The sequence below is a fragment of the Polyangium sp. y55x31 genome (assembly GCF_029946505.1).
GTDB lineage: Bacteria > Myxococcota_A > Polyangia > Polyangiales > Polyangiaceae > Polyangium.
In genome coordinates, this window is sequence record NZ_JARZHG010000013.1 from 170534 (window position 1) to 228204 (window position 57671).

Genomic DNA, 57671 nt, shown 5'->3' on the forward strand with positions numbered 1-57671 from the left:
ATCGCGGTCGCGAAGGGCAACCAATCGCAGCCGGTCGTGGCGACCAACGGCACGGACTGGATGGTCGCCTGGGTCGACAGCCGCAACAGCGCCGACGACATCTACGCCGCCCGCGTCACCGCGGCCGGTGTCGTGCAGGATCCGAACGGGATCGCGGTCACGAGCGGCGGCGGCAAGAGCTACCCGTCGATCGCGTTCGACGGCACGAACTACTTCATCGTGCACGCGCTCTCGAGCCAAGTTCGCGGCAACTTCGTGGGGACGAACGGCACGGTGAACCCGTCGAACGTGGCCATCGCGTCGTCGACGTACAGTGCGAACGACACGGCGGTCTCCTGGAACGGCACGAACTACCTCGTCGCGTACAACAGCTACACGGGGTCGACTTATTACCGCGTCGCCGCGCGACGTGTATCTCCGGCCGGCACCGTGCTCGACGCGAGTGACATCGTCGCCTGCAGCGGCTCGTCGATTTGCCCGTACTCGCAGTTCGGGATCGCGTCGGATGGGGTGAACTGGCTGCTCGCGTGGGACAACTACAACAGCTCGAACAGCATCTACGGCCAGCGCATCTCGTCGGCCGGCGCGATCATGGACGCGGGGAACGGGTTCACCATCGGTAACGGCGTCCTCAACACCGATCCCGCGCAGGTCACCGTCACCTTCGCGGGCAACGGCTACGGCGTCTTCTGGGACGATTCGAACCAGGCCTTCGGCGCTCGCGTGAGCTCGGGCGGCGCGGTGCTCATCGGGGCCACGCCGCTGACGAGCGAGATGGGCAGCCGCAGCTACGTCGGCGCGGCGCACGACGGGACGAACTTCTACGCGGCCTTCTACGACACGCGTGGCTCCACGGCGAACAACGTAGGCGACATCTACGGGCTGCGCCTGTCGAACGCGCTCGTCAAGATCGACGCCGCGAGCACGCTGCTCTCCCGCGCGGCGAACGACGAGCGTTCTCCGCGCGCCGCCTTCAACGGGACGAACTGGCTCGTCGTCTGGGAGGACGCGCGCCCGGGACTCACGAACGACATCTGGGGCGCGCGCCTCTCCAGCACGGGCGCCGTGCTCGACGCCGCGGGCATCGCGATCTCGGAAGGGACGAACTCGCAGTACGTGCCCGTGGTCGCGGCGAACGGCGTCGACTGGCTCGTCGCCTGGCAGGACCGGCGCAGTGGAGCCGGCAACGACGACATCTTCGCCACGCGTGTCTCCAGCACCGGCGCCGTGCTCGACGCCGGCGGCATCCCGGTGAACACGGCGGCCGGCAACCAGACGAACCCCGCCGTCGCCGCGGACGGGACGAACTGGCTCGTCACGTGGCGCGACGCCACGAGCGCGGAGATCTTCGCCGCGCGCGTCGCGCCGTCGTCGACCGTGCTCGATCCCGCGGGCATCAAGGTCTCGACCGGCGGCGGGTCGCTGCCCGCGGTCGCGTACAACGGCACGAACTACCTCGTCGCCTGGACCAAGCCGACGAACGCGAACGACATCTTCGGCTCGCGCGTGACGCCCGCCGGCGTGGTCCTCGACGCGGGCGCGCTCGCGATCCCCGTCTCGGCCGTCGTGGGCTCGGCGGAGACGAACGCCGCGGTCGCGTCGAACGGGGTGGACTGGTTCGTCGCCTGGAACGACGACTCCAACGTGCGCGGCGCCCGCGTCAACGCCGCGGGCACGGTGCTCGACGTCGTCGGCATCAACGTGAGCAGCGCGGCGAACACCCAGAACTTCCCCGCCACGGCCTGGGACGGCACGCAGTACTGGGTCGTCTGGCAGGACGATCGTACGACCCAGAACTATCAAGACGTCTACGGCGCGCGCATCTCGAGCACCGGCACGAACAAGGATGCGAGTGGGTTCGTCGTGGCGAACGACGCGCTGCAGCTCGAGCTCCGGCCGCAGCTCGCGGCGGGAAAGCCGCAGGAGGTCCTCGCGGCGTATTACCGGTTCGATCAGCAGCAGCCGTACGGCTCGGAGCGGGCCCGCGCGCGTGTCCTCTCGGACGTCTCGCCCGGCGCGAACGGCGCGGCGTGCTCGATCGGCGCGCAATGCGTGAGCGGCTTCTGCGCGGACGGCGTCTGCTGCGACGCGGCCTGCACGAGCACCTGCCAGGCGTGCACCGCGGCGAAGAAGGGCGCGGGCGCCGACGGCGTCTGCGGACCGATCAAGGTCGACACCGATCCCGACAACGAGTGCACCGATCAGGGCGCGAACTCGTGCGGCACGAACGGGAGCTGCAACGGCGCGGCCGCGTGCAAGCTCTACGCCTCGGGCACGAGCTGCGGCTCGACCTGCAATGCCGGCTCGCTCCAGCCGCGGACCTGCGACGGCGCCGGCACGTGCGCGGCGAGCGGCATGGCGACGAGCTGCGCGCCGTACGCGTGCGGGGCGAACATGTGCAAGACCTCGTGCACGACGGGCGCGGATTGCGCGTCCGGCTTCTCGTGCGTGGGCGGCGCGTGCGTGGGCCTGCTCGGCAACGGCGCGGTGTGCACGGCGAACTCCGATTGCCAGTCGGCGAACTGCGTCGACGGCGTCTGCTGCAACACGAGCTGCACGGGCACGTGCCAGGCGTGCTCGGCGGGCAAGAAGGGCGCGGGCGCGGACGGCACGTGCGGGCCGATCGTGGCCGGCGCCGATCCGGATAGCGACTGCTCGGCCGAGGCGGCCTCGACCTGCGGCCGGACGGGGCAATGCAATGGCGCGGGCGCCTGCCAGCTCCACGCGGCGGGCACGTCCTGCGGCAGCCCGCTCTGCCAGGGCACGGTGCTGAAGGGCCAGGTCTGCGACGGCGTGGGCACGTGCATCCCGTCCGCCACCGGGCAGGACTGCGCGCCGTACGCGTGCTCCGGCGGCGCTTGCCAGGGCGCGTGCACGACGAACGCCGATTGCGCGGCGGGCAATGCCTGCGTCATGGGCTCGTGCATCCCGCCGCTCGCGAACGGCGGCGCTTGCATGACGAACGGGCAATGCGCGTCGGGCTTCTGCGTCGACGGCGTCTGCTGCAACACGGCGTGCGGCGGCCTCTGCCAGGCGTGCACCGTGGCGAAGAAGGGCAGCGGCACGGACGGCGTGTGCGGGCCGATCGCGCTCGGCGTCGATCCCGACAACGAGTGCGTGACGCAGGCGGCGTCGAGCTGCGGACAAACCGGCGTTTGCAGCGGCTCGGGCGCTTGCCAGCTCCATCCGCAGGGCACCTCCTGCGGCGTGAGCACCTGCCAGGGCAGCACGGTCACGGGCCAGATCTGCAATGGGTCGGGCCAGTGCGTGAACGACGCGATGGGGCAGGACTGCGCGCCGTACGTCTGCTCGGGCGGCACGTGCAAGAACCCCTGCACGAACAGCAACGAGTGCTTGCCGGGCAATGTCTGCTCGGCCGGCGCTTGCAAGCCCGCGGGCTCGCCGGGCGCGCCTTGCTCGACCGCGTCGGAGTGCGGCTCGGGCTTCTGCGTGGACGGCGTCTGCTGCGACGCGGCTTGCAACGGCGGGTGCGAGGCGTGCTCCACGGCGAAGAAGGGTCAGGGCGCGGACGGCACGTGCGGCCCGATCAAGAACGGCACGGATCCGGATAACGAGTGCGCGGCCCAGGTGCCCACGACCTGCGGCCAGAACGGCCAGTGCAACGGCAATGGCGCGTGCGCCCTCTACGCGTCCGGCACGCAATGCGCGCCGGGCAAGTGCACTGGGACCACGCAGACGAACCCGTCCCAGTGCGACGGCAGCGGCACGTGCGTCGCGGGCACGGATACGCAATGCGTGCCCGGCTATGCGTGCGACGGGACGAAGTGCGCGACGAGCTGCACGGAAAACAGCCAATGCGCCCCGGATTACGAGTGTGACACCATCATGGAGTGGTGCGTGCCCTCCATGAGCGGCGTCGGCGGTGCCGGCGGCGCGGGTGGCAGCGGCGGCGCGGGCGGCAATGGTGGCAACGGCGGCGCGGGCGGCAATGGCGGCGCCGGTGGTGCCGGTGGTAATGGTGGTGCCGGCGGCGCCGGTGGTGATGGCGGCATGGGTGGCATGGGCGGCCGCCCGGCGGGCGCGGGCGGCGGACAAACGACCGACGACGGCGGCGGCTGCGGCTGCCGGACGGCGTCGGAGTCCTCCACGGCCGGCGGCATGGGCGCTCTGCTCGTCGTCGCGGCCTTCGGCCTGCGGCGTCGTCGTCGCTCGGCCTGAGTCTCTCCTTTCGTTTTCCCTCCTCGCCGCGCCCTGACCGGGGCGCGGCGTCCCTCCTCCGAAAGCCGAGATCGAAGACCCGCCGACGCGGTCGTCGCAATCTTTTGTTCCTCCACGGGTAACATTAGGTAACATCCGGCCACCTTGGGTAACGACGCACCTCCCAGGCGGCCCGCGACCTTGCTCACGACGAACGAGGTCGCGGCGCTGCTTCGTGTTCATCCGAAGCACGTCTACCGGCTCCTCAAACGTGGGCTCCCCGCGCGCCGCGTCGGCGACGAGTGGCGTTACGACGAGGCCGACGTGCTCGCGTGGAGCCGGGGCGCGCCGGCCGTGGAGCCGGCGGAGACGCCCGAGGTTTCCCCTCCGCCCTTGCTCGCCGCGAACGGAGACCTCGCGATCGAGGCCTTGTTCGACGAAGGTCGCGAGCGCTCCGCGCCGCTCGTGGGCTTCGTCCTTTCGGATCACGCGACCGGCCTCGCGCGCCTGGAGAGCGGCGTGGTGCTCGGCGCGGGTTGCCACGGCGACCATGCACCGGCGTCGCTCGGCGGCGAAAAGCTCGCGTGGCTTCACCTCGCCGTGCGTGAGCTCGGCATCGCCCATCGAAAGGGCCTGCGGCTGCGCAGGATCTCCGGCATCGTGGGGCGCAGGCTCGCGTCGCGGCCGAGGACTGCGGGCATTCGCCGCCATCTCGACGAGGCCTTGTCCCGCGAGGGCGTCGAGCCCGAGCGCGCGTACATGCGCGCCGAGGAGTATCGATCCCACAGAGACGCGGTCATGGCTGTCGCGCGTGGGGACGCCGAGGTCGCGCTCGCGTCGCGCGCGTGGGCAGCGCACGCGGGGCTCGGGTTCACGCCCGTCGTGGCGGAGGCGTATGGCCTCGTGTTTCGCGCTGTCCACCTCGGCGATCCCCGCGTCCTCGCGCTTTGCGAGCTCGCCCAGACCGGGAGATACCGCGAAAGGCTCGCGCACCACGCGGGGTACGACACGACGCGCGCCGGGCATTTGCAGCTCGGAAGGAGCCATTCTTGAAATCGATCCGACAAACCATCCTGGTCGGCGCGCTCGCGGCCCTCTTCTCGCCGCGCCCGGCGCTCGCCCTGGATTGCAGTGCCCTGCCAAACCCCGTCTACATCCAGAGCGGGGATACGCAGGAGCCGCTCCTCAAGGCGCTCGGCGAGAAGCTCCGCGCCTCGCAGGCGAACCCGATGACGCTCGTCTACAAGACGAGCGGCTCGTGCACGAACATCGACGCGATGTACAAGGGCACGAAGCTCGCGACGAACCCGCTCTACATCCCCTCGGTCGCCGAGGATCCGACGTGGGATCCGAGCAAGCCCGCGCCGCAGTGCACGATCGACCCGAATGGCGTCCCGCTCGACCTCGCCATCTCGGCGCTTTTCGTGAGCTCCTGCGATCCCTCGCCGCCGCCTGCCGGCATGGGCCTCTTCCAGGGGCCCGTGCAGCCGTACGTCTTCATCGTCCCGGAGGCGAGCTCGCAGCGCGCGATCACGGCGGAGGAGGCCTATTTCATCTTCGGCTTCGGCGCTTCGGGCAAAGTCGAGCCCTGGACCGACGAGTCGCTTTATTTCATCCGCACGACCACGAAAAGCACACTCCTCACGATGGCCGCGGCCATCGGCGTGCCGGGCGCGAAATGGAAAGGGGTGATGCTCGACAAATCCTCCGAGGTCCTGAACGGCGTCGCCACCTCGCCGAGCCCCGAGAAGACGATCGGCATCCTCGGCGCCGAGATCTACGACGCCAACCGGGACAAGGTCGAAGCGCTCGCGTTCCAGGCGTTCAAGCAAAAGCACGCCTACTACCCCGATTCCACGGCGACGTCCTTCGACAAACGCAACGTGCGGGACGGCCATTACACGATCTGGTCCCCGACGGTGTATCTCGCGCCGGTCGACGCGCAGGGGACCGTGACGAACCCCCGCGTGCGGTACCTCGTCGACATGATCCTCTCGAAGACCGTCGCTCCCGCGCCGGAGTTCGATCCGCTCGACGTCGTCATCGCGAAGGGCCTCGTCCCCGATTGCGCGATGAAAGTCACGCGTTCCTTCGAAGGAGGCGATCTTTCGCTCTACACCCCGTCCGAGCCGTGCGGGTGTTTTTACGAGAGCCGCGTGGGACAACCGAGCGCCACGTGCAAGACGTGCGGCGGGGACGGCGAATGCGGGGGTGGCAAGTGCCGGCACGGCTTTTGTGAGGCGAAACCCGGGACGATGCGCTTCGAATCGTCGAGAGCTTGCCGGGTGTCGCGCGCGGCGGGTATTTCGGGGGAGGGCTCGTCCTCTGGGGCGCAGCGCCCGGCGATAGCCGCGTCACCGTGGACGGCGTCGAGATTCCGGTCCTTTACCACGGCAATGGCCTTCGCGGCGTGCTTCCCTCTGGCCTCGTGCAATCCATCGATCTCGCGCCCGGCGCGTATGGCGCCGAGTACGGCCGCGCGCTCGGTGGCCTCGTCCGCGTGACCACGAAAGAGCTCCCGACGGAGGGGATTCACGGATCGATCGGCGCGGATTTCCTCGATGCCGCGGGCATGGTGAGCGCCGCCGTGGGCGATCGCGTGCGCGTCGCGGCCGCGGCGCGCGCGAGCCATTTCGATCGACTCGTCTCCGCCGTGGCCCCGCCGAGCGTCCTCGACGTCGTTCCCATTCCTCGGTATCACGATTACCAGCTCAAGGCTTCCCTCGCACTCCGGGAGGACGAGGAGCTCTCGGCGGTGCTCCTCGGCGCGGGGGATGCGCTCACGCGCGCGCAGCCGTCGTCCGACCCCGCGAACGCGCGTGTCGAATCGACCGAGACCTCCTTTCAACGATTCTATCTGCGTTACACGCGCGCCCTGCCCGACGGCACGAATATCGTCCTCGTGCCCTTTTTCGGACGGGATCGAGATCAGCGACAGGTCTCGTTCGGCGGCGTGCCGCAGGCGCGGGACACGCTCACGTGGCGGTATGGCCTGCGCGCCTCGTATCGCGCCCCGAGCACGCGCGCCGTCGTCTTGACGGCCGGCGTGGACGCCCTCGCGTCCCGCGCGAGCTTGTTTCGCCAGGGCTCGCTCACGTTGCCTCCGAGGGAAGGGGATGTTTACGTTTTTGGCCAGCCGCCGGGGAGCGACGTGAATGCTGACGATTGGAGCACCAACATCGTCGACGTCGGCCCTTTCCTCGTCGCGGAGCTACGCCTCGGGCCCTTTCTCGTCACGCCGGGGCTGCGTGCCGACCTTTTCCTCGTGGAGAATTCCCGCGGCACGCCGCGCGTCGGACAAACCCCCGGCATCGGCTCGTCCCACCTCTTGCCGGCGCTGGATCCGCGGCTCTCGGTGAGTGTGTCACCCGTAGAGCACGTGACGTTCTCCGCGAGCGGCGGTCTCTACCACCAGCCACCCGCGGCCGAGGACCTTGGCCCGGTGTTCGGCACGCCAAACCTCGAGCTCTCGCGCGCGGTGCACGCGAGCGCCGGCGCGTCCGTGCGCCTGCCCGCGGGCCTCGACGTCGAGGTGACCGGCTTTTTCGTGAACCTCGACGACCTCGTGGTCCGCAGCCGGCTCCCCACCCCGAAGCTCGCCGCCGCCCTCACGCAGGACGGCGAAGGCGAGAGCTTCGGCATGCAAGTCCTCGCGCGTAGGCAGCTCCGGAATGGGCTTTACGGATGGATCGCCTATACCGCGAGCCGCAGCGAGCGACGCTACACGGAGGATGCATCCTCGCGGCTCTTCGATCACGATCAGACGCACGTCCTCACGGCGACGGCCGGCTACGAATGGCGCGGGTGGACCTTCGGGATCCGGTTTCGCCACGCCACGGGCGCGCCGCGCACGCCCGTCGTGGGCTCGTTCGACGACGTGACGATCGGCCGCTTCCAGCCGATCTTCGGCGCGCAGAATGGGATTCGCCTTCCGAGCTTCCAGGCCCTGGATCTTCGCGTGCAGAAGACGATCGCCGTGCGCCGCGTCTCGGTCGTTCTTTCCCTCGACATCACGAACGTGACGAACCAGGAGAACCCCGAGGAGATCGTTTACAACTACGACTTCAGCCGCAAGGGCCTCCTCTCCGGTTTGCCCGCGCTGGCCATTCTGGGCGCGAGGGTCGAGCTGTGAAACGCAGCGCTTCGTGGGCCACGACGTTCCTCGTCCTCGCGGGGTGCTTCCCTCCCGAAGCCGAGCGCGAGTCGCTCGTGACGGATCCGCGGATCCTCGCGGTGCGCAGCGAGCCGCCCGAATCGAAGCCCGGCGAATCCGTCGCGTACGAGGCGCTCGTGGTGACGCCGGACGGCGAGCTCGAGGGCGCCGCCGTGGTTTGGGCTTTTTGCGCGGCGCCGAAGCCACTCACCGAAAACGGTTCGGTCAGCGCCGCGTGCCTCGGCGATGCCGTGCGGCCCATCGCGGGCGTCTCCGTGAGCGTGACGGCAACGACGCCGCCCGACGCGTGTTCGCTTTTTGGCCCCGATACGCCGCCCGGCGATTTCCGCCCGCGGGACCCGGACGCGACGGGCGGGTTTTACCAGCCAGTCCGCCTCGAAGCCCTGGAGCGGACCGCGTTCGTGTTCGAGCGGATCACGTGCAACTTGCCGAATGCGCCGCTCGACGTCGCCGTGGAGCTCGCCGCGCGCCACGTTCCCAATCGGAATCCGAAGCTCCTCCCGCTGCGTGCGTTCGTGAACGGCGCGCCCGCGTCGCTCGACGCCATGCCTGCGGGCGCGGACGTGAGATTCGAGGTCGGATGGAGCGCCGAGGACGCCGAGGTGTATCCCGCCTTCGACCCGAGAAAGCAGGCGCTCGTGGATCAGCGCGAGGCATTACGTGTATCCTGGTATGCCACCGCGGGGACCTTCGAGAGTGATGTGACGGGACGGGCAACCGACGACATGGGGACCGTGGTGTCGAACGCATGGCGCGCGCCCGACGAGCCTTCGAGGGTGTTCTTGTGGCTCGTGCTTCGGGACGGGCGCGGCGGGACCGATTTCGCGAGGTACGTGCTCGACGCCGGCTCTCCGCCGTAGAGCGGGGCGCGTGAAACGGCGGCCCGCTTCGGGTAAACTCTGCCTCGCATGACGCCGCCCACGCACCTCCTCGTCGCGAACCCCCAGGCCCAGAGCGGGCGTAATGCGGCGCGTATCGAGGTCGCGTTGCGTCTGCTTCGTGCGGCTGGGCTTCCCACGCGCCTCGTGCCGACGCAGCCCGGCGGACGGACCGTGCAGGTGGTGCGGGACGCGCTCGCGGAAGAGCCCTATCGATGCGTCATTGCCATGGGGGGCGACGGGACGTTCCGCGAGGTCGCCGAGGGGCTGCTCGAAAGCCCGCGAAAGGACGCGGTTACGCTCGGAATGCTGCCCGCGGGGACCGCGAACAACCATGGCCTGAGCTTCGGGTTGCGGGCAGGGGAGGGCGCGCTCGCGCGGAACGTCCATGTCCTCGCGGCCGCCCGGGAGACGCGGCTCGACGCGGGGGCGCTCCACGCAATGGTCGGCGCCGGCAGGACGATCGAGCGCGCGACGTTTTTCGATTCGGTAGGCTTTGGCATTGGAGCCGCGGTCATCGCGGCGCGCAACGTGGATCGGGATCGTGCCCGGCATCTCGGCCGGGCCTTCGCACTTTATCGCGATGAGCTCGTGTATGCGGGTGCCTTGATCCGCACGCTCGTTTCTTCGCCGAGCACGGACGTCGATTTCGTCGCCGACGTCGTCGCCGATGGATTCCGCTACGAAGCACGGCTCACGGAGCTCTTGATTCGAGGGACACGCGTTTACGCGGGCGGATGGGTGGTCGATCCGACGTCACGCCACGACGACGGCCTCTTCGAGGTATTCCCCTTTTCCACCCGTCGCGATTGGCTCAGCCGCGCCACGTTTGGCCTGTCCGTCGGCCTCCTCGCGCGCGCCGGGCTCGTCGCCCCGGCTGCGCCTCCAGGGACGCGGAGGGCTTCGCGGATCGACGTCCACTTCCGCGTCCCCGAGGGCGGCGTGCCCCCGCCTTGTCAGCTCGACGGCGAAGAATTCCCGCGCGCCGAGCGAGTTTCGATCGAGGTCCTCCCTCGCGCCTTGCGGCTGATCGTTCCGGACGAATGATCCTCCGATCCGTTTGAGGACAAAACGTTTGACGACGCTGCCCGTTCGGGGAACGATGTCACCGTGTCCACGAGAGGAGGCGAGCAGACCCGACGTTCCTTCCTCGCGGCTGCGGGTGCCCTCTCGCTTTCCGCGCTGATCTCCGGCTGTCGTCGCGCTCCGGGCGCGGAGACGGACGAGGCGGAAGAGCTCCCCGAGGTCCGCTTGCCACCGCCGCCCGTGCGTGGCGCCGGGCGGCATGCGGGCGCGCGGCTCGTGTTTTACGCCGAGTCCGTTGGCATCGGCGCCGCGATCGATCGCGCGCTCGCGCAGCGGTTCGCCCGGGACACGGGCGCTGCCGTGGAGGTCGTCCTGCGCCCGCGTGACGCGACCGAGACCTATGCGAGTTACCTGCGCCTCTTCCAGGCGCGCTCCGCCGCCGTGGACGTGCTCTCGCTCGACATCGTCTGGCCCGGCATTTTCGCCCCGCATTTGCTCGACCTCGGCGAGGCGCTCGGGGGCCTCGCGGCCACGCACCTCGAAGCCGCCATCCGGAACGATACCGTGCAAGGGCGGCTCGTGGCCATGCCCTATTTCACGGATTTCGGCATGCTTTATTACCGGACGGATCTTCTCCAGAAATACGGATTCGGGGCGCCGCCGACGACCTGGGACGAGCTCGAACGGATGGCGAAGACGATTCAAAGCGGGGAGCGCGCACGCAGCCGCGCGTTTGCCGGATTCGTCTGGCAAGGCAAGGCCTACGAGGGGCTCACCTGCAATGCGCTCGAGTGGATTCATTCGTACGGTGGAGGCGCGATCCTGGAGGGCCGCGAGCCCACGATCAACAACCCGCGGGCCGCGCAGGCCCTCGCGCGTTTCCACAGGTTCGTCGGGACGATCTCGCCGATTGGCGTGACTGGGTATGAGGAGGAGGACGCGCGCAACGTGTTTCAGGGAGGAAACGCGGCCTTCATGCGCAACTGGCCGTACGCGTACGCGGCCGGCAATACGAAGGGCTCACGGATCGAGGGGCTCTTCGACGTCGCGCCGCTGCCGCACGAGCCTGGCTTCGAGAGCAGCGCGACCCTGGGCGGCTGGACGCTCGGCATCTCGAAGTATTCGCGGTTTCCGGACGCGGCCACCGCGTTCGTGGGGTATCTCTGCTCCCCCGAGGTGCAACGCTTCCGGGCGCTCGTCGGCGGTTACATTCCCACGATTCCCGCGGTGCAAAGTGATCCGGACGTCGCCCGGGTGCTACCTTTCCTCGAACGGGTGCGGGGAGCGACGCTCGTCGCGAGGCCGTCGAACCAGGCGGGGGCGAGGTACAACGAGGTCTCCATCGCGTTTTATCAAGGCGTGAGCAAGGCGCTGTACGGGACGGACCCCGAGAAGGCGCTGGAGCAGATCGATCGGCGCATCCGGCGCTCGCTGCGGTGAGGAAAACGGGATGAGCACGACGGCGAGCGGGGCGGAAAAGCAAGGGGAGGTCACGGGGATTCGCGCGAGGCGGCGCGCCCGGGTCGCGTGGGCGTTTTTGTCCCCGGCGCTCGTCGTGACGGCTTTCGTGGCGCTCTACCCGCTCTGCGACACCCTGTATCTGAGCCTCACGAACACCCGCCTCGGAAGCGAGGAGCCTCCGCGGTTTGTCGGGCTCTCGAATTATGCCGAGCTCGTCCACGACGGGTTTTTCCTCGACGCGCTGCTCCTCACCGTGTTCTTTGCGGTGATCACCGTGATGCTGGAGCTCGCCCTCGGCCTTGGCATCGCGCTGCTCCTCGATGCGCGTTTCAAGGGGCGCTCGGCCGTGCGCGCGGCGATGCTCGTCCCCTGGGCCATTCCCACGGCCGTGTCCACGCAGATGTGGAAATGGATGTACAATGACGTGTACGGCGTCTTCAACGACGTCCTCGTGAATCGCTTGGGGCTCGTTTCCGAGCCGATCGCGTTCACTGCGGATCCGAGGACCTCGCTCGCCGCGGCCGTGCTCGTCGACGTCTGGAAGACGACGCCCTTCGTCGCGCTGCTCCTGCTCGCCGGCCTGCAGCTCATTCCGCGCGAGCTTTACGAGGCCGCGCGCGTGGACGGCGCGACGCGCCTGCAGGCCTTCACGCAGATCACCTTGCCGCTCCTCCGGCCGGCCCTGCTCGTCGCGCTCGTGTTCCGGACGCTCGACGCATTACGCGTCTTCGACGTCTTTTATGTGATGTTCGGGAGCCGGCCCGACATGCAGACGCTGGCCACGTATGCCCACGAGATCCTCGTCAGCATCTCCGACGTGGGATACGGCTCGGCCGTCTCCACCGCGATTTTCCTGGTCATCGCCGTCTTCATCGTGATCTACGTGGCGCTCTTCCGGCGGAGGGAGGCATGAAGGCCCGGACCATGGCGCGGCGAGTGATCTTCGGAATGGCCGTGCTTTCCCTCGTCGCCTATCTCGTTTTTCCCTTCGGCTGGGCGCTCGTGTCCTCGTTCAAGACGAACGCCGAGCTCTTCTCGACGCCCGCGCGTTTCTGGCCCGAGCACCCCACGCTCGAACATTATCGTCACGTCCTCGCGAACGCCGATTTCCTCCATGCGGTGCTGAACAGCGTCCTCGTGGCGAGCTCCGTGACGCTCGTCTCCCTCGCCATCGGCGCGCTCGCGGCCTTCGCCCTCGGCCGGTATCGATTCCGTGGCCGGAGCGTCGTGCTCTACGTGGTCCTCTCGATGACCCTGTTTCCCCAGATCGCCGTCCTCGGCGCGCTCTTCCAGCTCGTCAATGCGCTCGGCCTCTACAACCGGCTGCCGGCCCTCACGCTGACCTATCTCGTCTTCACGTTGCCGTTCACCATCTGGGTGCTCACCGGATTCCTCGAGGCCGTGCCCGCCGAGATCGAAGAGGCGGCGTACATGGACGGCGCATCCCCGCTCCAGCTCTTCACGAAGATCATGCTCCCGCTCGCCGCGCCCGGGATGGTCACGACAGGATTGCTCTCCTTCATCGCCGCATGGAACGAGCTACTCTTCGCGCTCTCGTTCATGCAAACCCCGGACAAACGGACCGTGACCTACGCGATTCTCTCGTTCTCCGCGACGACGAGCTCGGCGTTCGAGGTGCCCTGGGGTCAGATGATGGCCGCTTCCGTGCTCGTGACGATGCCGCTCGTCCTGCTCGCGCTCGTCTTCCAGAGGCGCATCATCGCGGGGCTCACCGCGGGCGCCGTGAAGGGTTGAGCGAGCCTCGCCGCCCCGCATGCCTTGCTCGGGTACGGCACGCTTGATACGCTGAATGGCATGGACTCCACGGACGCGCATGTCGGAATCATCATGGACCTCGCCTGGGGTTGCTTTTATGCCGGCGCCCTCAATGCCGTCGTGCAGCTCGGCATTGCCGACCGGCTCGCGACGGGCCCGAAGACCGCGGAGGCGCTCGCGAGCGAGGCGAATGCCCATCCCTTGTCGCTTTACCGCGTCCTCCGCGTGCTCGCGTCGAAGGGCGTCTTCACCGAGGACGACGAGCGGCGATTCCACCTCACGCCGGCCGCCCAGCTCCTTTGCACGGGCGGACCGTTTTCCATGCAAGGCATGGTGCAGCTCGGCACGCTCCCGCCCACGATGGAGGCCGTGGCGCATCTGCCTCATACCGTGAAGACGGGCCAGTGCGCGTTCGAGTATCGCCACGGCGTCGGGTTTTTCGAATACCTGAGCCAGCATCCGGCGCTCGGCGAGGTCTTCGACAAGGCGATGGCCGGCGTCTCGGACGCCGACAACCGGGCGGTCGCCCAGGCCTACGATTTCGGCGCCGCCTCGCGGGTCGTGGACGTGGGCGGCGGCCTCGGTGGGCTGCTCGTCGAGGTGCTCCGGATCTACCCGTCGGTGCACGGCGTGCTTTACGATCGGCCCGAGGTCGTGGGGCAGCCGGGGCGTATCGCGGCTGCGGGGCTCGACGCGCGTGTCGACCGCATTGCCGGCGATCTCTTCACGTCCGTGCCGGAAGGCGCGGACATTTACCTGCTGAAGCGGATCCTGCACGACTGGGCGGACGATACGTGCGTGACCATCCTGAAGCATTGCAGGCGAGCGATGGCCGCGGGAGGGCGCGTGCTCGTCATTGATGCGCTCATGCCGCCGGGGAATACGGATCACCCGAGCAAGGCGCTCGATCTCTGCATGCTGACGGTCGTGCCCGGCCGCGAGCGCACCGAGGCCGAGTTCGAGGCGCTTTTTCAGGCCGCCGGTTTGAAGATCGCCCGCGTGATTCCGACCGCGAACTCCGTCGTCATTCTGGAGGGCATCGCGGCCTGACGTCGTGGGGCACGCCTTCCGCGCGTGTGGCGGAGGTATGCAGCGGCGCGCTGAGGGTTACCCGCGCAGGCGCTCGGTGAAAAACGCGAGCACGCGGTCGAGCGCCTGTCGCGTGGGGTGACCCGCCTCGTCGACGAGGTCGTTCGTCACGACCGAGTGGGCGCGCTGCGGGAGGCCCCAGCGGTTGCCCGGACCCGAGTCGATTTCGATGGTCTCGACCGCGGAGCCGAGCTCCTTGCGCAGGGAGACGAAGCGCTCGCCCGGGCAAAGTGCGTCGTGCGTGAATCGCATGGCGAGCACCTGCGCGCCGGCCGCGCATCGCTCCTTCACCGCGGCGAGATCACGCTCCGATATGTGCATGCCCGCGCGGCGCGCCGCGCCGAGGCCGATCGGGAGCGACGGCTGGCTCAGCACCGGCGCCGCGACCGTGGGATCGACCATGAGCGAGAGCGCGAAATTGCCCGTGATGCACATTCCGATCGCGCCGACACCCTTGCCCCCGAGCTCCGCGTGCACGTGGCGGCAGAGCGCGCGCAGCCAATCGACGAGGGGGCTCGATTCGTTCGCCGCGAGCACGGCGAACTCGCGCGAGATGCAGGCGCGCGCGAGCTCGGTGAGGGCGTAGGGCATCGAGAGCGGTTTTCCCGGCGTCCCGAAGAGTTGCGGCATGAAGACCGTGAACCCCTCGGCGGCGACGCGCTCGGCGAAACGAATCACCGAAGGCGTGATGCCGGGCATCTCGGTCATGATGACGACGCCGGGCCCGCTGCCGCGACGGTAAACGTCTTTCTCGGCGCCGTCGTGGGTGAAGGATTCGCGCTTGAAACCGTCGAGCTCGATGGCCATGGCCGCGCATGCTAGCGCGGATCCCTCCCTCAATAAAGGGACTCGACCGCCTGCTGATGCACTTCCTTGCGCTTGCGAACGACGGAGGGGGCCTCCGAGGGCATCGGCATGGGCGTGGACATGGTGTCGTCCGAGAATTCGTATTCGTAGCCCGATGGGGACTTCGACGGCGGGGCCGGGCGATCGGCCTCGGGCATGTCCTTGGCCACCGAGGTCATGTTCGCCGCGAGCTTGTCGAGCTCGGCGCTCGGCGTGCGCTTCGATTGCGCGAGGGCCGCCGCGGCGCCCTTTTCGAGCATCCCGCGCGCGCGTACGTACGAGCCCTGCTTGCCGAGCTCGAGTGCCTGGAGCGTCGTCGCGGACGCCTCGGCGAGCGCGGCCGAGAGCTCGACCGCGGGGTTTTTCGCCTTCGCGACCTCGGCCTCGTCGAGCGTCGTCCGCGCGCCGAGGTAGAGGTGCCGCTCGAGGCGGCCGGCCTGTTCGAGCGCGTCTTCGAACGTGAGCACCGCGTCGAGCAGCTCGATCGGCACGCCCGCCTTGCGCGGCGTCACCGTCATTCGAACGACGACGTCGCGGCTGTCCCCGCGCACGATGTCGCCGAGCGGCAAGTAGGCAGCGGCGCTGCCCGGCGAGATCACTTCATTACCAACGATCGTGTCGATCCGGACGCCGGGGCCGGGCGTCAGCCTGACCGAGGCCTGGCGGCCGTAGACCGTGTCGAGGCGATCGAGCTCCTCCCGGAAGAACCCCGCGAGTTTGTCCGCGCTCTCGATGTAGCGGTACCTCCCGCCGGACATGTTCGCGATTTTCCCCATGAGCGTCTCGTCGTAATCGAGCCCGAGCCCGAGCGTCGTGATCGCGACGCCGCGCTCGGCGGCCCTCTTCGTGGTGTATTCGAGGTTTGCCGCCTGGTTCGGGATGCCGTCGCCAAGGAGCACGACGCGGTTCACGCCATTCGGATTGTAATGCAGGAGCACCTGGTCGAGCGCCGTCTGGAGCCCGCCCGCCATTTCGGTCGTGCCGCTCGCCTCCATGGCCGCGATGCGCCGGCGCGCCTCTTCGCGGACCTCGTCGTCGAGCTCGGTCGATTCGAGGAGGACCTCGGCCTTCGAATGAAACACGACGACCGCGAGCCGGTCGCCATCCTTGAGCGAGTCGATCACCTGCAGGCTCGCGCGGCGCGCGGCCACGATTCCCTCGCCTTCCATCGAGCCCGAGGTATCGATTGCGAGCGCGACGTTCACCGGGCCACGCTCGCGCGCGGGGCGCGGCGCCGTGGCGATACGGAGGACGGCGTAGACCGTGCTGTCCCCGTTCGCGAGGAGCATGGGCGAACCGAGCAGCGCCTCCACGCGGACCGCGTTCGGATCTCGCGCGCCCGAGGGCGACGCGGCCGGTCCGCAGCCGAGGACGAAGAAGACGGCGGCGACGAGGAGGAGGTGTATCGACGAACGAAACGCGAGATCTCTCATGGCGACTCCGGAGCCCGCCTAAGACGCACGAAGGCGCCGGAAGATTTGGCGGCGTGTCAACAGGTCGCGCTCGTTCTGCCCGCGGATCTACGCCTCGTCGTGAAGGGCGGCCCCGCCCGGCGTGCGAGCTGGGACGTGCTCGGCCTCGTGCCCTCAGCGCGAATCGGGTAGGCTTTCGCCATGGTCTCCACCGTTCATTGCCCGAACTGCGGGGCGCCTGCGCAAGCGGGCAGCGCCGCCTGTTTTTATTGCCGCGCCGTACTCGCGTGGCCCGGCGCGCCCGGCGGCACATCGCAGGCGAGCGGACCCGGCGGCATGCCGGCCGGGGTCGTCGACGCGCTGCGCGCGGGCAACAAGATCGAGGCGATCCGGCTCTACCGAGAAGCGCGGAAATCCTCGCTCCTCGACGCGAAGAACGCCGTGGATGCTCTGGAAAAACAGCTCGGCCTCGCTTGAGCTCGGCTGAGGCGTGCCAGATCTTCGGAGGGACTTGATCGAACGGACGGCGTCCGTTATGTTGGACGACACCACGCTTTGTTGGAGGGTCGTCCGATGAACCAGCGCAGCGCTCGTATAATCGATCTTGACGAGGTGCGAAGGAAGCGCGCAGACGAGCAGCGCCGGAAAACAGAAGCGTCGCCGGTCGTGCTCGTCTGGGTGCCCGTCTGGTTCTGGGTGCCCGTCTGGCCCGCGATGTAAACGGGGAAGCGGCTCGCCGCGCGAGTTACTTCGCCGTGCTGGGCATACACATCATCATCGGCATCCCGCCGCACATCAACATCAAGGGCATACCGGCGGCCATCATGCGGGCCATGGCCTCGCCGCGCTCCTTCATCATGTCCATGGAAATGCCGTCGCCGGGGGTCAATTTGCAGGTCATCCCGTCCTTCGTCATTTCATAGGTCATACGGCACATCACCGGCATCATGCCCATGCCCATGCCCATGCCCATCATGCCGGGCATCATTCCCATCATGGGCATCATGGGCATCATCCCGGGCATCATGCCCATGCCCATCATGCCGGGCATCATGCCCATCATGCCGGGCATCATCCCTCCGGGCATGGGCATGCCGGACATACCAGGCATCATGTTCATCATGGGCATACCCTGCATGGGCGAGCCCATCATGGGCATCGACGAGGACATCATCGGCATCGGCATCGGCATGTTCATGGCGGGCATTGCGTTCGTCATGGCTCGGTCTCCTTTTCTGTCGTTCTCCACGCTCATACACGGCCGCAGTATGGTCCGCAATCCGGGAAATCCCGCTTTTTTGCGGTGTGCCCGGAACGGACTGAAAATTCTCTTTTCGCTCCGTCCCGGTTGCGCGTAAGATCCCGGCCCATGCGTCGATGCTCTCTGCGTCCGATTCTCTCCTCTTCCCTCTTTCTACTCGCCGCCGGAACTGCCGGCTCCGTCCATGCCGCGGATACGTCGACCCTCGGCAACCTCACGCTCCGGCCCACGATTCACGCCGTGGGCGTCACGGCCGTGGTCTCGGGGGACGATGACGGAGACGCCGCCGTGAAGCTCGCGTTTCGCAAAGCCGGCGACGCGAGCTTCACGTCCGGCCATCCGCTCCTCCGCACGTCGGGCGGGCGCCGCGGCAGCGCCCTCTTTCTCGAGCCCGCGACGGAATACGAGGTGCGCGTCACGCTCGACGATCCCGACAACGGCGCGCCCCAGGAGGTCACGGGCACGATCCGCACGCGTGACGACGCACCTCCGCCGCAGGGGAGCAAGCACCTTTACGTGGACGCGAAGAATGGCACGGATGGAAACGACGGATCCCAAGGCAAGCCGTTCAAGAGCATTGGCGCCGCGGCGTCCGCGGCGGGCCCGGGGACGGTCGTGCACGTCGCGGCCGGGGTTTATCGCGAGACCGTGACGGTCGAGGGGAATCACGGCGGCGCCGCGGGAAACCCCGTCTGGTTCGTGGCCGAGCCGGGCGCGATCCTCGACGGCTCCGATCCGGCGCTCGAGGACGGATCGGTCTTCCAATCGGAAGGCAATGGGATCTACGCGGCGCCTTTCTCCGGGGCCTCGCAGTACGTCGCCGTGGACGATGTGCGCCTCTACGATTACGGCTCCCTCGCGGATCTCGAGGCCGCCGCCGCGGGCCTCGCCGGCGGGTTTTACGTCGACGCTGCCGCGGGCAAGATTTACTTGAAGCTCCCCGACGGCGGATCGCCCGCCGGGCATACGATTCACGTGGCCATCCGCAACGTCGGCATTCTCCTCGACACGGTCACCGACGTCGTGGTCGAGGGCTTCGAGATTCGTCACCTCGGCGCCAACGCCGAGGGCGCGGGCATCGACGTGCGCGACACGGCGCGCGCGTGGGTCCGGAAAAACCACATTCACCACATGAATGCCGGCATCCGCGTGCGCAGGCCCCTCGCGGCGGAGAACGTCATCGAGGACAACGTCGTCCGCGACACGAGCATCTGGTCGTGGCCGTGGAGCTCCGTCAAGGCCCATACCCCCGAGGCGAGCGCCATCGGCATCACGGGCGGCGCCGGCAACGTCGTTCGGCGAAACCAGCTCTCCGGCACGTTCAATGGGGTGTACATCGGCAGTTTCGACGATTCTTCGGAGGCGGTCGCCCCGGATACGGACGTCTACGAGAACGTGCTCGCCGAGCACGGCGACGACGGGCTCGAACCCGAGGGGGCCTGCGTGAACGTGCGCCTCTGGAACAACCACATGCGCGGCGTGCTGAACGGCGTGTCGCTCGCGCCGATCGAGGTCGGCCCGCTTTTCGTGGTGCGCAACGTGATCGACGGCTTCAAGGAGCACGCGCTCAAGGTGAACAACGGCTCGCAGGGCTTCATGCTCGTCTATCACACGACGAGCCGCCCGGCTGCCGAGCTTGCGGAGGCGCAGGCGATCGCCCCGACGATTCCGTTCGCGAATTTGATCACGCGGAACAACATCTGGGCGTCGCACCGTTACGTCATCGAGAGCAGCATCACGCCGAGCGGGCCCGTGGACCTCGACTGGGACAATCTGTTCACGGACATCCTCGACGGGACGCCGCGGTTCGTGAAATGGCTCGACGTGAAGTATGCGAGCATCGCAGAGCTCGCGGGCTCGGGCACGATCGAGAGCCACGGGTTCCAGGTCGAGCCCCAGTACGAGGACGCGGAGGGCGGCGATTTCACGCCGGTGGAGGGCAGCGGGCTCGTCGACGTCGGCGTGGTGATCGAGGGCATCAACGATCGATTCGTGGTCGGCACGGCGCCCGATCTCGGCGCGTTCGAGCGCGGAGGCGTGGGGCCGCTGCCGGACGGCGGATTGCCCGACGGCGGCTCCGGGGCCTCGTCGAGCGGCGCCGGCGGAAGCGGCGGGGAAGGCAATGGCGCGGGCGGCAATGGCGACGGCGCGGCCGGGGACGAGGGCGGTTGCGGGTGCCGCCTCGGGGACGGCGCGGCGCCGGGGATCGGGCTTTATGCATTCGGCGCGCTTGCCTGGGGGCTTTCGCGACGGCGGCGCGGAGCGAAAGCGAAGGGCTAACGGGCCACGATCACGACGACGGTGGTGTCGTCGGTAGCCGGTTCCTCGACGGCTCGGAGCAGGGCGTCGACTCCACCGTCGGGGGCCGAGTTTTTCTCGACGATGATGTCCCGGATCCGCTCTGGGTCGAGGGACGACCAGAGGCCATCGGTGCATAGCACGAAGCAATCTCCGGGCTCGACCTCGACGGTCCGGGTATCGAGCTGGTCGGGCCCCTGGAGGTGTCCGAGCATTCGCGTGGACACGCTGGCGTGTGTTTCGAGCAACTCCATCTCACCGCCCTGGGCCTCCACGTAGCTGCGCAGGGTGTGGTCGCGGAGCAGTAGCTCGATCGTACGGCCGCGGATACGGTAAGCCCGACAAACCCCGACCTGCGCGACACTCATGCGATTTCCACACCAGGCATACAGGGCGGTGCACGAGGTGGCGTGGTGCGAAAAGACGCGATGAGGCCAGCGGCGGCGATCCCGCAGCGCATCCGCGGCGTCGAGGGAGGCATGCAGCCGGTCATCATCGCCGCGCCTTTGCAGCAAAGCTTTGTATACCTCCTCCTGCCGGTCGTGCATGGCCCGCATCGTGGAATTCGCCGCCCACAGGGCCGCCCGGAGCCGAGCCTCGCCATCCTCGACGCTGCCCGTGTCGAGCGCCTCGGCAAGGGCTGCGAGTCCGGGATCCACGCCGAAGGGCGCGTAATAACCGCCGTACGTCGGGCCGGAGGCGTCCGCGACGAGGAAAAGGCCGCGGCGCTCGTCGATTCGCCATCGGTCGTCGTTTTCACCGTGCGTGCACGCGAACGAGCGCGTGCTCATTCGCGTGCGCGCAGCGGCGTGGAGCGCGAGGGAGGGCGGCATCCCTCAGAAGCTCATTTTCATTCCCACGGACCTCGGCCCTACGAAAAACTCGGGGCGCGCGGCGAGGTCTTCCCGCACGAGGACCTTTTGCTTGGCGACGATCCCCGCGATCAGCATGGCCGCCCCGCCGGCCTGGACGAGGCCGTCGAAGACGAGGAGGGGCCTCGCGATGTTGTCGGATCCGCTGAAATCGCCCGCCCCGGCGACGATGAATGGGCCGATCACGGGCACGAACAGCGCCGGCCAGGGGGCCCGGTTCGATTCGGCCACCGCCCCGCCTACCGCCGTGAAAAAGTAAAACGTCCCGAAGACCACGCTGCCCGCGATGACGAGCCCCTTGCGAACGCGTTCCTCGAGCACGTATCCCGGGGGAACGAGGCCTCCCTTGTACGGCATGACGGGCTTTTGCTCTTCGGCCTCGGCGGCGGGATAACCATACCCGGGAGGCGGAGGCGGATACCCCGGTTGTCCGTACGGATAAGGATAGGGGTACGGATACGGGTACGGGTACGGTGGCTGGCCCGGCTGCGCGCCGGGCGGCGGCGTGCCAGGCGGGAGCGGCGCCGCCGCCGTGGGGGGCGGTGAGCCCGGCGCCGGCGCTGTCGTGGCCGGGGGAGGAGGGGCTGGCGCAGGGAGCGCCTTCTGCGACTGCGCCGCAGACGTGGCCGGCGCGCCGAGCAAACCGACGCCGAGGGACACCGCGCCGAGGTGCCTCGCGTATTTCTGCCCTACCGTGATATGCCAGCTCAAGGTCGTTCCCTCCCGGCTCGGCCCGTGATCTGCGGACCGTGCGGACATCGTATCTCGCACCGGCCTCGCGCTGCAAGCTGAACGAAGGGGGCCTGATCGGCCCGACGATCCGCGTACGCGAGTTCCGTGGCCTGGAAAGCCTCGGGCCGGGCTCGAGGTGCCGTCGGAAAAAGCCGAGGGCCCCATTCCGTCGCCGTCAGCGATTGCGGGGACGCCCAAGGCGCTTTCGTGCGCGATGCCTTTCAGCACGATCCGCACGGGGCCGTGCGAGCGCAGCACTACCCTCGATCATCCAAGTCGCGCGACGATCGGGGAGACCGGAAATTCCTCCGCTCCGAGGAGCCGTGGCAATGGACCGAAAGTGTGTCGTGAAGCGCAGGCAGAGTTCCTATCGTCCGGCCCCAGCGGACAGACGCGCGCTCGCCGCAGCGCTGGCTCCTTTTCTGCTCCAGGCCGTCGGATGCACGAAGCGTGATCGGCCGGAGGAGCCCTCGATCACGACGCATGCACCGGATCCGGTGATCGAGGATGCGCCGGCGACCCCGGCGTCCGTCGAGGTCACGCAGAATGGCCTGACGATCTCCTTCGAGCTCGCATTCGAAGAAGACGAGAAAAGCGGCTCCGGCGCGCCTCGAATGGCGCGCGCCGTGCTCGGCTTGAAGGACGCCGCGACAGGAATGCCCGCGACCGGCCTCGGGCCGCGTGTATGGCTATCCGAACGGAAAGAGGGGGCGGCCGCGCTCGATCCGGATGCCTGTCGAAAGCTCGTCGCGAGCTTCGCCGGCGGGTTCCTGTCGGCGCGGCCGGCGGCTGTCCTCGATGGATACCTCGTCCTCTCGCTCAATGATGACCCGACGCTCTCGATCATCGACCCTCGCGTCGCCCTTTCGCGAACCAAGCTCCAGAGCCTCGTGGCCTTGCCCGGCCAGGCTGCGGATTGGGCAGCCGCGCCGGAGGGCGCGTCGGTGTTCGTGACGATCCCGGAGCGCGACGTGGTCACGGAGGTCGACGTGCTCCGCGGACGCGCGCGAGGCAGCGTCGAGGTCGGGGATCGACCCACGCGAATCGTGGCCCGCGGCAAGGGCCGCTCGTTCTGGGTCGCGAACGACGGCGATGGAACCGTGAGCGTGCTCGATCGGGACGCGCCCGAAAAGCGGCAGACGCTCGCCGGAGGCGAAGGCCATCAGGAGATCGTTTTCGTCGCGGGTGGAGAGCGCGCCTGGGTGTCGGCATCCGGCAGCGAATCGCTTCGTGTTTTCGACGCGGAACGAGGCGCGCTCCTCGCCGACGTGAACGTGGGCAAGGGCGTCGTCGCGGTCGCGGGCAGCGACGAGGCCTCGATGATCCTCGCGGCGCGCGAGGATGGCGAGCTCGTGATCGTCGACGAAGCGGGCCGGACGGTCACCACGCGGATCCCAATGGGCCGAGGAGCTTCGTCGATCGCATTCGCGCCCCCCGGCAGGTTCGCCTGGATCGTCCAGAAAGACGCGGGCGCCGCGCACGTGTTCGATGCGTCCCAAGGCAAGATCGTACGGACGACGAATGGTTTGTCACGGCCGGACCATGTCGTGTTCACGCGCCATTACGCCTACGTGCGGGAGCTCGGATCGAGCCACCTTTCCATGTTCGGGCTCGCCGGCATCGAGAAAAACGAATCGCCGAAGCTCGTCCAGGTGGCGATGGGGCAAGCGGCGCCGGGCGCGATCGACGCTCCGACGTTCGCTGCCCCGATGGCCCCTTTGCCCGAAGGAGGCGGCATGATCGTCGCGCATCCCGTGGATCGGAATCTGTATGGTTACGTCGAGGGAATGATGGCGCCCGTCGCGACGCACCCCGCGTACGGGCGTTCGCCGCGCGCCGTTCGCCTCGTGGATCGATCGCTGCGCGAAACGGAGCCGGGCGTCTACGAGGCGCCGCTCCGTCTCGACCGTGGCGGCATTCTCGACGTGGCCGTGCAGCTCGAATCGCCCCGCAAAATCACGGCTTGCCTCGAATCGTCGCTCCCCGAGGCCGAGCCGCGCCTGCGGGAGGAGCCCTTCGAGCTCGAACCACTCTTCGATCCGGGCGAGCGGCTCGTCGCCGGGCGCCCCGCGACGCTCCGCTTCCGGCTGCGGGAGCCCGTGCAGGCGCGCGCGCTCACGGTGCTCTTCGCGCGGGACCCTGCGGGATACGCGTGGCGCGGCGTTCCGCGCGACGAGGGGGAAGGCGTGTATTCGGTCAACGTGAACCCGTCATTGCCCGGACCATATCGGCTGGTCGTGCGTTTGTCCGGGGGCGACGATTCGCTCGGGCGGCGCGCGTCGCTGCGGCTCGGCGTTCGGGCCCGGGAAGGTGGAACATGAAGCGTAAGATCATCTTGGCGCTGCAGGTCTCGCTCGGGCTCTTGCCCGCGCTCGTTTCCGCGCCGGTCGTGGCCGAGGCGCCGCCCGCTGGCCCGAGGGCGAACGAGGACCCGGCGGCGCGATACTTCACCAATACGGAGGTCGTGGATCAGGACGGCAAGGTCCGGCATTTTTACGACGATCTCCTGCGAGGAAAGAAGGTGCTCATCAACGTCGCCTTCACGTCGTGCAAGGGCGCCTGTCCGGCCATGACGGCGAACCTCGCGAAGGTGCAGCGGCTCCTCGGCGCGCGTGTGGGCAAGGACATCCACATCCTGACGGTCACGGCCGATCCGGAGAACGATACGCCGGCCGTGCTGAAACGGTATGCGGATCAGTATGGCGCCACGGCCGGATGGTTTTTCCTGACAGGCGCGCCGGACAACGTGAACAAGGTGCTCGGCAGGATCGGGGGCGCCTTGCGCAAGCCCGAGGACCACGCGACGACGCTCTACGTCGGTAATCTCTCGACGGGGAACTGGGTGAAGACCCAGGCGACGGCGCGCCCCGAGGACATCGTGTACCTGGTCGATCACATCGACGATCCGCAGCGGTGACATGGAACGGACAAACAGGAATGAGAGGCGCGCGCGTGTCCTCATCGTCGTTTGCGCCGCCTTGCTGGCGCAGGGATGCGAGGATTCGGCCGATGGGAAGGGCGCGGTGCCCATTTCGCTTCCATCTTCCGGGGCCGACGTGCGCGTCACACCCATCGCCGAGGTCGTCGTGCCGGACGTGGAGCTCGTCGATCAGGACGGGCAGACGGTACGTTTTCGCGACGCGCTCGGCACGGGCGCTTTTGCAGTCCAGTTCGTCTTCACGACGTGCACGACGATCTGCTCGCCCATGACGGCCGTCTTCGCGCGTGTCGCCCGGGACCTCGGGGATTCTCTCGGCCCCGACGTGCGCCTTTTGTCCATCACCCTCGATCCGGCCATCGATGGCCCCGAGGCATTGAAGCGTTATGCGGACAAGTTCGGGCGGCGCGAAGGCTGGACATTTCTCACCGGCCGGCCGGATCGTCTTTCGCGGGTGATCCGCGCGCTCGGCGGCGAGGCCAGGGTCAAGGAGGAGCATCGCCCGCTCACCGTGCTCGGCGATGGACGGGGGCGGTTCGTCCTCGTCGACGGGCTCGTCTCCCCCGCGCGCCTGCGCGCCGAGCTCTCGGCGCTCCGTTCGCACGCGGAGAATGCGGAGGCGCCGTGAACACGCGCTGGGGGATGGGCGTCTTCGTAGGGCTCGGTTGTGCAATGCTCCTCGGAGGGGTGAGTGGGCCCGACGCAGATGCGCCAAGGAATGCAGGGTTGGATTGTAAAACCCTGGGACCTGAAGCGCGACGCGGGAAGGCGATCTATCACCAGGGCCGGGCCCGAGATGGATGGCCCATCGTGGGTCTGCTCGGCGAGGGAGGCGCCGCGCTTTCGGGCGAAAGCGCGGCGTGCGCGCGTTGCCACGGTGTTTCGGGCGAAGGAACCGAGGAGGGCGGCGTGGCCGCGCCGGCGCTTCTTGCGGAGCGCCTGTTTGTCCCCGATGCACGAAGAGGTCGCCCCGCCCATGACGACGCGACGCTCGCGGCTGCAATCCGGGAGGGACGGGTCGGGTCGCGGCGCCTCGGACCGGCGATGCCGAGGTTCACGCTCGGTATGCCGGAAATCGAGGACCTGAGGGCCTATCTGCATTGCCTCGGGCACGAACGCGAGCCGGGCGTGACCGAGGGCGCGATTCGCGTGGGCGCGGCCTGGCCGCTCTCGGGCCCGAGTGCGGCGCAGGGCAAGGCGCTCGCGGCGGTGATCGCCGATGTATTCGCCGAGGTCGAGGCGCAGGGCGGGGTGTTTCGGCGTCGCATCGAGGTCGTGATCGAGGATTCCAGCGGCCCCGGGGGCGCGATTGCGGCGGCAGAGCGCCTCGCGCGGCGTGACGTGTTCGTCGTGCTCGCCAGCGCTCCCACGACCGAGCCGCTCCGGGACGACGACGGCGAGGAGATCCCGCACATCGGTCCGCTCGGGTCCGCACCTCGGAATGCCGAGCGCGTCTTTCAGGTGCGGCCCGGCTTCGACGTCCTCGCGCAGATTGCCATCGGGCACGCGGCGACCGCGGGGCGAACCTCCGCATTTCACGTGATCGCGCACGACGACGCGTCGGGTCGGGCGCTCCGCGACGGGGCCGCGCGCGAGGCGTCCCGGCGAGCCCTGCCCACGCCGTCCGAGCGGCTCATTCTCTCGGATCATTTCGACGCGACGGCGGCTGCCGCCGAGGTGCACGCGCGTGCGCCCGGTGGTATTCTCTTTGGCGGGACGGCGGCAGAGCTCGGTGCGTTCGTCCGGGCGCTTGCCGCCGACGTCGACGTGGCGATCTATGCCCCATCGGCGATTCTCGGGGACGATCCCGCGGCGCTCGATCGTCGCGCCGCGGACCGGACGACGTTCTTGCATGCGGGCCTTGTCGACGATCGGGTCCCCGCATTCGTTCGCGACTTGCGCGCGCGGCTCCATCGGCGCGGGGCCTTGGCCGGTTCGATCGGGCTCGCCGCATCGGCGGAGGTCGCCGCGCGGATCCTGATCGAGGGCCTTCGCCGCGCAGGGAGCCGGCCGACGCGGCGGGGGTTCGTCGCCGCGCTCGAGACATTGCGTGATTTCGAGGTCGGCTTCTCGGCGCCGGTCTCGTTCGGCCGCGGACTTCGCACCGGCGTGATGGGCGCCTACCTCGTTCGGGTCGATCCGGCCGCGCGAGAAATCGTGCGCGTGTCGGACTGGCTCGTGGCCTCTCCTCTTCCCTGAACCATTCCATCGAACATCCTCGTGTGGCTCATCGATTCGATGTGCCGGGAGTATGCCATGCCAAACATTGGGAATCGTTTCTGGAGATGTGTATCCATCGCTCTTCTGATCTCGGGGTGTGGCGGGAGCGAGCCCGACGGGCCGTCGCGCTCCGATGCGATGGAGGAGGACGCTGTTTTCCTCGGCGGCGCGCGTGACCATGAACAGATTGTCCCGCCTCCGGGAGGCCGTACCATCGTGGCGCGCGTCGTCGCCATCGACCAGGTGTACGTGTACAACCGGTTTGGCGCGTGGAACCCCGATGGGATGATCTACGCGCTCGAGCGGGACGTCGTCCCCATCGATCCGTCGATGCCGATCGGCCCCGGGAATGCGATGCTGGATCCCCGGAAACGACCGCGGCCGCTCGTGCTTCGGGTCAACGAGGGCGACAATCTGGTCGTTCATTTCAAGAACTGGCTCGCCCCCACCGTGGACGACATCTCGGCGGACGCAGAGGTGCCGTTTCACGTTGGAGGGGACGTCGGGTCGGATTCGACCGCGACCCGGCGCGCCTCGTTCCACGTGAACGGGCTCCAGGCGCTCGATCAGGTCTCTCTCGGCGGAAACGTCGGGTACAACAAGGCCTCCCTCGTCGCGCCGGGGCATATGGGCACCTATCGATTCCACGCAGACCACGAGGGCACGTTCCTCGCGCATAGCGGCGGGGCCATGACAGGCGGCCAGGGCCTCGGGGGGCAGACCGTGCTCGGGCTCTTCGGCGCCGTCCACGTCGAGCCGCGGAATGCGGTCTGGTACCGTTCGCAGCTCACAGGCGACGATCTCGCGGCCGTGGCGACCTTCGATCAGGGCCCGCTCGTGCCGCCGCGTATCGATTACGACGCGACGTATCCGGACGGGACGCCCATCGTACGCATCCTCGACGAGCGGGATGGCGCGCTCGAAATCGTGCACAGCGATCTCAACGCCGTCATCACCGGCTACACGAGCACCGACGCGGGGACCGTGAACTCCAAGGATCAGGGCCATTTCCGCGAGATGACGGTGCTCTTCCACGACGAGCTCCGGGCCGTGCAAGCGTTTCCCGAGCTCGACGCGGATCCGAGCCTGCACGGTGTGCGCGACGGCTTCGGCATCAATTACGGCGCCGCGGGCCTCGGCGCGGAGCTGCTCGCCAACCGCGCCCGCCTCGGGCCCGCCGCCGACTGCGCCGAATGCAAGTTCGAGGAATTTTTTCTTTCGTCCTGGGTGAACGGCGATCCGGCCATCGTCGTGTCGCGCGACGAGGAGGGGGATGCGGCGGAGGCCCTCTTCCCGGACGATCCGTCGAATGTTCATCACGCTTATCTGGGGGATCCGGTCCGCATCCGGAACCTGCACGCAGGCCCCAAGGAGACGCACGTCTTCCACCTGCATGCCCACCAGTGGCTGCAAACACCAGGCAATGAGGGCGCCATGGTCCGTGATTCACAGACCGTCGGCCCCGGCAGCACGTACACGTACGATTTGATGTTCGGCGGCGCGGGCAACCGTGTCCTCACGCCCGGGGATGCGATCTTCCATTGCCATCTCTATCCTCATTTCGCGCAGGGTATGTGGGGGCTGCTCCGTGTGCACGACGTCTTCGAGGACGGATCCGCGTCTCGCAGGCTTCCGGACGGCGAGATCCCGAATGGCACCCCGACCCCGGCCGTCGTCCCCATTCCCCAGCGCGGCATGGCGCCGATGCCCACGTTCGAGAGCACGCAGGTCGTCGTCGCGGGGAAAAAGGTGACGAGGCCGGCGATGCCGGGATATCCGTTCTACATTCCCGCCGACCCGGGCCACAGGCCGCCGCAGCCACCCCTCGACATGGTCTTCGATGGCGGGTTGCCGCGACACAAGGTGAGTCACGTGCCCGAGGAGGCCATCGTGCGCGGCGACGGGGTCGCGCGATTCGACGTGGAGATCCTCCAAGCGGAGCTCATGCTCCTTCCGCAGAACGGGACGGCGTCGGAGGAGCGAGCCATGTCCTTTCACGCCGGAACGTTTCCCGGCGGAAAGCCCGACGTGACGCTGCACGGCTGGCCAGGCGCGAGTTATCCGACGCGTACGCCGCTCGGATACACGGCCCGCTTCTTCGTCAATGGCAGGGCCCCCGCGAAGGGCGCGCCTTTCGCCGATCCGTGCCCCAAAAATACCCCGCAGCGCACGTTCCGCGCCGCGTACATCGAGATCAACGGATTGCTCAACCAGGCGGGCTGGCACGATCCTCAGCTCCGGATGACCGTGCTCGAAGAGGACGTCCCCGCGACGTACGCAGGCAAGAGGCCGCCGGAGCCGTTTTTCTTCCGTGCAAACTCGAACGACTGCATCCAGTACGAGGCGACGAACCTCTTGCCCAAGGCGCTCGACGAGGACGCTTTCCAGGTCCGCACGCCGACGGACACCACGGGGCAGCACATTCACCTCGTTCAGTTCGACGTGACGAGCGCGGACGGCTCGTCGAACGGATTCAATTACGAGGACGGGACGTTCACCGGCGGGGAGGTCGAAGAACGAATCGCGGCGGCGAACCTGAGCGGCGGCGCCATCGCGCCGAACGGCGCACGCTTGATGCTGACGCCGAAGGCGCACCCGCGCATCGCCGAGGCGCCGCTCGGCGCGCAGACGACCACGCAACGCTGGTGGGCCTCTCCGATCGTCGACGACCTCGGCCGGGATCGCACCTTGCGCACCGTGTTCACCCACGATCATCTCGCGGCGAGCTCGCATCAGCAGCACGGCCTTTATGGCGCCCTCGTGATCGAGCCCGCGGGCTCGACGTACAAGGATTCGAGGACGGGGATCCCTTTCGGGACACGGCCCGACGGCGGCCCGACGAGCTACCGCGCCGACGTCCTCCCGCCCGCCGGCAAAGCGTTCCGCGAATTCAACCTCGCGTTCGCCGATTTTGCGCTCGCCTACGACAAGTACGGCGAGCCCGTGAATCCACCGGGGCGCGTCGAGGCGGCCCTGCCGCTCGCCGTCGAACAAGTGCCCGTCCCGCCGGAGGCCATCTCCGCCGCGGATCCGGGGACCATGCTGATCAATTACCGCAACGAGCCCATCCCGCTGCGCATCGGCGCGTACGACCCCTACGGCGAGTTCGCGCAGAAGCCCGGTCCGAAAGGGGAGATGCACAACGTCTTCCGCTCGGACCTGCACGGCGATCCCGCGACGCCGCTGCTCGAAGCCTATCCGTCGGACCCGGTGCAGATTCGTTTGATCCAGGGGGCCCACGAGGAGCAGCACGTGTGGACCCTCCACGGGAGCAAATGGCTCCACGAGTACGCCGATCCCGACAGCGGATACTCGAACGCCGACGCGATCGGCATCTCGGAGCACCTCGAATTCGTGATGCCGGACAGCCGGTGGGCGAGCTACAGCGGCGTCGACGCCGTCGATTACCTGTACGCGAGCGCGCCGACGGACGATCTCTGGAACGGCATGTGGGGGCTCATGCGCTGCTATGCGGAGCGAAAGCCTTGGCTGAAGCCGCTCCCGGGCTCCCCGTGGGCAGGCGTGTCCGTGGGCAAACATTACGACACGGACCCGCGCGTCTGTCCAGCAGGCGCGCCGGTGCGCGCGTATCACGTCGTCGCCATCCCTGCGGCGGGGAATCTGCCTGGCGATCGGCTCACGTACAACGACGAGTACGATCTCTTCGACCCGGAGGCCATTCTCTTCGTCCGCGAGGAGCATCTCGACGATCTCCGTCACGGGCTGCGGCGCCCCGAGCCGCTCGTCCTGCGCGCCGCCGCGGGCGAGTGCATCCAGGTGACGCTGCGAAATGAGCTGCCGGAGACGTTGCCCCAGTCGCCCCACTGGAGCTACTACCCGCCGATCGTCGACGGGTTCAACACGAACCAGGTGCGCAAATCGAGCCATGTCGGGTTGCACCCGCAGCTCGTGACGTACGACGTGGGCGTCTCCGACGGCGCGAACGTCGGGAAAAACCTCCCGCAGACCGTGGCGCCGGGCGAGGAGCGCACCTACGTCTGGTATGCCGGCGATTGGCAGGGCAAACAGCCGCGGCCCATCGAGTTCGGCGCGATCAACCTGCGCAACATGGCGGACGTGGTGCACGGAGGGGCGCACGGCGGCGTGGGCACGCTCGTGATCGAGCCGGCGCTCGCGACCTGGGTGGTCGATCCCGACAGCGACGCGCAGGCCACCGTGACGTACCCGGGCCTCGGGGGCGCGAGCTCGTTCCGCGAGTTCGTCCTGCTGCTCCAGGACGACGTGCCCCTGCGGTCGAACGATTCGCGCTTCCTCTGCGAAAATGGTGATCTCAACTGCGGCAACGCCATCCGGAACCTCGGCGGGGAGGACGACGCCGAGGACACGGGGCACAAGGCGTGGAACTACAGGACCGAGCCGATCTGGGCGCGCCTGGGGCTCCGTCCCGAGGTCGACTTCAATGAAATCAACGAGCGGCAGCTCGGCGGCATCCACGATTCGCTCGTGTTCGGAGATCCGGCCACGCCGATTTTCCGGGCCACCGTCGGGCAAGCCGTGCGAATCCGGCAGGTCCAGCCCTCCGGACACGCGCGACAGCACGCCTTCACGTTGTGGGGCGCCGCGTGGTACCGTCGCCCCTATCTCCTGCAATCGACGGTGATGGGCGCGAATCCCGACGCGCTCGTGATCGCCACGCAAGGTGGGGCGAGCGTCCAGACGGCCCACGACATCCTGCCCCTTTACGGCGCCGGCGGGAAATACGGCGTGACCGGGGATTTCCTCTACCGGGACGAGGGCAGCTTCGGGTACACGGACGGCCTCTGGGGAATTTTGCGCGTGTCCCCCTGAACGGCCGCGTTCGGCCCGGCGCTTCGTCGCCTCACGGCGTGGCGCCGGGCCGGAGCTCCGTGCGAATGCGCAGCGATTCCGCCTCGATCTGCTCCGGCTCGACGCCGATCTCCGAGAGGAGCATCTCCGCCAGCCGAACGGCGACCTCGGCCTCCTCGTAACAGACGGCCGTGGCGCGGTGCGTCTCCAGCGCCTCGCGCTCGCTGATGTAATGGGCACGCACGAAGATCGGCAGATCGGGCTGGAGGCTCCGCACCACGTTGACCACCGCGGCCCGCGTCTCCGGGTTCGGCGTGGTCACGACGAGGTAATCGGCGGTCTCGATGCCCGCCGCGTGGAGGACCTCGGCCCTGCGCGCGTCGCCGTAGACCGCATTTCGGCCCGTGTTCGTCAGCTCGGTGACCGTGTCGATGCTCAATTCGACGATGACCGAGCAGACGTCGAAGCGATCCAGGATGTCCACGGCCGTACGGCCGACGGGGCCATATCCCACGACGATCGCGCGGACGTCACAAGCGCGGACCGGCTCTTTCGGGACCTGCTCGCGGAGCGCCTCCCCGCGCGCCTCGGCGCGGCGGTTGAGCCCTCGCCAGAGGGTCGGGCGGCGGCGCAGCCATTCTTCGAGGGGGTCCATGAGCCGGAAGAGCAAGGGGTTCAGGGCGATGGATGCAATCGCGCTCGCCACGAGCACGCTGCGCCCCTCGGTCGGGAAGAGGTCGACCTTGTTCGCCGCGTCGGCGAGGATGAACGAGAACTCGCCGATCTGCGCGAGGCCAATCGCGACCGTGAGCGCCGTCCGCACCGAATACCCGAGGACCACGACCACGAGGAGCGCGGCGAGGGGTTTGGCGAGCAGGATGATCGCGAGCACCGAAAGGACGAGCCCGGGCTGCGCGAGGAGCGAGCGCGGATCGAATTGCATGCCGACGGTGACGAAGAAGAGCACGGCGAACGCGTCCCGCATCGGGAGCGCATCCGCGGCGGCCTGGTGGCTGACCTTCGATTGCCCGACGACCATGCCCGCGAGGAACGCGCCGAGCGCCATCGACGCGCCGAAAATGACGGCCGAGCCCGTGGCGACGGCGAGCGCGACCGCGAGGACGGCGAGCGTGAAGAGCTCCCGGCTGCGGGATCGCGCGACGAGCGTGAGAAACCACGGGACGGCGCGCGCCCCGAAGACGAGCACGATCGCGATGAGCGCCGTGAGCTTCACCAATCCGATGCCGATGACCCCGACGGCCTGGGCAGGCGAGGCGTGCGCGCCCCGCAAAGACGCGAGGACCGGGACCATGAGGAGAATGACGACCGTGAAGATGTCCTCGACGATGAGCCACCCGACGGCGACGTGGCCGTGCGGCGTTTCGAGCGCGTCGTGATCGGTGAGCATGCGGATCAGCACGACCGTGCTCGCCACGGCCACGGACATCCCGAGCACGAGCCCGGCCGAGGTGGACCAGCCGAACGCGACCGCGACCGCGGTCCCGAGCGCGGTGGCGATGAGGCTCTGCACGACCGCACCCGGCACGGCGATGCGCCGGACCTTGAGGAGATCGCCGAGGTGGAAATGCATTCCGACGCCGAACATGAGCAGGACGATGCCCACCTCGGCAAGCTGGGAGGCGAGCTCGAGGTTCGCCACGAATCCCGGGGTCCGCGGGCCGACGACGATGCCGGCGAGGAGGTAGCCGAGGATGGGCGAGGCGCCGAGCCGTTGCGTGACCATTCCGAGCAGGAGCGCCGCGAGGAGCCCGCCCGTCAGCGTGAGGATGAGGTCGTAGGCATGCATTCGTCCAAGGGGACGAAGAGCAGGAGGCGGACCCGCTGAGGGAACCCGACGAGCGAGCATCTTGGGAGCGATTTCGCCCGCTCGCTCGGCGCGAACATCACGCGATGGCGCGCACGACGCCGCCGTCGACGAGGAGCGCGGCGCCCGTGGTGGCCGACGCGCGAGCGCTGCACACGTAAGCGATCATGGAAGCGACCTCGTCCGGCGTCGCGAATCGCTGGATGATCGAGGTCGGCCGTGCCGTCGCGAAGAACTCGCGCTCGACGGTGGCGACGTCCACGCCGCGCGCCGCCGCGAGCTGCGCGACGAACGCGCCCACGCCCTCGGACGACGTCGGGCCGGGCAGGACGCTGTTCACGGTGACGCCGGTGCCGCGCAGCGTCTCGGCGATGCCCTTCGCGACCGCGAGCTGCGCCGTCTTCGTCATGCCGTAATGGATCATCTCGGTCGGGATCTGGATCCCCGACTCGCTCGACACGAAGACGATGCGGCCCCAGTTGCGCGCCCGCATGCCGGCCACGTAATGGCGCGAGAGCCGGATGCCGCTGAGCACGTTCGTCTCGAAGAACCGGAGCCAGTCCTCGTCCGGGATCTCTTCGAATGGTTTGGGCTCAAAGATTCCCATGTTGTTGACGAGCACGTCGACGTCGGGGAGCTTCGAGGTCAGCGCCTGGCATCCGGCCGCGGTCGAGAGGTCGGCCGCGATGCCGTCGATGGTCGCGCCGGGCAGCGCGCGCCGGAGCGCGTCCACGGCGCCTTGCACGCGGGCCTCGGTCCGCCCGTTCACCGTCACGTGCGCGCCCTCGCTCGCGAGCGCGTGCGCGGCGGCGAGGCCAATTCCCGCGGTCGAGCCCGTCACGAGCGCTCGCTTCCCCGTCAATCCGAGATCCATGTCTTCCTCCTTGTTCGGGCGGATGCTAGCGCGCGCCGGGCCCACGCGCAGCGAGCCCGACCGTTTTGCCGGGGCGCGTCCCTCCGCGCGAGCGACGGGCCCTGCCTCGGGCGCCCGGAGCGCAGGCGCGAAAAAGGATCCCGGGGCGACGCGCACGCCGTTTGCCGGAGTCCCCGTATGGCTACACATCCGAAGCACGGGAAACCCGACGATCCGCTCGCCCGACAGCCGTCCGGCGGGACCGAGGGCGATGTGCGCCGCGGCGAGCACACCCCCACGGGCCAGAGCCATTACCACGAGCTCGGGTTGAAGGAGCAAAGATCGCCGCTCGCGCCGCGCGGCGGGTCGACCTCGGACGACGCGCCGATGGTCGACAAGAGCGACGCGAGCCCGCATCAGGCCGAAGGACCGGGAGGAAAAGGGACGGGCGGCGGTGGTGGAGGGGGCGGCGGGGGCGGCGCGTAGCCGGGTTTGTCCCCACGCGCCATAAAAAGAGCCCCGGGGAGCAGGGAGGGAGACTGCTCTCCGGGGCCACGTTGTTCGTCGATTCGCCTGCGGTCTTTCAGGGGGCCGGCGGGGGCGGCGGCGCAGGCGGAGGGGGCGGCATGGGCGCGGCGTGCGGCATGGGCGGCACCGGCATGCCACGTCGTCCATGCGGCGCCGGGGGCGCGGGCGGAGCGGGCGGAGCCGGCGGAGCGGCGTTCGGTCCCGGGGGCGCGGGCGGCGCGGGCGGCTCGGGCAGCTCGGCGTACTTGGCCTTCTTGCGCGCCTTGCGGGCCTTCCTGTGCGCCTTCGCGGCCTCTTCCTCGGCCTCGCGCGCCTCTTCCTCGGCCTCGCGCGCCAGCTGCGTGGCATCGCGGGCATTCTCCATGGCCCGGCGGCGGATCTCGGGCATCTGCTCGCGCAGCTCGCGCAGCCGCTCCTGCATCTCCTCGCGCGCCTCGGCGAGCTCTTCACGCGCCTCTTCGAGCTCCTTGCGCGCGTCCTTGCGGGCCCGCTTGATCTCACGCTCGGCGCGCTTGCGCGCGTCCTCGTCGCGCACGTTCTTCCGCACCTCGGCGAGGGCCCGATCGATGTCGGCGTCGAGCTGCTCCTGCGAGGGGAGCGAGCGCTCGATCGCATCGAAGTCGATGTCGATCTCCGGCGCCGGCACATGGATGCGGATCCGGCTCGGGCCAGCAGCGACCGCGACCTCGTTCTCCTCGTCGTCGTCCGCGTCCTCGTCGTCCGCGTCGTTGTCGTTGTCGTTGTCGTTGTCGTTGTCGTCGTCCTCATCGTCCTGCGCGACGGGCACGGGACGACCGTGATGCCTGCGGGCGTGCTCCTCGCCGTGACGTTTCTCCGCCTTGGCGTGGTCCTTGTCCTTCCGCTTCGGCGTCTCGCAGACGGGCTCCTCGTCGTCGTCCGCGTCGTCGTCGTCGTCGTCCTCGTCCGCGAGGGCGGCGGGCGTGGGCCTCGCGGGCGCGGCGCTCTTCTTCGCGGCCGGCGTCGCCGGGGGCAAACCCTTCGCTTCGGCCACGCCGCAGGCGCAAGGCGCGAGGAGGGTGAGCGCGGTCAGGACGAACGCGACGATCGGCGCGGCCCAGAGCGGCTTGCGCGGCTCCGTGGTCAAACCTTCACCCCGCACGAGGCGCTCGACGCGCTGGCGCAGCTCGCTCGTCCCCGCCGCCATCGTCGGCACGGGCAGGGCCGTCATCGGGCGATGGACCCAGCGCGCCACCTTCGTCAGGCATTCCGCGAGGTCGAGCGGGCGTGACGTGCGCCGCGCGGCCCAATCGTCGGCGAGGAGCTCCGCGCACGCGGCGAGGCGGTGCGAGGCGAGCCAGTTCAAAGGCTGGAAGAAGAACACCCGGCAAAACACGCTCGTGGCCAATCGATAGAGAGGATCACGCCGCGCCACGTGGCCGAGCTCGTGCGCGAGCACGCTCTCCTGGGCGTCCGGACCGAGCTCTTTCGTCACGCGCTCGGGCAGGCAGATTTCGGGACGACGAATACCGAGAGCCATGGGAACGTTCACTTTCTCGGACGCGCTGAGCAAGGGCGCCCGCATGCAAATGGGCTCGCGTGCCGCGAGCGTGGCGAGCACGTCACCGAGCGGGCCGCCTTCGAGCCTGCGCCGGCCTTCGAGGCGCTTGCGCAGGAAAAGGAAGCTCCGCCCGAGCGATCCAAGCAAAAAGAGCGCGCCGAAGGCCCACGCGGCCACGAGGACCGGAGGCCACGAAAGGAACGACGCGCGCGAGGTCTTCGCCGCCGGCTTCGCTTTCGTTTTGGGCAGGAAGGCCGCGGGTTTCGTGGAGGTGACGACGACGTGCGTCGCGGGGCCCATGTCCGTCGTCACGACGATCTCGGTCGCCCGGGGCATTTCGCGCTCGAGCACGCGCGCGGTGGGCGCGGGCTCCGCGAGCGAAATGGTCCCGCCCACGGGGCGGAGCGACGCCGCCGTCTGCACGGTGGCCGTGACGAGGCCGCCCACGAGGGCGACGCGCCACGCGAGCTCCTGCCAATCGGGGCGATTCCGCGACAAACGGTCGAAAAGCCACGCGCCCCCGAGGAGGGCCGTGCTGTGTATCAGGTACGTGACCAACCATCCCACGAGGGTGTTCATCGCTTCCCTTCCTTCTTGGCCGCGGCGATCATTCGTTCGAGCTCGGACAGCTCGTCGGCGCGTATCTCGTGGCGCGAGATCAGGTGCGACACGAGCGCCACTGGATCCCCCCGGAAGAGGCGCTCGGTCAGGTCGGAGACCATGCCTCGCGTGACCTGATCCTCGCTCACCGTGGGCCGATAAATGAATTTCCGGCCCTCGGCGCGGTGCGCCACGACGCCCTTCTCCTCCATCTTCTTCAGCATGGTGGCGATGGTCGTGGGCGCGAGGCCGCGCTCCGAAAGCAAGGCCTGGTGCACGTCCGTGACCGTGGCCTCGCCGAGCTCCCAGAGCACTCGCATGATCGCGAGCTGCAAATCACCGAGGTGCGTGAGCCTCTGCCCCCCCTCGGCTTCGTCCTCGAATGCGTCCTTGTCCTTGTTCGACACGTGCTCCTCGCAACTACTACTCGGGTAATACTACCCAGGTAGTTGATGGAGGGCAAGGAAGATCCTCCAAACCTGGAACGTCGGGATCTTGCTCGCGGATCCGTCCGCTGCGGGCGTCCCGATTCGGCTATCCTGCGGCCGCCCATGGCCCTGACCGCGACCATCTACCACCTGCAGGTGAACCTCTCCGACGTCGATCGTGGGGTGTACGAAGAGCTCGATCTCCGCATCGCGCGCCACCCCTCGGAGAGCATGCGTTATTTGCTGACGCGTACGATTGCGTACTGCCTCAGCTACGAGGAAGGCATTACGTTCAGCAAAGAGGGGCTCTGCTCGACGGACGAGCCGCCGGTGGTCATTCGTGATCCCACGGGGCTGCTCGTCGCGTGGATCGATATCGGGTCCCCCTCGGCCGAGCGCCTGCACAAGGCCGCCAAGGCCGCGCGACGCGTCGCGCTCTTCACGCACGCGCCGCTCGCGCTTTTACAGCGCGAAGCGTCGTCGCGCGTCATTCACAAGGTCGAGGCGATCGAGGTGTGGCGGGTCGAACCGAATTTCCTCGATGCGCTCGAAGCCAAGGTCGATCGGAATACAAAGTTGGACCTCCTACGGGATGACGAGCAGCTTTACGTCACCATCGGCGACACGGCCGTCTCCGGGACGATCACGCGCTCTTCACTCGTCGAAAAATAACGAAACCGATTTTCGTCTCGCGCGTAGAATCCTGCTTGATGTGTCCCGGCCCGGGGGGTCGCCGGCCGGCACACATCGAAAAAAGGAAGGGGAGACGATGCAAAGAGCTTCGATGGGCAGGCCCGTGCGGCGTCATTTCGGTGGCGTTTTCGCAGGCGTATGCGCTTGGGTGGTGGGAAGCGCCATGACCGGAGCGGGGTGCGGTGACGATCCGGTGAATCTCCCGGGGACGACGACCGCGTCGTCGAGCTCGGGCAGCGGCGGCGCGGGCGGTGGGACCGGCGGCGGGAACACCGGCGGCGGCGGAATGGGCGGGCAAGGCGGAATGGGCGGCGGCGGAATGGGCGGGGAGGGCGGCGCCGGGGGCGGCGCACAACTTTGCACGACGCCAGCGCCTTCCGCGACGCGCGGCGCGGCCGTCGCGATTTCGGCGGACGACTCGATCGTCGTCGCCGTGAACCGCGACGCGGGCAGCGTCACAGTGCTCTCGGTCGATTACACTGCGGTGGACGGGCTGCCGGCGCTCACGAAAAAGGCCGAGATCGCCGTGGGCGGCGAGCCCTGGCAGGTCGCGATCGACGGCTGCGGCGACAAGGCCTACGTGGCGCTGCGCAAGGACCAGAAGGTCGTGGAGATCGTCGATCTCAAAGGAACGCCCGTCATGGGCAAGGAGATCGTCGTCGGCTCGGAGCCCACGGCCATCGCGATCACGCCGAACAACACGGCGCTTTACGTGGCCAACTGGGTCGACGGCACGCTCTCGCACATCGACATCGCCTCGCTCACGGTGTCGAAGACGATCGATCTGAACGGTCCGCTCGCCGGCACGGGCCTGCTCGGCCCCTCGGTCACCGCCGACAAAGCGCGGCCCGCGCTCGCGCACCCGCGCTCGCTCGCGATCACGAACGACGGCGACGCCGACGATACCGACGAGAAGATCTACGCGACCGAGTTCTTCGCCCAGCGCACCGCCCCCGAGCAGATCAACCCGCAAGGCGTGTCGAACGTCGACACGAACTGGGCCGGCATCGTCTACAGCGTGAATGCCGCGGACGGCGTGGTGTCCACGATCGCCCTGCCTTCGATCGACGACACGGGCTTCGTCGATCACAAGGGACAAACCACGGGCTGCTTCCCGAACCAGCTCCAGTCGATCACGATCCAGAAGGATCTCGCGTATGTCACGTCGATCTGCGCGTCGCCGGCCGGCCCCGTGGGGCCGTACCAGAAGAACGCCTGCACGACGAACGCGCAATGCCAGGGCGTGAACATCCTCAGCACGTGCGATACGGCCACGGGCTCTTGCACGTATAGCTGCTCGAACGACGCCGATTGCGGCGCCGACGCGCCCGCGGGGACGTGCGTGGGCGGCGGGCTCGGCGCCGGCGCGTGCCGCGCGATCCCGACGAACACGAAGACCGTCGTGCACCCGGTCGTGAACGTGATCGACACGAAGGCCGACATGGCCGTGGCCGCGGCGCCGACGAACCTGAACCGGGCGCTGCGCGACGCATACACGGCGGCGAACGTGGCCGACGACGCGAACCGTCGTTATCCGCTGATCGCGAACGACATCGCGTTCGTCGGGGCGACGGGCGAGGCCTACGTGCCGGCGAACGGCGCGGACGCGGTGTTCCGCGTGAACTTCAACGATACGACCGGCGCCGTCACGAGCGTCGGCGCCTCGGACAAGAAGTTCATCGACCTCGCGCCCCAGACGCTCGCCGAGAGCTTGAAGGGCGTAGGCCCGATCGGCATCGCCGTGGCGAACACGCACGCGTTCGCGTTCGTGGCGAACGACATCAGCCGCAACGTCTCGGCCGTCGCGATCGATCCGGCGAAGCAAGTCGTCGCGGGCGCCGATCTCGGGTCGGCGCGTGTCGTGCAAACGGCCGCTCTGCCCGCGGACGCGGCGGGGATGTCGGTGCTGCGGGGCAAGCGGATGTTCAACACGGGGCTCGGGCGCTGGTCGCTCCGAGGCCAGGCGTGGGTCTCCTGCCAGGCCTGCCACATCGACGGCCTGAGCGACAACGTGACGTGGTACTTCGCGCGCGGCCCGCGGCAATCGACGAGCCTCGACGGGAGTTACGCCTCGAAGGATCCCACCGATCAGCGCATCTTCGGCTGGACGGCGTTCCAGGACGAGGCGCACGACTTCGAGAACAGCGCGCGCGGCACGCAGGGCGGCGTGGGCGCGCTCGTGACGAAGGACAGCGCGCCGCCGGTGAACACGGACCGGGTGAACCTCGCGGACACGGCGAAATACGCGCCCGCGGGCGCCGTGGGCCTCAACGGTTCGACGGAGGCGATCAACGACACGGACAGCATCCGCAAGGACTGGGACGACTTCGAGGCGTATGCGCAGAGCATTCGTTCGCCGCGCAAGCCCTCGAACCTCGATCCTGCGAAGGTCGCCGCGGGCATGACGCTGTTCATGGAGGGCGGGAGCTGCCAGGGCTGCCACGGCGGCGCGAAGTGGACGCTCTCGAAGCGCTTCTACACGCCGTCGGCCGCGACGAACGAGGCGCTGCTCGCGAAGGCGTACGAGGGCGACGCGCTCATCGCCGCCGGGTTCCCCGCGGCCTTGCTCCCCGCGACCGCAGGCAGCCAGTTCATGCGCTCGCCGAGCCCGAAGAACGCGGGGCTCGATCAGATCCAGTGCGTGCTTCGCCCCGTGGGGACGTTCGCGATCTCGCCGGCCGCGGTGAACGTGATCGAGGTGCGCGCCGACATGATCGCGAAGGCCCAGGGCGACGAGGCCGTCGGCAAGGGCTTCAACGTGCCTTCGCTGCTCGGCATGCAGGTCGGCGCGCCGTTCTTCCACGCCGGCAACGCGCGGACGCTCGAGGAGCTGTTCGCGACGACGTTCGCCGCCCACAACAAGGCGCTCGCCGCGCCGAGTTATCTCACGGGGGCGAACGACATCGAGAACCTCGTTCAATTCGTGCTCTCGATCGACGAGGACACGACGCCGATCGATCTGCCGGCCATGGCAGGCCCCAAGGGCGGCGATTTCTGCGCCGCGCCTTGATCCTCGAATCCTTCCCGAAAACCAGGTGACCGCCCGCCCCGCGCCATCGTCGGGGCGGGCTCTGGCCCTTCGTTCATCGATGCGGCGGGCCGCCGCGACGAGGCGTGGTGTCGACGTTGCGCGATCGGCGGAGCGCGTACTCCATGCCGCTCTGGAGCGTGCCCATCGTGACGAACGATTTCAGATCGACGTCGAGCGCGATGAGCGTCTGGGCGATGCGCGGCGCGATGCCGGTGAGCACCGTCTCGGCGCCGAGCAGCCGGAGCGCGGCGGCCACGTTCACCAGCATGCCGGCGACCTGCGTGTCGACGTGTTTCATGCCCGTGACGTCGAGGATCACGACCCGGGCCCCGAGGCGCTGGGCGCCGTCGAGGGCCACGCTGAGCACCTGCTCGGCGCGCTCGGTGTCCATCGTGCCGATGAGCGGCATCACCACGATGTCCTTCGTGATCGGCAAGAGCGGCGTCGAGAGCTCCGCGAGGCGCTGGCGTTGCCCCGCGATGACCTGCTCGTGCAGCGCCGCGCGCTCCTGCTCGATCTCGCGGCGCTGGCCGAGCTCCTGTTCGAGCGCCTGGTTCGACTCGAACAAGCTGTCGTTGACCCGGCGCAGCTCCTCCGTCCGATGCGCGACCTCCATTTCGAGCCGCTCGTTCGCGCGCTTGACCTGCTCGTTCGCGGCGTGCGCGCTCTCGATGAGGCGCGCGATCTCGATGGCGATGGCCGCCTGCGAGGAGAGGAGCGCGAGCAGCTCGACACGCGCCGCATCGAAGACGCCGGCCGTCATGCGGTTTTCGAGGTAGAGCGCGCCGCTCAGCCGGCCCTGGTGGAGGAGCGGCAAGCAGAGGATCGATTTCGGCGCGAACTCCTGGATGTAGGGGTCGTCCGAGAACCGCGAGGCTTTGCGGGAGCTGTCGAGGACGACCGGTTCGAGGGTGCGCGTGACGTAGTGGACGACGCTCTTCGCGCAGTTCTGCACGGCTTCGAGCGACTGTCCGCGCCCCACGTCGAGCGAGGTGCCGGCGGGCTGAAACGTCGCTTCGACGAGGAGCTCACCGTCCCGCGCGAGGATGAGCGAGCCCTGGTCGGCGCCCGCGTTCTCCAGCACGAGCTTGGCGAGCCTGTCGACGACCTTCGGCAGGTCGATTTCGCTCGCGATCTCCTGGGCGGCCCGGACGACGAGAGCCGCGTCGCGGAGGCTGCCGATGCTGGTCTGTCCGATGAGGGTGCGGGTCGCGAGCGAGGCGCTCGAACCGGTGGTCGTCGCTGTCGAGCGCGTGCGCGAGACCTCGCGGAGCGAAGGCCAGATGTGCGTGGCCTCGTTCTCCAGCGCCTCGATCTTCGGCGCCGCGCCCCAGTGCTTGTAGGCGCGGTAGGCGTTTTTCATGTAGCCGCCGCCCGCGGTGGGCGCGCCGATGCTCAGGTAGAACTTCGCGCAGAGCTCGCCGGTGAGCGCCTCGAAATGCGGGGCCTTGTTCTCCTGGCAGAGCGTGATCGCTCGTTCGTAGAGCCGGATCGCGCCTTCGAGGTCGCCTTCCGTGCGCGCCGCCTCGGCGTTCACCATGGCCTCGAAGTGCGCGAAGCTCTTCGGCGACCACGCGCTGAGCTGCGCGATCTCCGCGCGGCATTTGCGCAGGATCTCGGCCCGTCGCTCGGCCTCCTCCGGCACATCCGCGCGAGGCAGGCCGAGGAGCACGAGCGCGCGGAGGCAGGGGTGGATCTTCGAGGCGAGGTTTCCGCCGGCAAACCCGAGGCTCTGCTCGGCGGCCTCGGACCACGTCCAGGCATCCTCGTACTGGCCATGGATCAGGAAGATGAGCGTCTTCAGGATGGCGTGGTGGATCTTCGCGTTGCCGAAATGCTCGTCGTCGAGGTGTGAGACGAACTCGTTTTCGTTGAACGTCTCGTCGTCGAGCGACGTCCGGCTCCGCGTCTTGCCCGCGAGGCACGCGACGGTCTGTCGAACGACCGTCATCGTGGCGACGTTCGACGGCATGCGTGTACGCCGGACGATGGCGAGGTTCTTTTCGGCCTCCTCGACGAGCTCCTCGATGGGATCACCGGCGAAGACGTTCCCCATCGTCTCGAGGAAGCACGCGGTGCCAATCATGTAGTATTCGCCGGTCTCCAGGCCCTTCTGCCGCGCGATGGCCCAGTTCTCGTTGGCGTTCCGCATCGGGTGCTGCATGTGGATGCAGCTCCCCCAGGGGATGTGGAGCCGCGAGAGTTGCATCGCGCTCGGGCATTTCAGGTTGATGTCCTCCGCGAGCTTGCAGAACTCCATCCCCTCGGTCACGCGGCCGAACATCGCCGCGAGCACGTAGCCGACGCAGGCATACGGGAACGGGCAGAGCTCGGTGTGGCCATGCACGAGGCCCACGTTCACGGCCCGGAAGTTGATGACGGAAAACGCAATCGGGTTGATGTGGTGGGCGCTGTCCGCGATGGAGTCGAGGATCGCGAGGACCGATCGGATCACCGGGTCGGACGCTTCCGGCTCGTCGGCGAGGTCGAGGATCCGGCGACCGCGCAGGTTCGCGGGGAGCGCTTCGACCTCCGCCATCATCACCGCGGGCGAGCCGATCTCCTCCATCGGCAAGGGATGCCCGAGCATTGCGAGCGTCTCGCTGCCGATCCGCACCGCCTCCATGAAACGCCCGTGCGAGACGTTGTTGTAGATGCGTTGCCGCTGGACCGTCGCCTGCTCGACGTTCGTCTTCGCGCGGCGCAAAAGCTCGAGAAAGAGCTCTTCGGCACCCGCGGCGTCACCGCTCAGGTACGCATTCTGGCCGCTTTCGAGGTAGAGCGAGAAGCAGAGATCGTAAAACTCGTCCCAGTCGGCCGCGTCGAGCAGGTCGATGCCGGCGCGCGTATACATGGCGCCTGCGTGGTATGCCGTCGCGGCTTTGGCCCTTTGCCCGGCGCGCAGGTTGATCTCCGCGAGGTCGCGCCGCTCGGCCCGATCGGTGATGCCCGCGGCGCCGAGGTTCAAATGGTGGACGAGGTCGAGAAGGTCCTCGTCGCGGGGACGCTCGCCCGACCGCTTGCGGAGCAGGCGCCCGATGGAGAGGTGGAGCTGCTTTCGTTGCTCCGGCTCCACGAGCATGTAGGCCGCCGAGAGCACGCGGTCGTGGACGAACTGATAGCGGACGTTGAAGAGCGACGCCGAGACCTCCCGCGCGTCATTGCCGACCCCGGATTCGAGGTACCTGTAATCGCCGTCCAGCGACACGACGAGCCCCGCGCGCAGCGCCTCCCAGAGCGTCGCGGAGACCTCGTGCACCGGCTTCTCGGCGATCGTCGCGAGCGAGCCGAAATCGAAGGAATGGCCGATGCAGGCCGCGCGCTCGAGCACGTTTTGCGTCTCCGGCGAGAGGCGGCGGAGGACGCCGACCATCAGGTCGACCACGTTGTCGGTCACGTTCGCGGCTCGGATCGCCGCGTCGTCCCATTGCCACGCGCCGCCCTCCGGATCGAAGCGGAGCAGGCCCCGCTCGTACAATGCGACCATGAACTGGTGCGCGAAAAACGGGTTGCCCTGCGTCTTCTCGTAGACGAGGTCCGCGAGCGTCCGGACCTCCTCGGGCTGGCTCGTCAGCGTGTCGGCGACGAGGCTGCCCACCATTGCGCGATCGAGCGGCGCGAGCTCAATCCTCGCCGGCTGAAAGCCCGAACTCTCGAGCTCGGCGAGCAGGTTCGAGAGCGGATGGCCGGCCGAGACCTCGTTGTCGCGATACGCGCCGATGATGAGCAGATGCCGGCTCCACGTGTCCGTGAGCAGCAGGTGCATGAGCCGCTGCGAGGCCGGATCCATCCACTGGAGATCGTCGAGGAAGATCACGAGCGGGTGCTTCTCGCTCGCGAACACGTGCAGGAAGTTCTGGAGCGTGAGCTCGAAGCGGTTTTTCGCCTGATCGGGCGGAAGATCGGAGACCTTGGGCTGCGCGCCGAGGATGACCTCGAGCTCGGGGACGAGCTCGACGAGGATCGCGCCATTGCCGCCGAGGGCCGTGAGCAGCTCGTTCTTGTATGCCGAAAGCGTCTCCGGCGGCTCCGTCAGGATCTGCTGCACGAGCTCCCGGAGCGCCTGGACGACGGGCGCGAGCGGGACATCCCGCGAGATCTGGTCGAACTTGCCGGCGGCGAAATGGCCGCCGCCGTGGCGCGCGATGATCTTGTGAATCTCGTGGACCAGCGCCGATTTCCCCACGCCGGAGTAGCCGGCGACGAGGCAAAGCTCCGGGCCGCGGGCGCGGGCGCGGCCGAAGGCTGAAAGGAGCGCCTCGATGTCGCGCTCACGGCCGTAGAGCCGCTGCGCGCGGCGGAGCTCCGGCGCCTTGTCGCGTTGCCGCAGTACAAAAGGCGTGATGGTCCCGGACGATTTCCATTGTCGCAGGCATTCGGAGAGATCCGCCCGGACGCCGGCGTCGCTCTGGTATCGCTCCTCGGGGGTCTTCGCGAGCAGCGTCATCACGAGGTCGGAGAGCGGCGCGGGCACCGTGGGCGCGACCTCGCGCGGCGGCACCGGCGGGCGCGTGAGGTGGCTCTGGACGATCTCCGAGAGCTCGCGCTGCGGGAATGGCACGGAGCCCGTCAGCATCTCGTAGAGGATCACGCCGAGCGAGTAGAGGTCCGCGCGTGAATCCACGGCCCGGTTCATTCGCCCCGTCTGCTCGGGCGCCATGTAGAGCAACGTCCCTTCGAGCGACCGTGGCCCCGTGGGCGCGTGGAGCTCGCGAGAGAGACGCGCGGAAATCCCGAAATCGATGAGGTGCGCCGTCCAGGTCGACTCCTCGATCAGGACGTTTCGCGGGGTCACGTCCTTGTGGATGATGCCCTTCCTGTGGACCGCGGCGAGCGCATTCGAGATCGACAAGGCAATCGTGATCGAGGTCTCGATATCGAGCCTTCGGCTCTCCAGGATCTCGCGCAGCGTCGGGTGGCCGAGGTCGGCCATGATCAGGACGGCGCCGCGGCCGTGCTCCTCGAGCGCGATCGCCTCGGGCGCAGATTCCACGCCGAGCTCGCGCAGGATCGTGAACTCGCGCCGCAGGCGGCCGACTTCCCGGACGGTGGGATATTCGTTTTTCGTCTGCTTGAGGACGACCCGCGCGCCGTCGGCGATTCGCCGGCCGCGGAAAACCAGGGTCTCGGCCCCTTCGTAGATGGGGGTCAGCGCGGTGAAACCCTCGAAGGATACCCCATGCAGGTCATCGACTGCGCGATGGTTCGGCTCCGCGGACATGACATCTCCTGGGCATGTCCCCCCGTGAGAGCACGAAACTATCCGGAGCCGCGGCCTGTAACAAGGCTTTGTGCCCCCATCGCGTCGTTTTTGTGCGGTGCGTCCGCGGCGCGGGTGTGCGTTGTGTCACAGCGAGCCCGCGCCGCGGTGGTGCATTCATTCGTCGCCGTCGCGGATTCCGTCTTCGTCGCGATCGATGCCGATGCGCTCGCCGGAGCCGGGCGGGACAGCGGTGAACGTGAGCTCGGTGTGGAGGAGATTCGCGACGAGCACCAGCATTGCCCGTGAGAGTGGGCCAAACGACTGCTTGCTCGATACGAACTGGTTCGCACCGACGTAGAGGAAGCCGATTTCCTCGAACCCGAATCGCATCTTCACCACGACGTCGCACTCGCCCTCGTCCGCCCGCGCGAGGAGGAGGTCGACGCGCGGGCTCGCCGCGGCGCCGTTCTGGCTCGTCCACGTGACCTGCTGGCCGACGATCGGCGCGAGGTTCGAATCGAACGCGAGGAGGAATTGCTCGACCTGGCGGCGCTTGATGTCGCCGTCGCCGCCGGGTCGGTCGTCGAATCCATTCGGGCTGAAGCCGCTCAGGAGGTCGAACCCGGGCGAGTGCATGAAGCGGAAGATCGTGTCCTCGGCGCCGTCGTTGAGGAAGCCGAAGCCGCGGACCTGATCCCCCGTGAGCTCGTTGTGGCCGGGCAGGATCGACGGAACCGCCGGCATGCCGAACATGCCGACCTTCTGATAGAGGTTGCGCAGGTGCGGGATTTTCATCGGCTGCGGGACCTCGTTGAGGACGTAGCGGCCGTCGGTGCCGAAGAAACCCGGGAATGGCTCGCCGTACTGGGAATTCGCGTCGGGGTCGAGCCGGTGGCAGTCCTCGCAGGCGATGATGGCGGCGTCGGGCGTGAAGAAATGGTCGCGCCCGGCTTGCTGGTCCGGCGTGAGCGAGTTGTCGAGGCGCCGGACCGGGTTCGGCGGATACATGATCTGGAGGGCGAAATCCGTGAATGCCTCCATGTCGTCGGCCGGGATGGGCTGGGTGCGCCCGAGGAGGCCGACGAAGCCGCCCTGGAACGTCGCGAAGGCCCCGCGCTCGTCGAACGTGCCGTCGTTCGGCTGGGCGCTCGGCTCGGCGTTGCCCATGGTGCGGTCGCCGCGCCAGTGCATTGGGCCGTGGTTCGCCATTCCGCGCAGGCTCTGCGTGGTCATGGGGCCCTTGAGGGAGTCGAGGTTGTCGAACGTCTCGAAGAACTCCGGCAGAGCGAGGGTGACCGGCCCGGGCATGGGCGTCGTGGTCTCGTCGGGATTGCCGAGGTCCCAGGCGAGGCTGTCGAAATCGCCGAACACGTGGCAGCTCGCGCAGGACGACTCGCCGTTGCTGGAGCCGAACCGGGCGTCGTAGAGGTATTGCCGGCCCTCGGTGACGCTCGGGGGCTCGGGGTTGTACATCGGGACCCGCGCGAGGACGGATTTCGTGGTGGGGTTGACGACCGCGATCTTGTTGTCGAAGCGGGTGAGCACGTAGAGGCGATTGCGCGGTTCGTCGAGCACGAGGCCCGTCGGCCCCACGGGCTCGCCGCCGTCGTCGAGGACGATGTGGCTCGACGCGCTCGGGACGAAGGTATTGTTTTCGAGCTGCGCCGTGTCGAAGATGCCGATCTTGCTCGACCCGAGCGCCGCGACGTAGAGCTTCTGGCCGTTCTGCGTGATGGCCATCCCGACCGGGGTCGCGAGGCTTTTTGCGTTCGTGGTGTTCGGGAGCGGCGCGACGGGCGCGTTGTAATCGATGTGCTTGTTGAGGTGCCGCGGCGTCACGGTGCCATTGCCGAGGACCGTGATCCGGGACTCGTGGAGGTGGCCACGCACGGTCGAGCCGGCGAACGTCCCCGGCCCCTCGAACCGCTGGAGGTTGTTCGCCTCGGTATTCGAGACGTAGACCTTTCCGTTCGCCGGGTTGACGATCATGTTGAAAAGGATCGTCCCGACGCCGGAATAAACGCCTGACGAGCCCGGGCGCTGGGCCGGCGGGTTCGCGTTGGCGTCGATGACGAAGACGTCCTTGTCGGGGAGAGAGAAGTTGACCGCCGCATCCCAGGTGTCGCCCTCGTAGTCGACCCAGTGCGCGCCGTCGTATTTGACGATGAGCGCGGTGGGCGGCTGCTCCACGCCGAGGGAGTCGGTCCTCGGGGCCGGCAGGCCTCCGAGCTGGGCCACGAGATCCCGGTGAATGGATGTCGTTCGATTGCCGGTGTGGAACCCCGCGGCGTACACGCGGGAGCCGTCCGGGCTCACCGCGAGCGCGCGCGGCGTGTCGGTGAACAAAGTGATGATGTTGAGAGGAGCGCCACCGAGCGTGTTCGGGCCGAGGTTCGTCGCGTCGAAGACCCAGACGTCGGCCCGGCCGATGCCGGGGGTCGTGAGCTTTGGATCAAAAGGAATGTTCTGACCGCGGTGGGCCGTCGTGATGAAGGCGCGCTTCTTTCCGGGCCCGCCGAACACGATGTCGCGCGGCTCATCGCCGACGAGCAGCGTGCGCACGACGCGCGGCGTAATGCCGGGCGTGACGTCGACCACGCTCACGCTATCGGAGAGATGATTGACGACCCACACCTCGTCATTGTTCCGCGCCGCGACCGCGACGGGCTCGAGGCCCACGGTGACGGAGCCGAGGTGAACGAGGCCGAGGCTCGTGACGTGGAAAACCTCCAAACGGTTGTCGGGCGTGTTGACCGCATAGAGCCTGTCTCCGTCCGGAGAAAGAGCGAGCGGTCGTACCTGACCACTTTCGAAGAGCGCAAAGGAGGAGGAGGCTTCGGCCGCCGCCGGCGCCGCGAGCGTCGCGAGGGCGGCCGCAAAACCGAGGGGTGTCCCGAGGCGGCGACGCAAAATCGGGGGCCGCGCCTCATTCTCCTGGAGGGGTGAAAGCCGTTCGCCCGGAGGGAGCTTCGTGGACATGGGGCCTCTTTCTCGATGGGGCGATCAAACCGAGAGCGCCGCATCGGCACAAAAGGAGGTCATTACGTTCGCCATGGGCGACCGTGAGATCCAGGCACGAGTAAATGCCGCGCCCAAGTGTATCCTACAGAAATGGGTTCGCCTTTCAAGAGCAATTTGAGTCAATTGCATGATGACGAATTTTCGACGGATGTATGCGTATCCGCGAAGCGCACCAACGTGCGTCGCCCGCATTGGCGGATTCTGCTTTGACTGAAACTCAGTCAGGGGTGTCGCGCGTGCGTTCGTGCTCGATCGCCGCGGGCGCGGGCGCCGGTGGGATGCTCAGGCGATGTCGATACTAATAAGGAGGGAGGGGAGGGCGATCTGGGGGCACTGCGTCATTTGACGCAGTCGCAGCAAAGGCCGTCGGCCACGCCGGAGAGCGCCTTGTCGAGGCCCGCGGCGTCGCTCGCCTGCAGGTAGAGGACCTCGCCATTGGGATCCTTGGCAACGAACCCGCCGGGCGCCTCCTGGCAACCCGCCGGGAATCCCTTGGCCGTCTGCCCCGCGCAGGCCATGTCGTTGAGGAACGCGGCGCCGACGCCGCCCGGTTGAATGGCGCCCTCCGCCGAGAAGCCGACCACGAACGTGCGGATTCCCGAAGCGGCGAGCTGCTGCACGATGGGCAGCGGGCTCGGATCGGGGCAGGACTGGTCCCAATCCGCGCCGTCGGTCACGAGGACGACGTACTGGTCGCGGCCGGGCGTGACGCTCTTCAGGAGGTGGTCCGTGGCCGTGAAGAGGGCCTGACCCGTGGGCGTGCTGATGCAGATGCGGGTGGTGGCCGGATCGAGGTATTGCTGGATCGCGGCGCCGCTGCCGAGCGCCGGAGGCACGACGATCTCGCCGCTCTCGCAGAAGGGATTCGTCGCCTGCTTCGAGTTCGTGACCCGCTCGGCGAGCGTGATGCACGTGTCGCCGCCCGGATCGCGGGGCCAGAGCTCGAGGCCGTAACGCGCGTGCGTGTCGTGGGGCGGGGCCACCATCTTTTCGATCGCGGTGACGGCCTGGTACCACTTGCTGCTCGGGTAATCGGGCCCGTCGGTGGGCGTATCGCCGTTCGGGGTCTTGTGCATGGTGAGCGTGCGATCGAGAGCGATGAGGATTTCGGGGGGATCACACGTATCGCCGCAATTGCAGCAGAGCTTGCCGCCGATCGACTTGAGCGCGAGCGCGAGCTCGGTCGCGTTGCCGGCCTTGAGGTAGAGCGACGTGCCCGTGGGATCTTTGGCCGTGAAATTGCCATTGCCGTCGTCGGTGCAGGGGGCCGGGAACCCCTTCGCGGTGCCGCCGGCGCAGGCCATGTTGTTGAGGAACTCGGCGCCGACGCCGCCGGGCTGGATGTCGCCCGTCGCGGAGAAGCCGACGATGTACGTCTTGATGCCCTTCTTCATGAGGGCCTGCGCGATGGGCAGGGGATTCGGTTCGGGGCAGGACTGGTCCCAGTCCGCGCCGTCGGTCACGAGCACGACGTATTGCTCGCGCCCGGCGGCGGCGATCTGCTGGAGGTGCTGCTCGGCGGTGAGCAGCGCATTGCCGGTGGGCGTGGTCGTGCAGAGCGTGGTGGTTCCCGGATCGAGGAGCGCTTGAATGGCCGTGCCTTGATCGAGGCCCGGCGAGATCAGGACCTCGCCCTCCTGGCAGGCGGGGTTCGTCGCCTGCTTCGTATTGAGCACACGCTCGGCGAGGGTGATGCACGCGCCGCCGCCCGGGTCTTTGGGCCAGAGCTCGACGCCGAAGCGAATGCCTTTGTCGAGCGGAGGCGCGACGAGCTGCTCGATGGCCGTGATGGCCTGGAACCATTTCGAGCTCTTGTAATCGGGCCCGTCGGCTGGTGTCCCGCCCTCCGGCGTCTTGTGCATCGTGAGCGTCCTGTCGAGCACGACGAGGACGTCGGGCGGATCGCAGACAGTGGGTTCGCCGCCGCCGGAGCCGCCTGCGGAGACGAATCCGCCGGTCCCGGGGTCGGCGCCGGTGCCGCCCGAGCCGCCCGAGCCGCCCGAGGCGGTGGCGTTCGAAGAGGCGCTGCCGGAAGAGGTGCCGCCATTGCCGCCGCACGAAGCGGCGAGGGAGACGGCGAGAAGGGGGAGAGCGAGAGAGCCAAGGAGGATGCGGGAGATCATGGCGAAGGGTACCTCGCCCCGTGGTGATTCGACTACCCCTCCTTTTTTCTCGAACGCCGCTTGACCCTCACGTCGCGTGAGGGCCTAGAGTCCCGTTCGTGGCTGCGGGAGAGCGTAAGGACAAGGGCACGAAGAAGCGCACGTGGAAGGTGGGGGAGCTGGCGAAGGCCACGGGAACGTCCGTCCGGACGCTCCACTGGTATGACGAGATCGGTCTCCTCTCGCCGTCCGACCATTCGCGCGCGGGATATCGGCTTTACGGGGAGGGAGACGTGGCCAGGTTGCAGCAGATTTTATCGCTGCGGCAGCTCGGCATGTCGCTCGAAGAGATCCGGGATCTCCTCGCGCGGCCCGACGTCTCGCCGCTCTCCATCGTCCGCATGCACATCACGCGTTTGCAAGACCAAATGGAGCTCAGTCGAAAGCTCCTCGGCCGCCTGGAGGCGCTCGCTTCCTGGCTCGCCGCGAACGAACGCGTCTCTGCAGACGAACTTCTGAAGACGATCGAGGAGATGAACATGCTGGAGAAATACTACACGAAGGAGCAGCTCGCGGAGCTCGAGGCGCGGCGGCAGGCGTTCGGCGAGGAGGCGATCCAGGCCGTGCAAGCGGAATGGCCGGTGCTCATCGCGAACGTCCGCGCGGAAATGGAGAAGGGCACGCCACCCGAGGATCCGGCCGTGCAGGCGCTCGCCGGGCGCTGGATGGAGCTCGTCGAGATGTTCACCGGGGGAAACCCGGGCATTCGCCAGTCGCTCGAAAACCTCTACAAGAACGAGCCCGGCTTCGCGGCGAAGCAGGGCCACGACCCGGCGCTCTACGATTACGTGAGCCGGGCGCAGGCCGCGCGTAAGGGAGGTTCGAGCACGTAATACGAAAACGAGTTGTCCCGGCCGCGCGATCTGCCGTACCCTGGCGCGCCCTCCGGGGCGCGTGCATGGACGAGGTAGGTTTTTACGAGCTCTTCGTGGGGGCCTGGCTTTTGGCCGGGCTCGTCGCGGCCGGGGCCTACGTGGGCGAGCGGTTCGTCTCGTACGAAGCGGCCGTCAGGCTGTCTTCGTATGCGCGGAAGGCACGGGGCCGCGGGTGGTTCACGACATCGAGGCTGCTTCTCGCGGCCTCGCGGCGGAGCCTGCCCGCGGCCTACGTGCAGGCCGAGACCGCAATGGCCCTCTACTATCAGGGCCGAATGGAGGAGGCCGCCCGCGCGATCGACGACGTCCCCGTCTTCGAGGAGCCGAGCGGCGAGTTTTCCCTCTATGTCGTGAACCTGCTCGTCTGCGTGGATGTGGCGTCCGGGCATTACGCGCGGGCGCTCGCGCGTCGCGCGGCCTGGTCACTCGCGCAAAACGACGCGATTTTATGCATCAACGAGGCCGAGGCGCTGGCGAACCTCGGCCGCTGGGAGGAGTCGCTCGCGCATGTGCGGCGGGCCCTCGCGTCGGGCGATGCGCTCGACCGCACGGGAGCCGCATTGCACGGGACGTGGGTGCTCGCCTTGCAAGAGCGCGCCGCGGAGGCCCGTGCCCAGTTTGCCCTCGCGCGCGAGGCCGATCTCCCTGACGATTTCCGGAGCGAATACCATTTCGCCGAAGCCTTCCTGTGCCTCGCCGAGGGGGACAGAGCGTCTGCGCGGCGCGCGGTCCTCCGCGGCGACGCGCTCGCGAAACGCGCGTCGTCGCGGCGCAATGCGCTCTTTTTGCTCGGACGCATCGCCGCGCGCGAGGGGCGCTTCGAGGAGGCGCTCGCGCGGTTCGAGGAGGGCGCGCGGCACGTGTTCCGTGGACAGGGAGGTGATGGGCTGCTCGCCTGGGGAGATACGCTCGCGACGCTCGGGCGCGCCGAGCAGGCGGCCGCGGCATGGCGGCTCGTGATCGAAAGAGATCCCGAGTCGTACGCGGCGGCGCTCGCGCGGGAGCGCCTCGGTTGAACGATCAACCGGGTTTTCCGAAGTCGAGCCCCGGCAGCCCGTCGAGGCTCGTCGTGTTGCGGTTGACCATGTATTCGCGCATCGCCTCCGGACCTTTGCGTTCGGCCCAATCCGCGAGCTGGGTGCGTTCCTCGACGAACTCGTACAAGGGCACGCCATACCCGCACGACGTCGCGATACGCGTGGCCTCGATGCGCAGGATCGCCCGTTCGCTCGCGCGCGAGGGCGGCCCGAAGTGCTCGCGCAGGGCGGCGAATTGCGGATGACCGGGCTCGAAGGCCTCGGCGCGCCCGTGAATGCGGAGGATCCGCGGCGGTCCTTCGAATGCGCAGAAGAGCAGCACGATGCGCCCATTTTCGCGGGCGTGCGCGATCGTCTCGACGCCGCTCCCCACGAAATCCAGGTATCCCACCGTCCGGGGGCCGAGCACGCGCAGCGTATCGTGCCCCTTGGGCGAGAGGTTCACGAATCCGTCCCCGGCGAGCGGCGCCGTGGCGACGAAAAACATGTGTTGTCGCCCGATGAACTCGATGAGCTCCTCATCGAGGCTGTCGTAGAGCTTTCCCACGGCCGACGAGGGTAGCAGACTCCACGCGCTCCATGGTACGTAACGGCCATGGATCCCTCCGAGGACTGGCTCCGGCACTGGCACGACCTTCGCCCCGGGGCCACGTCGCGCGCGTTCCTTCGCGGAAAACCCTCGACCTACGAATGGCTCGCCGGCCACGCGCGGCCGGGCGATCGCGTGCTCGATCTCGCGTGCGGCGACGGGGCGCTGCTCTCGCTGCTTCGAGCCCGCGGTATCCAGGGCGCCGTGGGGATCGATATGAGCGAGGGTGAGCTCGCGGCGGCGCGTGCGCGGCTCGGGCCGGAAGCGACCCTCGTCAAGGGAAGGGCGCAGGCGCTTCCATTCGAGGATTCTTCCTTCGACCTCGTCACGTGCCACCTCGCGCTCATGTTGATGCGACCCGTGGAGGAGGCCCTGGCCGAGGTGCGGCGCGTCTTGCGGCCCGGCGGCGCCTTCGTGGCCGTGGTGGGCGGCCGTATCGCGGCGCCGACCGAGGATGCGTGGACGATGCTGGTGCGTCGCCTCCGCGAGGAGCCCTTCGAGGGGCCGTCGATCGGTGACCTTCGGGCCTACAGCGAGGAGGGGCTCCGGGAGCTGCTCCAGCCCTTCGTGAACGTGCGGATCGAGCCCATCCTCGTCGATTTGTCGGGCACGTGCGACGAGGTCCTCGCCCTGTTCCGGGAGACGTACGACGTCACTCGAATGGTGCCCGCCCGCGTGTCGGCCTTCGAAGAGGCCTTGCGCATGGATTGGCAGGCCCTCCTGCGCCCGGACGGAACGCTGCCCTGCTCGATGGGAACGAGGTGCGTCTCGGCGACCACGGAGACCGCCCGATAACGAGATCCTTGCGCCCGCATGAATACGCGGGCACGCTCTCGCAACGCACGGTCATCCCCCTTGAGCCCTCCTGCACGCAGCCGGATTCCGCTCTCGCTGCTCGCCGCGCTCATCCTGCACGCGGCGGGGCTCCTTTTCGCGCGCGCCCTGCCGCCCCGCCCCCTCGAGCTCTCCACGATCGGGCATGCCTTCGAGCGATCCCCCGAGCTCTGGATCGACCTCCGCCCGATCGAGGCCGCCTCCTCGTTGCCCCCGCGCGGCGCCCTGGAGACGCCCTCGCCGGCCCCCGAGACCACGCCCCGCGTGGCGGTCCTGCCCCGACACACGACGCCCGAGGGGGAGGTGCCCGAGCCCGTGCCGCTTGCGCCGGATGCCCCGCCTCCCTCGCGCCCCGCGCCGTCCGCGACGGGCGCTTCCGAATACGACGGACCTCCGGGCGAACCCTCGCACGCCGGTCGGCTCGCCGGTACGCCCATCTGGGCGATCCCGGGCGCCATGCCCCGTGAGGCCGCGCCGACACCTGCGCCCATTCGCCCCACGGCCCAGGCCGTCCTCGCCGGCAGCGCCGAACAAGCGAGATTCCCCGCGGCCGGCACCCTGGCGTCAGCGATCGCCGAAGGGGTCCGGTCGTCGAGCACGCCCCCCGAATCCGACAGCACCTTCCTCCTCACGCTCGACGCGCGCGGACAGATTGCCTCCGTCGAGGTCGTCGCGGCCAAGGGTGGCGATCGAAAAGAATGGGAGCGGATTGCTCGCGCGGTGAAAGAACAACTCGCCGGACGGGTGTTCCCGATGCCGACTGCATTCGCGGGCGGCGGGCGCGTCTTCGTCAGCGCGACGAGCCGCCTCACCATGCCCGACGGCACGGCGCACGGCATTCCAAATCCCAAGCCGGCTCTGATCGGCGGCAACACGAGCATCATCACGCTCCCCGGCGTGCGTGACGATCGATGGGCGAGCCCCATGACGAGCACGGACCTGCCGCCGGACGCCGTCATGATTGGCATCAAGTTCGATTTCGATATCGCGAATGTCGGAGCGAAGCGGCGGCGCGTCGTGCACACGCGGGTCCACGCCGAGCCGATCGGCGCGGCATTGCCGCCCCCCGCCGCGCCTTGACGGCGCTTTTCAGGGGGTGGGCGTGCCGAGGTTCAGGAATGTAATGAGCTTCAGCGTGCGCTTCTTGATCTTCCAGGCGCCGCCGACGCGGATGACCTCGTCCTCGTAGGTGCCATTGGCCACGTCGATCGTGCCGTCCGGCAGCACGTGCGTCGCGTGCAGGTACGAGGTCATCGTGGCCTCGTCCTCATCGGTGACGTCGACGTCGATGCTGCCGATCAGGTGCTGCGTCGCCGTGTAGCCGCTCGAGGTGAACACATCCTCGACGAAGTCGGCCCAGGCGTTCGTGCCGACCGCGGTCGAGCTCGGCGGGCCATCGAAGGGGGTCCCCGGGAAATAGACCGCCAGCTCCGCGTCATTCGTGAAGCACGGGGCGTAGATGTCCTTGCCGGCCTGCAGATTGCCGCGCCCGATCGCGTCGGTCCCTTTCGCGTAGCAGACCGGCAGTTTGGCGATTTCCAGTTCGGCCGCGAGCCTCCACCCGTTCGGGGTGGGGGATACGAATCCTGCGAACAGCGCCACGGTCGCCGCCGCCCCAACCACGGTGAGAGCTACCTTCGCGCGCCGCGATACGGACGCGAACGAGGTCTTGGTCATGTGGGCCTCCTTTGGGGACGTCTGCCCCAATTTTCTCAGATAGCCCTTTTTCCGTGCGCAACACAAGAGTCATATTGCGAGAGCAAGAGTTTGCTTCGCTTGCCCGTCAAATGGTTGGCGCGCTTTCGTGCGCCGGATACCGTAAATCCAAGGCGCTTTTGGTACGCCTCGATTGACAACGGTTCTCCCATCGGCGCAATGTCCATCGGCGCATGGGAACCGCCCGAGACGTACGCGCCCTCTCTTACGAGCGATTCTTCCAGACCTCCGGTGATCTTCTCGCCGTGCTGGATCGGGAGGGGCGTTTCGTGCAGGCCAACCAGGCGTTCCGCGACGTGCTCGGGTATCGGATCGACTCGCTCGTCGGGCAGCCCTTTTCCACGATCGTGCACCCCGACGATGCTGCCGAGATGCGCGCCTTTCTCGAGGGCAGCGGGCAAGGGGACGTGACGCTCCGGGTCACGAAGCGGCTTTTGCATCGTGATCTCGGCGCCCGCACCGTCGCCCTTTCGCTCCGGCGCGTGGCCGAGGACGAGGCGATTTACGCGACCGGGCGCGAAGTGCACGAGCACGAGAGCGCGGAGGCGGGCCGAAGGCGCGAAGAGGTGCTCCAGAAGATGCAGGCGACAGCCCGCGTCGGCGGCTGGGAGGTCGATAACCGGACCGGAGCTCTTTACTGGACCGAGGAGACCTACCGCATCCACGAGGTGCCCCCGGGGTTCCGGCCCGTCGTCGAGACGGCCATCAATTTCTACACGCCCGAGGCGATCCCCATCATCACGGCCGCGGTGCAGGGTTGCATGCGAGGCGAGGCGTACGACCTCGAACTGCAGATCCTCACGGCGACGGGAAAACGTCTGTGGGTGC

General features: G+C 68.3%; 38 protein-coding genes (2 of these 38 running past the window's edge). 24 read left to right on the plus strand and 14 right to left on the minus strand.

Translation table 11 applies throughout. The annotated features are described in order from the left end of the window. The 9 genes from QHF84_RS23425 to QHF84_RS23465 form a co-directional block, all read left to right on the plus strand. Positions 1–4179, plus strand: partial view of an MYXO-CTERM sorting domain-containing protein gene (locus tag QHF84_RS23425; RefSeq protein WP_281315609.1) — the 3' portion only. It extends 978 nt beyond the left edge of the window; the window shows 4179 of its 5157 coding nt (coding positions 979–5157); the start codon falls outside the window, past its left edge; it ends in the stop codon at positions 4177–4179. A 144-nt stretch (positions 4180–4323) separates the two neighbouring features. Next, positions 4324–5211 carry a helix-turn-helix transcriptional regulator gene (locus tag QHF84_RS23430; protein WP_281315610.1) on the plus strand — a complete coding sequence of 296 codons (888 nt, stop codon included), beginning with the start codon at positions 4324–4326 and terminating at the stop codon, positions 5209–5211. A gap of 1225 nt (positions 5212–6436) precedes the next feature. Then, positions 6437–8290, plus strand: a complete 1854-nt coding sequence (locus QHF84_RS23435; RefSeq protein ID WP_281315611.1) for a hypothetical protein — start codon at positions 6437–6439, stop codon at positions 8288–8290. Further along, positions 8287–9192 carry a hypothetical protein gene (locus tag QHF84_RS23440; protein ID WP_281315612.1) on the plus strand — a complete coding sequence of 302 codons (906 nt, stop codon included), beginning with the start codon at positions 8287–8289 and terminating at the stop codon, positions 9190–9192. The genes QHF84_RS23435 and QHF84_RS23440 overlap by 4 nt, the downstream gene beginning before the upstream one ends. 48 nt (positions 9193–9240) lie before the next feature. After that, entirely contained in the window at positions 9241–10257 is a 1017-nt protein-coding gene (locus QHF84_RS23445; RefSeq protein ID WP_281315613.1) for a diacylglycerol kinase family protein, read from the plus strand. A 63-nt stretch (positions 10258–10320) separates the two neighbouring features. Then, positions 10321–11676, plus strand: coding sequence for an ABC transporter substrate-binding protein (locus QHF84_RS23450; RefSeq protein ID WP_281315614.1), 1356 nt, complete (start codon positions 10321–10323; stop codon positions 11674–11676). 58 nt (positions 11677–11734) lie between these two features. Then, positions 11735–12610 (plus strand): sugar ABC transporter permease, encoded by an 876-nt coding sequence (locus QHF84_RS23455; RefSeq protein WP_348652875.1) that lies wholly within the window; start codon positions 11735–11737, stop codon positions 12608–12610. Next, positions 12607–13452, plus strand: coding sequence for a carbohydrate ABC transporter permease (locus QHF84_RS23460; protein ID WP_281315616.1), 846 nt, complete (start codon positions 12607–12609; stop codon positions 13450–13452). Before QHF84_RS23455 ends, QHF84_RS23460 begins: the two co-directional genes overlap by 4 nt. Before the next feature lie 60 nt (positions 13453–13512). Beyond that, entirely contained in the window at positions 13513–14523 is a 1011-nt protein-coding gene (locus QHF84_RS23465; RefSeq protein WP_281315617.1) for a methyltransferase, read from the plus strand. 57 nt (positions 14524–14580) lie between these two features. On the opposite strand, the gene QHF84_RS23470 is transcribed toward QHF84_RS23465, so the two are convergent. Both QHF84_RS23470 and QHF84_RS23475 read right to left on the minus strand, forming a co-directional pair. Continuing rightward, a complete protein-coding gene (locus QHF84_RS23470; protein ID WP_281315618.1) occupies positions 14581–15369 on the minus strand; it encodes a dienelactone hydrolase family protein in 789 nt (262 codons plus the stop codon). A gap of 29 nt (positions 15370–15398) precedes the next feature. After that, complete coding sequence (locus tag QHF84_RS23475; RefSeq protein WP_281315619.1) at positions 15399–16841, minus strand: VWA domain-containing protein; 1443 nt, start codon at positions 16839–16841, stop codon at positions 15399–15401. 180 nt (positions 16842–17021) lie between these two features. Between QHF84_RS23475 and QHF84_RS23480 the strand changes: the two genes are divergently transcribed. Beyond that, positions 17022–17297: a zinc ribbon domain-containing protein gene (locus tag QHF84_RS23480; RefSeq protein WP_281315620.1), complete on the plus strand. Its 276-nt coding sequence runs from the start codon at positions 17022–17024 to the stop codon at positions 17295–17297. Positions 17298–17565: 268 nt separating this feature from the next. Here QHF84_RS23480 and QHF84_RS23485 read toward each other — a convergent pair whose 3' ends face one another. Next, entirely contained in the window at positions 17566–18039 is a 474-nt protein-coding gene (locus tag QHF84_RS23485) for a hypothetical protein (RefSeq protein ID WP_281315621.1), read from the minus strand. 150 nt (positions 18040–18189) lie between these two features. Here QHF84_RS23485 and QHF84_RS23490 point away from each other — a divergent pair, with 150 nt between their 5' ends. Beyond that, positions 18190–20361: a right-handed parallel beta-helix repeat-containing protein gene (locus QHF84_RS23490; RefSeq protein ID WP_281315622.1), complete on the plus strand. Its 2172-nt coding sequence runs from the start codon at positions 18190–18192 to the stop codon at positions 20359–20361. Here the strand turns inward: QHF84_RS23490 and QHF84_RS23495 are convergent. After that, complete coding sequence (locus QHF84_RS23495; protein ID WP_281315623.1) at positions 20358–21212, minus strand: SpoIIE family protein phosphatase; 855 nt, start codon at positions 21210–21212, stop codon at positions 20358–20360. The genes QHF84_RS23490 and QHF84_RS23495 overlap by 4 nt on opposite strands. 3 nt (positions 21213–21215) lie before the next feature. After that, entirely contained in the window at positions 21216–21962 is a 747-nt protein-coding gene (locus QHF84_RS23500; RefSeq protein WP_281315624.1) for a hypothetical protein, read from the minus strand. A gap of 350 nt (positions 21963–22312) precedes the next feature. On the opposite strand from QHF84_RS23500, the gene QHF84_RS23505 reads away from it, so the two are divergent. From QHF84_RS23505 to QHF84_RS23525, 5 genes are all read left to right on the plus strand, one after another. Then, positions 22313–24304 carry a hypothetical protein gene (locus QHF84_RS23505; RefSeq protein ID WP_281315625.1) on the plus strand — a complete coding sequence of 664 codons (1992 nt, stop codon included), beginning with the start codon at positions 22313–22315 and terminating at the stop codon, positions 24302–24304. Beyond that, a complete protein-coding gene (locus QHF84_RS23510) occupies positions 24301–24900 on the plus strand; it encodes an SCO family protein (RefSeq protein WP_281315626.1) in 600 nt (199 codons plus the stop codon). The genes QHF84_RS23505 and QHF84_RS23510 overlap by 4 nt, the downstream gene beginning before the upstream one ends. 1 nt (position 24901) lies before the next feature. Continuing rightward, positions 24902–25549, plus strand: a complete 648-nt coding sequence (locus QHF84_RS23515) for an SCO family protein (protein ID WP_281315627.1) — start codon at positions 24902–24904, stop codon at positions 25547–25549. Positions 25550–25731: 182 nt separating this feature from the next. Beyond that, positions 25732–27120 carry an ABC transporter substrate-binding protein gene (locus QHF84_RS23520; protein ID WP_281315628.1) on the plus strand — a complete coding sequence of 463 codons (1389 nt, stop codon included), beginning with the start codon at positions 25732–25734 and terminating at the stop codon, positions 27118–27120. A 237-nt stretch (positions 27121–27357) separates the two neighbouring features. Continuing rightward, positions 27358–31950 (plus strand): multicopper oxidase domain-containing protein, encoded by a 4593-nt coding sequence (locus QHF84_RS23525; RefSeq protein WP_281315629.1) that lies wholly within the window; start codon positions 27358–27360, stop codon positions 31948–31950. Between the two features lie 31 nt (positions 31951–31981). Here the strand turns inward: QHF84_RS23525 and QHF84_RS23530 are convergent, their stop codons facing one another. Beyond that, positions 31982–33736 carry a cation:proton antiporter gene (locus QHF84_RS23530; protein WP_281315630.1) on the minus strand — a complete coding sequence of 585 codons (1755 nt, stop codon included), beginning with the start codon at positions 33734–33736 and terminating at the stop codon, positions 31982–31984. A gap of 97 nt (positions 33737–33833) precedes the next feature. Beyond that, positions 33834–34628 carry an SDR family NAD(P)-dependent oxidoreductase gene (locus tag QHF84_RS23535; protein WP_281315631.1) on the minus strand — a complete coding sequence of 265 codons (795 nt, stop codon included), beginning with the start codon at positions 34626–34628 and terminating at the stop codon, positions 33834–33836. A 177-nt stretch (positions 34629–34805) separates the two neighbouring features. Here QHF84_RS23535 and QHF84_RS23540 point away from each other — a divergent pair, with 177 nt between their 5' ends. After that, a complete protein-coding gene (locus tag QHF84_RS23540) occupies positions 34806–35093 on the plus strand; it encodes a hypothetical protein (RefSeq protein ID WP_281315632.1) in 288 nt (95 codons plus the stop codon). Positions 35094–35190: 97 nt separating this feature from the next. Here QHF84_RS23540 and QHF84_RS23545 read toward each other — a convergent pair whose 3' ends face one another. Continuing rightward, positions 35191–37233, minus strand: coding sequence for a M56 family metallopeptidase (locus QHF84_RS23545; protein WP_281315633.1), 2043 nt, complete (start codon positions 37231–37233; stop codon positions 35191–35193). After that, positions 37230–37661: a BlaI/MecI/CopY family transcriptional regulator gene (locus QHF84_RS23550; protein ID WP_281315634.1), complete on the minus strand. Its 432-nt coding sequence runs from the start codon at positions 37659–37661 to the stop codon at positions 37230–37232. Before QHF84_RS23550 ends, QHF84_RS23545 begins: the two co-directional genes overlap by 4 nt. Positions 37662–37805: 144 nt before the next feature. Here QHF84_RS23550 and QHF84_RS23555 point away from each other — a divergent pair, with 144 nt between their 5' ends. Together QHF84_RS23555 and QHF84_RS23560 are read left to right on the plus strand one after the other, a co-directional pair. After that, positions 37806–38354: a YaeQ family protein gene (locus QHF84_RS23555; protein WP_281315635.1), complete on the plus strand. Its 549-nt coding sequence runs from the start codon at positions 37806–37808 to the stop codon at positions 38352–38354. Positions 38355–38538: 184 nt separating this feature from the next. After that, complete coding sequence (locus QHF84_RS23560) at positions 38539–41385, plus strand: YncE family protein (RefSeq protein WP_281315636.1); 2847 nt, start codon at positions 38539–38541, stop codon at positions 41383–41385. A gap of 73 nt (positions 41386–41458) precedes the next feature. Here the strand turns inward: QHF84_RS23560 and QHF84_RS23565 are convergent, their stop codons facing one another. The 3 genes from QHF84_RS23565 to QHF84_RS23575 all read right to left on the minus strand — a co-directional run bounded on the left by QHF84_RS23565 (position 41459) and on the right by QHF84_RS23575 (position 51753). Further along, on the minus strand, positions 41459–46627 hold the full coding sequence (locus QHF84_RS23565) for an AAA family ATPase (protein WP_281315637.1): 5169 nt from the start codon (positions 46625–46627) through the stop codon (positions 41459–41461). A 156-nt stretch (positions 46628–46783) separates the two neighbouring features. Next, the gene (locus tag QHF84_RS23570) at positions 46784–49588 is read right to left on the minus strand and encodes a hypothetical protein (protein ID WP_281315638.1); all 2805 of its coding nucleotides are present in this window, start codon (positions 49586–49588) and stop codon (positions 46784–46786) included. Positions 49589–49968: 380 nt separating this feature from the next. Beyond that, the gene (locus QHF84_RS23575; RefSeq protein ID WP_281315639.1) at positions 49969–51753 is read right to left on the minus strand and encodes a vWA domain-containing protein; all 1785 of its coding nucleotides are present in this window, start codon (positions 51751–51753) and stop codon (positions 49969–49971) included. A 98-nt stretch (positions 51754–51851) separates the two neighbouring features. Here QHF84_RS23575 and QHF84_RS23580 point away from each other — a divergent pair, with 98 nt between their 5' ends. Further along, entirely contained in the window at positions 51852–52625 is a 774-nt protein-coding gene (locus QHF84_RS23580) for a MerR family transcriptional regulator (RefSeq protein ID WP_281315640.1), read from the plus strand. Between the two features lie 65 nt (positions 52626–52690). Continuing rightward, positions 52691–53683, plus strand: coding sequence for a hypothetical protein (locus QHF84_RS23585; protein ID WP_281315641.1), 993 nt, complete (start codon positions 52691–52693; stop codon positions 53681–53683). 4 nt (positions 53684–53687) lie between these two features. Here QHF84_RS23585 and QHF84_RS23590 read toward each other — a convergent pair whose 3' ends face one another. Further along, complete coding sequence (locus QHF84_RS23590) at positions 53688–54251, minus strand: pyridoxamine 5'-phosphate oxidase family protein (RefSeq protein ID WP_281315642.1); 564 nt, start codon at positions 54249–54251, stop codon at positions 53688–53690. Between the two features lie 48 nt (positions 54252–54299). Between QHF84_RS23590 and QHF84_RS23595 the strand changes: the two genes are divergently transcribed. Beyond that, the gene (locus QHF84_RS23595) at positions 54300–55088 is read left to right on the plus strand and encodes a class I SAM-dependent methyltransferase (RefSeq protein ID WP_281315643.1); all 789 of its coding nucleotides are present in this window, start codon (positions 54300–54302) and stop codon (positions 55086–55088) included. A 60-nt stretch (positions 55089–55148) separates the two neighbouring features. Next, positions 55149–56207 carry a hypothetical protein gene (locus QHF84_RS23600; RefSeq protein ID WP_281315644.1) on the plus strand — a complete coding sequence of 353 codons (1059 nt, stop codon included), beginning with the start codon at positions 55149–55151 and terminating at the stop codon, positions 56205–56207. A gap of 9 nt (positions 56208–56216) precedes the next feature. Here QHF84_RS23600 and QHF84_RS23605 read toward each other — a convergent pair whose 3' ends face one another. Next, positions 56217–56804: a nuclear transport factor 2 family protein gene (locus QHF84_RS23605; RefSeq protein ID WP_281315645.1), complete on the minus strand. Its 588-nt coding sequence runs from the start codon at positions 56802–56804 to the stop codon at positions 56217–56219. A gap of 212 nt (positions 56805–57016) precedes the next feature. On the opposite strand from QHF84_RS23605, the gene QHF84_RS23610 reads away from it, so the two are divergent. After that, positions 57017–57671 carry the 5' portion of a PAS domain S-box protein gene (locus QHF84_RS23610; protein ID WP_281315646.1) on the plus strand. 500 nt of this gene lie beyond the right edge of the window, so 655 of the gene's 1155 nt are visible here — the first part of the coding sequence; its start codon is at positions 57017–57019; its stop codon lies beyond the right edge, outside the window.

Excerpts from the sequence above, each read along its gene's own strand:
- QHF84_RS23445 (WP_281315613.1), top strand. The coding sequence starts at position 9,241 with ATGACGCCGCCCACGCACCTCCTCGTCGCGAACCCCCAGGCCCAGAGC.
- QHF84_RS23460 (WP_281315616.1), top strand. The coding sequence starts at position 12,607 with ATGAAGGCCCGGACCATGGCGCGGCGAGTGATCTTCGGAATGGCCGTG.
- QHF84_RS23465 (WP_281315617.1), top strand. The coding sequence starts at position 13,513 with ATGGACTCCACGGACGCGCATGTCGGAATCATCATGGACCTCGCCTGG.
- QHF84_RS23470 (WP_281315618.1), bottom strand. The coding sequence starts at position 15,369 with ATGGCCATCGAGCTCGACGGTTTCAAGCGCGAATCCTTCACCCACGAC.
- QHF84_RS23475 (WP_281315619.1), bottom strand. The coding sequence starts at position 16,841 with ATGAGAGATCTCGCGTTTCGTTCGTCGATACACCTCCTCCTCGTCGCC.
- QHF84_RS23480 (WP_281315620.1), top strand. The coding sequence starts at position 17,022 with ATGGTCTCCACCGTTCATTGCCCGAACTGCGGGGCGCCTGCGCAAGCG.
- QHF84_RS23485 (WP_281315621.1), bottom strand. The coding sequence starts at position 18,039 with ATGACGAACGCAATGCCCGCCATGAACATGCCGATGCCGATGCCGATG.
- QHF84_RS23490 (WP_281315622.1), top strand. The coding sequence starts at position 18,190 with ATGCGTCGATGCTCTCTGCGTCCGATTCTCTCCTCTTCCCTCTTTCTA.
- QHF84_RS23495 (WP_281315623.1), bottom strand. The coding sequence starts at position 21,212 with ATGCCGCCCTCCCTCGCGCTCCACGCCGCTGCGCGCACGCGAATGAGC.
- QHF84_RS23505 (WP_281315625.1), top strand. The coding sequence starts at position 22,313 with ATGGACCGAAAGTGTGTCGTGAAGCGCAGGCAGAGTTCCTATCGTCCG.
- QHF84_RS23510 (WP_281315626.1), top strand. The coding sequence starts at position 24,301 with ATGAAGCGTAAGATCATCTTGGCGCTGCAGGTCTCGCTCGGGCTCTTG.
- QHF84_RS23515 (WP_281315627.1), top strand. The coding sequence starts at position 24,902 with ATGGAACGGACAAACAGGAATGAGAGGCGCGCGCGTGTCCTCATCGTC.
- QHF84_RS23530 (WP_281315630.1), bottom strand. The coding sequence starts at position 33,736 with ATGCATGCCTACGACCTCATCCTCACGCTGACGGGCGGGCTCCTCGCG.
- QHF84_RS23535 (WP_281315631.1), bottom strand. The coding sequence starts at position 34,628 with ATGGATCTCGGATTGACGGGGAAGCGAGCGCTCGTGACGGGCTCGACC.
- QHF84_RS23540 (WP_281315632.1), top strand. The coding sequence starts at position 34,806 with ATGGCTACACATCCGAAGCACGGGAAACCCGACGATCCGCTCGCCCGA.
- QHF84_RS23545 (WP_281315633.1), bottom strand. The coding sequence starts at position 37,233 with ATGAACACCCTCGTGGGATGGTTGGTCACGTACCTGATACACAGCACG.
- QHF84_RS23555 (WP_281315635.1), top strand. The coding sequence starts at position 37,806 with ATGGCCCTGACCGCGACCATCTACCACCTGCAGGTGAACCTCTCCGAC.
- QHF84_RS23560 (WP_281315636.1), top strand. The coding sequence starts at position 38,539 with ATGACCGGAGCGGGGTGCGGTGACGATCCGGTGAATCTCCCGGGGACG.
- QHF84_RS23565 (WP_281315637.1), bottom strand. The coding sequence starts at position 46,627 with ATGTCCGCGGAGCCGAACCATCGCGCAGTCGATGACCTGCATGGGGTA.
- QHF84_RS23570 (WP_281315638.1), bottom strand. The coding sequence starts at position 49,588 with ATGTCCACGAAGCTCCCTCCGGGCGAACGGCTTTCACCCCTCCAGGAG.
- QHF84_RS23575 (WP_281315639.1), bottom strand. The coding sequence starts at position 51,753 with ATGATCTCCCGCATCCTCCTTGGCTCTCTCGCTCTCCCCCTTCTCGCC.
- QHF84_RS23585 (WP_281315641.1), top strand. The coding sequence starts at position 52,691 with ATGGACGAGGTAGGTTTTTACGAGCTCTTCGTGGGGGCCTGGCTTTTG.
- QHF84_RS23595 (WP_281315643.1), top strand. The coding sequence starts at position 54,300 with ATGGATCCCTCCGAGGACTGGCTCCGGCACTGGCACGACCTTCGCCCC.
- QHF84_RS23605 (WP_281315645.1), bottom strand. The coding sequence starts at position 56,804 with ATGACCAAGACCTCGTTCGCGTCCGTATCGCGGCGCGCGAAGGTAGCT.